This window comes from Pseudomonas sp. NPDC087342, from assembly GCF_044744265.1.
In the GTDB taxonomy this organism is placed as follows: Bacteria; Pseudomonadota; Gammaproteobacteria; order Pseudomonadales; family Pseudomonadaceae; genus Aquipseudomonas; species Aquipseudomonas nunensis.
Genome location: NZ_JBIUXZ010000021.1, coordinates 1 through 56,399, shown reverse-complemented (window position 1 = coordinate 56,399; position 56,399 = coordinate 1). Strand labels below are relative to the sequence as shown.

At 59.7% G+C, this 56,399-nt stretch carries 55 protein-coding genes (1 of these 55 running past the window's edge); 11 read left to right on the top strand and 44 right to left on the bottom strand.

Going from position 1 to position 56,399, the window contains the following annotated elements:
- A protein-coding gene (locus tag ACIOYV_RS26700; protein WP_401328491.1) for an NEL-type E3 ubiquitin ligase domain-containing protein crosses the window boundary here: on the bottom strand, positions 1–2,463 show its 5' portion. Its footprint begins 2,364 nt before the window's first position; the window shows 2,463 of its 4,827 coding nt (coding positions 1–2,463); it begins with the start codon at positions 2,461–2,463; its stop codon lies off the left edge, out of view.
- A 298-nt stretch (positions 2,464–2,761) separates the two neighbouring features.
- Here ACIOYV_RS26700 and ACIOYV_RS26695 point away from each other — a divergent pair, with 298 nt between their 5' ends.
- The 4 genes from ACIOYV_RS26695 (at position 2,762) to ACIOYV_RS26680 (ending at position 8,080) form a co-directional block, all read left to right on the top strand.
- Positions 2,762–4,534: an N-acetylglutaminylglutamine amidotransferase gene (locus tag ACIOYV_RS26695; RefSeq protein ID WP_054051867.1), complete on the top strand. Its 1,773-nt coding sequence runs from the start codon at positions 2,762–2,764 to the stop codon at positions 4,532–4,534.
- 3 nt (positions 4,535–4,537) lie between these two features.
- Positions 4,538–6,286 (top strand): N-acetylglutaminylglutamine synthetase, encoded by a 1,749-nt coding sequence (gene ngg, locus ACIOYV_RS26690; protein WP_401328486.1) that lies wholly within the window; start codon positions 4,538–4,540, stop codon positions 6,284–6,286.
- A 164-nt stretch (positions 6,287–6,450) separates the two neighbouring features.
- Complete coding sequence (locus ACIOYV_RS26685; protein WP_054051863.1) at positions 6,451–7,641, top strand: osmoprotectant NAGGN system M42 family peptidase; 1,191 nt, start codon at positions 6,451–6,453, stop codon at positions 7,639–7,641.
- Between the two features lie 211 nt (positions 7,642–7,852).
- Positions 7,853–8,080 carry a YheU family protein gene (locus tag ACIOYV_RS26680; protein ID WP_010461751.1) on the top strand — a complete coding sequence of 76 codons (228 nt, stop codon included), beginning with the start codon at positions 7,853–7,855 and terminating at the stop codon, positions 8,078–8,080.
- A 5-nt stretch (positions 8,081–8,085) separates the two neighbouring features.
- Here ACIOYV_RS26680 and csrA read toward each other — a convergent pair whose 3' ends face one another.
- The 3 genes from csrA to ACIOYV_RS26665 all read right to left on the bottom strand — a co-directional run bounded on the left by csrA (position 8,086) and on the right by ACIOYV_RS26665 (position 9,637).
- The gene (gene csrA, locus ACIOYV_RS26675; RefSeq protein ID WP_054613887.1) at positions 8,086–8,271 is read right to left on the bottom strand and encodes a carbon storage regulator CsrA; all 186 of its coding nucleotides are present in this window, start codon (positions 8,269–8,271) and stop codon (positions 8,086–8,088) included.
- Between the two features lie 153 nt (positions 8,272–8,424).
- On the bottom strand, positions 8,425–8,757 hold the full coding sequence (locus ACIOYV_RS26670; RefSeq protein WP_054051859.1) for a YnfA family protein: 333 nt from the start codon (positions 8,755–8,757) through the stop codon (positions 8,425–8,427).
- Between the two features lie 64 nt (positions 8,758–8,821).
- Complete coding sequence (locus ACIOYV_RS26665; RefSeq protein WP_054051857.1) at positions 8,822–9,637, bottom strand: SDR family oxidoreductase; 816 nt, start codon at positions 9,635–9,637, stop codon at positions 8,822–8,824.
- A gap of 386 nt (positions 9,638–10,023) precedes the next feature.
- Here ACIOYV_RS26665 and ACIOYV_RS26660 point away from each other — a divergent pair, with 386 nt between their 5' ends.
- Complete coding sequence (locus tag ACIOYV_RS26660; protein WP_177331420.1) at positions 10,024–10,182, top strand: DUF3309 family protein; 159 nt, start codon at positions 10,024–10,026, stop codon at positions 10,180–10,182.
- 62 nt (positions 10,183–10,244) lie between these two features.
- On the opposite strand, the gene ACIOYV_RS26655 is transcribed toward ACIOYV_RS26660, so the two are convergent.
- The 10 genes from ACIOYV_RS26655 to ACIOYV_RS26610 all read right to left on the bottom strand — a co-directional run bounded on the left by ACIOYV_RS26655 (position 10,245) and on the right by ACIOYV_RS26610 (position 19,789).
- Positions 10,245–12,338, bottom strand: coding sequence for an LTA synthase family protein (locus ACIOYV_RS26655; RefSeq protein WP_401328479.1), 2,094 nt, complete (start codon positions 12,336–12,338; stop codon positions 10,245–10,247).
- 408 nt (positions 12,339–12,746) lie between these two features.
- Complete coding sequence (locus ACIOYV_RS26650; protein WP_054051852.1) at positions 12,747–13,352, bottom strand: START domain-containing protein; 606 nt, start codon at positions 13,350–13,352, stop codon at positions 12,747–12,749.
- Between the two features lie 42 nt (positions 13,353–13,394).
- Complete coding sequence (locus ACIOYV_RS26645) at positions 13,395–13,649, bottom strand: YkgJ family cysteine cluster protein (protein ID WP_054051850.1); 255 nt, start codon at positions 13,647–13,649, stop codon at positions 13,395–13,397.
- Between the two features lie 166 nt (positions 13,650–13,815).
- On the bottom strand, positions 13,816–14,295 hold the full coding sequence (locus ACIOYV_RS26640; RefSeq protein WP_401328475.1) for a translation initiation factor 2: 480 nt from the start codon (positions 14,293–14,295) through the stop codon (positions 13,816–13,818).
- A gap of 89 nt (positions 14,296–14,384) precedes the next feature.
- Positions 14,385–15,824, bottom strand: coding sequence for a PLP-dependent aminotransferase family protein (locus ACIOYV_RS26635; protein ID WP_054051847.1), 1,440 nt, complete (start codon positions 15,822–15,824; stop codon positions 14,385–14,387).
- A 201-nt stretch (positions 15,825–16,025) separates the two neighbouring features.
- On the bottom strand, positions 16,026–16,838 hold the full coding sequence (locus tag ACIOYV_RS26630; RefSeq protein ID WP_054051845.1) for an OmpA family protein: 813 nt from the start codon (positions 16,836–16,838) through the stop codon (positions 16,026–16,028).
- Positions 16,835–17,191: a DUF4398 domain-containing protein gene (locus tag ACIOYV_RS26625; RefSeq protein ID WP_054051843.1), complete on the bottom strand. Its 357-nt coding sequence runs from the start codon at positions 17,189–17,191 to the stop codon at positions 16,835–16,837. Before ACIOYV_RS26625 ends, ACIOYV_RS26630 begins: the two co-directional genes overlap by 4 nt.
- Before the next feature lie 9 nt (positions 17,192–17,200).
- Positions 17,201–18,028: a substrate-binding periplasmic protein gene (locus tag ACIOYV_RS26620; RefSeq protein WP_401328470.1), complete on the bottom strand. Its 828-nt coding sequence runs from the start codon at positions 18,026–18,028 to the stop codon at positions 17,201–17,203.
- An 81-nt stretch (positions 18,029–18,109) separates the two neighbouring features.
- Positions 18,110–19,039: an electron transfer flavoprotein subunit alpha/FixB family protein gene (locus ACIOYV_RS26615; RefSeq protein ID WP_163913075.1), complete on the bottom strand. Its 930-nt coding sequence runs from the start codon at positions 19,037–19,039 to the stop codon at positions 18,110–18,112.
- A complete protein-coding gene (locus ACIOYV_RS26610; RefSeq protein ID WP_017340080.1) occupies positions 19,040–19,789 on the bottom strand; it encodes an electron transfer flavoprotein subunit beta/FixA family protein in 750 nt (249 codons plus the stop codon). It abuts the gene before it with no gap.
- A 545-nt stretch (positions 19,790–20,334) separates the two neighbouring features.
- On the opposite strand from ACIOYV_RS26610, the gene ACIOYV_RS26605 reads away from it, so the two are divergent.
- Positions 20,335–21,999, top strand: a complete 1,665-nt coding sequence (locus ACIOYV_RS26605) for an electron transfer flavoprotein-ubiquinone oxidoreductase (RefSeq protein WP_054613881.1) — start codon at positions 20,335–20,337, stop codon at positions 21,997–21,999.
- Between the two features lie 177 nt (positions 22,000–22,176).
- Here ACIOYV_RS26605 and ACIOYV_RS26600 read toward each other — a convergent pair whose 3' ends face one another.
- Positions 22,177–23,067, bottom strand: coding sequence for an AraC family transcriptional regulator N-terminal domain-containing protein (locus tag ACIOYV_RS26600; protein WP_401328466.1), 891 nt, complete (start codon positions 23,065–23,067; stop codon positions 22,177–22,179).
- 181 nt (positions 23,068–23,248) lie between these two features.
- Here ACIOYV_RS26600 and ACIOYV_RS26595 point away from each other — a divergent pair, with 181 nt between their 5' ends.
- Positions 23,249–24,301, top strand: coding sequence for an NAD(P)-dependent alcohol dehydrogenase (locus ACIOYV_RS26595; protein WP_054051833.1), 1,053 nt, complete (start codon positions 23,249–23,251; stop codon positions 24,299–24,301).
- Here ACIOYV_RS26595 and ACIOYV_RS26590 read toward each other — a convergent pair.
- The 7 genes from ACIOYV_RS26590 to ACIOYV_RS26560 form a co-directional block, all read right to left on the bottom strand.
- Entirely contained in the window at positions 24,298–25,101 is an 804-nt protein-coding gene (locus ACIOYV_RS26590) for an IclR family transcriptional regulator (RefSeq protein ID WP_401328463.1), read from the bottom strand. The genes ACIOYV_RS26595 and ACIOYV_RS26590 overlap by 4 nt on opposite strands.
- Before the next feature lie 60 nt (positions 25,102–25,161).
- On the bottom strand, positions 25,162–26,472 hold the full coding sequence (locus ACIOYV_RS26585) for an MFS transporter (protein WP_265040222.1): 1,311 nt from the start codon (positions 26,470–26,472) through the stop codon (positions 25,162–25,164).
- 157 nt (positions 26,473–26,629) lie between these two features.
- On the bottom strand, positions 26,630–27,778 hold the full coding sequence (gene dgoD / locus ACIOYV_RS26580) for a galactonate dehydratase (protein WP_090186690.1): 1,149 nt from the start codon (positions 27,776–27,778) through the stop codon (positions 26,630–26,632).
- A gap of 47 nt (positions 27,779–27,825) precedes the next feature.
- Positions 27,826–28,446: a 2-dehydro-3-deoxy-6-phosphogalactonate aldolase gene (locus tag ACIOYV_RS26575; protein ID WP_054051827.1), complete on the bottom strand. Its 621-nt coding sequence runs from the start codon at positions 28,444–28,446 to the stop codon at positions 27,826–27,828.
- A gap of 19 nt (positions 28,447–28,465) precedes the next feature.
- Entirely contained in the window at positions 28,466–29,458 is a 993-nt protein-coding gene (locus tag ACIOYV_RS26570) for a 2-dehydro-3-deoxygalactonokinase (RefSeq protein WP_401328458.1), read from the bottom strand.
- A gap of 107 nt (positions 29,459–29,565) precedes the next feature.
- Positions 29,566–30,486, bottom strand: coding sequence for a hypothetical protein (locus tag ACIOYV_RS26565; RefSeq protein WP_401328455.1), 921 nt, complete (start codon positions 30,484–30,486; stop codon positions 29,566–29,568).
- Between the two features lie 93 nt (positions 30,487–30,579).
- Positions 30,580–31,062, bottom strand: coding sequence for a GNAT family N-acetyltransferase (locus ACIOYV_RS26560; RefSeq protein WP_401328453.1), 483 nt, complete (start codon positions 31,060–31,062; stop codon positions 30,580–30,582).
- 222 nt (positions 31,063–31,284) lie between these two features.
- Here ACIOYV_RS26560 and ACIOYV_RS26555 point away from each other — a divergent pair, with 222 nt between their 5' ends.
- The 4 genes from ACIOYV_RS26555 (at position 31,285) to ACIOYV_RS26540 (ending at position 33,982) form a co-directional block, all read left to right on the top strand.
- On the top strand, positions 31,285–31,938 hold the full coding sequence (locus ACIOYV_RS26555) for an HD domain-containing protein (protein WP_401328450.1): 654 nt from the start codon (positions 31,285–31,287) through the stop codon (positions 31,936–31,938).
- A gap of 113 nt (positions 31,939–32,051) precedes the next feature.
- On the top strand, positions 32,052–33,254 hold the full coding sequence (locus ACIOYV_RS26550) for an MFS transporter (RefSeq protein WP_401328447.1): 1,203 nt from the start codon (positions 32,052–32,054) through the stop codon (positions 33,252–33,254).
- Between the two features lie 84 nt (positions 33,255–33,338).
- Entirely contained in the window at positions 33,339–33,674 is a 336-nt protein-coding gene (locus ACIOYV_RS26545) for a hypothetical protein (RefSeq protein WP_401328444.1), read from the top strand.
- A gap of 53 nt (positions 33,675–33,727) precedes the next feature.
- Positions 33,728–33,982, top strand: a complete 255-nt coding sequence (locus ACIOYV_RS26540) for a hypothetical protein (protein WP_054051813.1) — start codon at positions 33,728–33,730, stop codon at positions 33,980–33,982.
- Positions 33,983–34,309: 327 nt separating this feature from the next.
- Here ACIOYV_RS26540 and ACIOYV_RS26535 read toward each other — a convergent pair whose 3' ends face one another.
- The 22 genes from ACIOYV_RS26535 to fabF all read right to left on the bottom strand — a co-directional run.
- Complete coding sequence (locus tag ACIOYV_RS26535; protein WP_401328441.1) at positions 34,310–35,281, bottom strand: DUF3829 domain-containing protein; 972 nt, start codon at positions 35,279–35,281, stop codon at positions 34,310–34,312.
- Between the two features lie 259 nt (positions 35,282–35,540).
- Complete coding sequence (locus ACIOYV_RS26530) at positions 35,541–36,470, bottom strand: PfkB family carbohydrate kinase (RefSeq protein ID WP_401328438.1); 930 nt, start codon at positions 36,468–36,470, stop codon at positions 35,541–35,543.
- A complete protein-coding gene (locus ACIOYV_RS26525) occupies positions 36,463–37,929 on the bottom strand; it encodes a cytosine permease (protein ID WP_163913058.1) in 1,467 nt (488 codons plus the stop codon). Before ACIOYV_RS26525 ends, ACIOYV_RS26530 begins: the two co-directional genes overlap by 8 nt.
- 213 nt (positions 37,930–38,142) lie before the next feature.
- Positions 38,143–39,141, bottom strand: coding sequence for an ADP-ribosylglycohydrolase family protein (locus ACIOYV_RS26520; RefSeq protein ID WP_401328435.1), 999 nt, complete (start codon positions 39,139–39,141; stop codon positions 38,143–38,145).
- Positions 39,138–39,851, bottom strand: a complete 714-nt coding sequence (locus ACIOYV_RS26515) for a GntR family transcriptional regulator (protein ID WP_213939951.1) — start codon at positions 39,849–39,851, stop codon at positions 39,138–39,140. Before ACIOYV_RS26515 ends, ACIOYV_RS26520 begins: the two co-directional genes overlap by 4 nt.
- A 225-nt stretch (positions 39,852–40,076) precedes the next feature.
- Positions 40,077–41,045, bottom strand: a complete 969-nt coding sequence (gene araH / locus ACIOYV_RS26510; RefSeq protein WP_054052214.1) for an L-arabinose ABC transporter permease AraH — start codon at positions 41,043–41,045, stop codon at positions 40,077–40,079.
- 12 nt (positions 41,046–41,057) lie between these two features.
- On the bottom strand, positions 41,058–42,599 hold the full coding sequence (gene araG / locus ACIOYV_RS26505; RefSeq protein ID WP_054051803.1) for an L-arabinose ABC transporter ATP-binding protein AraG: 1,542 nt from the start codon (positions 42,597–42,599) through the stop codon (positions 41,058–41,060).
- 64 nt (positions 42,600–42,663) lie between these two features.
- Positions 42,664–43,668 (bottom strand): substrate-binding domain-containing protein, encoded by a 1,005-nt coding sequence (locus ACIOYV_RS26500; protein WP_054051801.1) that lies wholly within the window; start codon positions 43,666–43,668, stop codon positions 42,664–42,666.
- Positions 43,669–43,798: 130 nt separating this feature from the next.
- Complete coding sequence (locus ACIOYV_RS26495) at positions 43,799–44,617, bottom strand: SDR family oxidoreductase (protein ID WP_265040244.1); 819 nt, start codon at positions 44,615–44,617, stop codon at positions 43,799–43,801.
- 198 nt (positions 44,618–44,815) lie between these two features.
- Complete coding sequence (locus ACIOYV_RS26490; RefSeq protein ID WP_265040245.1) at positions 44,816–45,691, bottom strand: SMP-30/gluconolactonase/LRE family protein; 876 nt, start codon at positions 45,689–45,691, stop codon at positions 44,816–44,818.
- A 132-nt stretch (positions 45,692–45,823) separates the two neighbouring features.
- Positions 45,824–46,540, bottom strand: a complete 717-nt coding sequence (locus tag ACIOYV_RS26485; protein WP_054052212.1) for a FadR/GntR family transcriptional regulator — start codon at positions 46,538–46,540, stop codon at positions 45,824–45,826.
- Between the two features lie 209 nt (positions 46,541–46,749).
- Entirely contained in the window at positions 46,750–47,310 is a 561-nt protein-coding gene (locus tag ACIOYV_RS26480; RefSeq protein WP_401328426.1) for a DUF1285 domain-containing protein, read from the bottom strand.
- 16 nt (positions 47,311–47,326) lie between these two features.
- Positions 47,327–47,932 carry a DUF4823 domain-containing protein gene (locus ACIOYV_RS26475; RefSeq protein ID WP_054613866.1) on the bottom strand — a complete coding sequence of 202 codons (606 nt, stop codon included), beginning with the start codon at positions 47,930–47,932 and terminating at the stop codon, positions 47,327–47,329.
- 205 nt (positions 47,933–48,137) lie between these two features.
- On the bottom strand, positions 48,138–49,106 hold the full coding sequence (locus ACIOYV_RS26470) for a GTP 3',8-cyclase MoaA (protein WP_163913043.1): 969 nt from the start codon (positions 49,104–49,106) through the stop codon (positions 48,138–48,140).
- Positions 49,107–49,246: 140 nt separating this feature from the next.
- Entirely contained in the window at positions 49,247–49,885 is a 639-nt protein-coding gene (locus tag ACIOYV_RS26465) for a TetR/AcrR family transcriptional regulator (protein WP_008152317.1), read from the bottom strand.
- A gap of 387 nt (positions 49,886–50,272) precedes the next feature.
- A complete protein-coding gene (locus tag ACIOYV_RS26460) occupies positions 50,273–51,061 on the bottom strand; it encodes a TatD family hydrolase (RefSeq protein WP_290028856.1) in 789 nt (262 codons plus the stop codon).
- A 14-nt stretch (positions 51,062–51,075) separates the two neighbouring features.
- Positions 51,076–51,432, bottom strand: coding sequence for a PilZ domain-containing protein (locus tag ACIOYV_RS26455; protein ID WP_054051788.1), 357 nt, complete (start codon positions 51,430–51,432; stop codon positions 51,076–51,078).
- A 32-nt stretch (positions 51,433–51,464) separates the two neighbouring features.
- Positions 51,465–52,451, bottom strand: a complete 987-nt coding sequence (locus ACIOYV_RS26450) for a DNA polymerase III subunit delta' (protein WP_401328419.1) — start codon at positions 52,449–52,451, stop codon at positions 51,465–51,467.
- Entirely contained in the window at positions 52,444–53,076 is a 633-nt protein-coding gene (gene tmk / locus ACIOYV_RS26445; RefSeq protein WP_054051783.1) for a dTMP kinase, read from the bottom strand. Before tmk ends, ACIOYV_RS26450 begins: the two co-directional genes overlap by 8 nt.
- Positions 53,077–53,095: 19 nt before the next feature.
- Positions 53,096–54,337, bottom strand: a complete 1,242-nt coding sequence (gene mltG / locus ACIOYV_RS26440; RefSeq protein WP_401328416.1) for an endolytic transglycosylase MltG — start codon at positions 54,335–54,337, stop codon at positions 53,096–53,098.
- A gap of 3 nt (positions 54,338–54,340) precedes the next feature.
- Positions 54,341–55,156: an aminodeoxychorismate lyase gene (gene pabC / locus ACIOYV_RS26435; protein WP_265040269.1), complete on the bottom strand. Its 816-nt coding sequence runs from the start codon at positions 55,154–55,156 to the stop codon at positions 54,341–54,343.
- Positions 55,156–56,399, bottom strand: a 1,244-nt coding sequence (gene fabF / locus ACIOYV_RS26430) for a beta-ketoacyl-ACP synthase II (RefSeq protein ID WP_401328412.1), incomplete at its 5' end; no start/stop codon positions are given. The genes fabF and pabC, both read right to left, overlap by 1 nt.

Below are 56,399 nucleotides of genomic sequence, written 5' to 3'. Positions count from 1 at the left end.
CCGCAAACGCTCGACGCTGCTGGCCTGATCGATCAGTTCCTGCGCCATGTCCACGGGCAACTGGACAAACTCCTTTCTGACGACGTCCACGTCACTCGCCGTGCTGACGTCGTGCAGCGCATACAAGCGATTGAACAGCGGCAGGCGATCCTGCTTCAACGCGTCGGCAAGTTTTTTGGCCAGTGCATCGACTTCCTTTTCGGTGCTGACTTTGCCGCCGATCAAAGTGTCGACTTCAGCCTGGTACAAACCCGCCAGCACTTTTTCGAAAAACTTGCCTTGGGCCAGATCCGTCTCAGTGACATCAATGGCCAAGTCTTCGTCAGCGACACGAGCGGTTTTTGGATACACCGCGCTGACCTTTTCTTCATGCCCCAACACCCGAATGTAGCGCCCCGCCGGCCAGCCGCTCATCGAGGGCAAGGCTTCCAAGTACTCGGGCGCATGCACGGCACTAAGTGGATCGCCTTTTTCCAGGGCAGCAATACAGTCACGGATGCGCTGGTCCAGGCGAAAACGCTCGATGCTGTCCTTCAGACGAGCGCTCAAGACCAGGCTTTCTTCGTTGAGGTGATGCAGGTCAGGGACCGAAGTGCCGGTGACGCGTCGAAGGTTTTCCACTCGGTTGTCTTCCAGCGCCGCCAGGCGTGAATCTGCACGTTTGAGCGCATAACTGCCTTCACGCCAGTGATGCGGTTGCTCGAATGCCAGCCGCCAGCCGCGCTCGCCGTTGTGCTCCAGGACCGGAGAAAAGGCATCGTTGCGGGATGAATGACGAACCCGCCATTTCTTCAGCGCCAGATCGTAGTAAATCCGATAGGCGCTGTCGTCGATGCGGATCAGCATCTGACCATCAACCTGGTAAACCCCTTCGGCATCGGCAACCCGGCCACTCAGCGTACTCAGGGGAAGCTTGTAAGGATTGAGGTCGGACTTCCAGAGACGCGGCTTGCCACTGCCATTCGTCATTGATTCGAATTTGCTGAAAAACTCCGGATGTTCACGCACGGTTTTCTTGATCAGGGTACCGACCACTTTGCCGCCAGCGGCGAACGCCCCCATCAGTGCAAGGTTTTCCGCAACGCTGAACAGGTGGGACAGGGCTTCCTGTTTATCGCCATGCTGCCAGTCCTGCACACCGTCATAGACTTCGGCCAGCACCATCCCGACGCTCACGCCAATCATCAACTGCCCAAGCACCGGGACAAAAAATGCCGCGATATTGGTGACGGTCAAACCCAGTTCAAGAAAACTCTCCAGGCGCTTCTTGCGCACATCTTCATCCACATCCGCCGTCGGCACGGCCGTCTCCCGTGCATCGATCTGCATCTTGCCGAGGGTGCTCTGAATCATGAATTGAAACAGCGGCACGCTGATCGGCAACGCCTTGAAAGTGTCCAGGTTGCTGGATTGTGCCGCCGACTTGAAGAACGCCAGTTTTTGGTCTGCTTCGATCCCGTCGGCGAAATAATCCTTGTAGCTTTTCACCTTCAACTTCAGGCCCAGATACAACTTGAACTCGGCAAAGGACTTGTATTCGTAGAGCGGTCGGCCCGGTTCGTTGGGCATGTAAACCACGCACCAATCATTCGGGTATGTTTCTACCGAACGCTTGGAGAACACCACCACGCCCCACACACAGGTGCCGAACAATTCCATGCCCTGGATCACCAGCGGTTCGCTGCCGTGGGTGATTTTCTGGATGCCCGACTCGCTGCCTGTTCCGCTATGCGTGTTGAGCGTCAGCAGGGTTTTATAGGCAGCTTCGGTGATGTGTTCTTTCAGAAAGGCCAGGTGCGCATCCACCCTGAGCTTCTGGACCTTGAGCCATTTGAGGTCGTTGACCAGGCCGTCCGAAGTCGCCGGCAAGTTGAACACCTCACGGATATGTTCCTGATAGCGTTTGCCCAGGTCCAGCTCTCGACAGAGGGTGGCGAAGGTTTGTAGCGTAAGTCCCGCCAGACCTTTTGGGGTCGAGGCGATATCCAGGGTGCTTTCGGCAGGAAAACCATCCTTCCCGGTTTCGGTGCTGGTGAAGTTTTGCATCGCAGCCTGCAGCAGACTGCGCCGGATCGTGGGGATTTTCACCACACCTTCGGTCCCGGTCTCTGTGCCATCGCAGCCACAATCAAACCCCGGAAGCACCAACGCATCGTTATTCACATCAAACGTCACGGACCACTTTTTAGTCAGGGCGCTCGACAATTGCGACGCACAAAACGTGTCCAGTGGTTGCAGTTTCTGCATCAATCCTTCGAACTTTTGCTGGTAGGCCAACAGCGTTCGCGTATCCATGTCCAGAGCTGCGAGGACCGTCGATGACGCCTTGAGCAGCCAGGCGGGAAGGCCCTTTTGCAACGTCTCGGCGATATCCAGATCCCCGGTCGCTTCCAGCAGCGCGGTGAGGGTTTCGGTGTGACTCAATGTTCGGCGAACCGGCGCCGGCGTTTGCGGGGTCAACATCAGCAATATCCTTATTGCAGGTCAGTAGCCCCTTAACCTATCGACTCTGCATCAGGAAAAAAAACACGAAAACCGGGACGTTCCGGCACTGCTTTGAGCAGTAACTCGCATGCTTCCTATCACTATGTACCACCCGGCAGTCCTGCCGTTATGCATGCCACCCGCAACAGCCCGGCCCTGTTGCTTATAACCGATCGATCTAAAACTCCCGCCAACCCACCGGGTCAGTTTCAGAGTACCCGCCGTGTCGGCGCGGTATCGACTGACCCTCCCCAACGGAAAAACCGGTAAGGACTTTATGTGCGGATTAGCTGGCGAGTTACGCTTTGATCAACAACCTGCGGACCTCGCGGCCGTTGAACGAATCACCCATCACTTGGCCCCTCGCGGCCCGGATGCATGGGGCTTTCACAGCCAAGGGCCGATTGCCCTGGGCCATCGTCGCCTGAAAATCATGGACCTGTCGGACGGCTCGGCGCAGCCGATGATCGACAACCAACTCGGCCTGTCCCTGGCCTTCAACGGCGCGATCTATAACTTCCCGGAACTGCGCACCGAGCTCGAAAGCCTCGGTTATGCCTTCTATTCCGGCGGCGACACCGAAGTGCTGCTCAAGGGCTATCACGCCTGGGGCGAAGCGCTTCTGCCCAAGCTCAACGGCATGTTCGCCTTCGCTATCTGGGAGCGCGACGCCAAACGCCTGTTCATCGCCCGCGACCGTCTCGGCGTGAAGCCGTTGTACCTGTCGCGCACCGGCCAGCGCCTGCGCTTCGCCTCGGCATTGCCGGCGTTGCTCAAGGGCGGCGATATCAGCCCGATGCTCGACCCCGTAGCACTCAATCACTATCTGAATTTCCACGCAGTGGTCCCGGCCCCTCGCACCTTGATCGCTGGCATTGAAAAACTGCCGCCGGCGACCTGGATGCGCATCGAAGCCGATGGCACCACCGAGCAGAAAACCTGGTGGACCCTGCCCTACGGCCCCCACGCCGATGAGATGAACCTGACCCTGGAAGACTGGCGTGATCGTGTGCTCGACAGCACCCGCGACGCGGTAGCGATCCGTCAGCGCGCGGCGGTGGATGTCGGCGTATTGCTGTCCGGTGGTGTCGACTCGAGCATGCTGGTGGGTCTGTTGCGTGAAGTCGGCGTGGAAAACCTGTCGACCTTTTCCATCGGTTTCCAGGATGCCGGCGGCGAGCGTGGCGATGAATTCCAGTATTCGGACCTGATCGCCAAGCATTACGGCACCCAACATCATCAGTTGCGCATTCAGGAAAGCGAGATCATCGAGCAGTTGCCTGCGGCGTTCCGCGCCATGAGCGAGCCGATGGTCAGCCATGACTGCATCGCTTTCTATCTGTTGTCCCGCGAAGTGGCCAAGCACTGCAAGGTGGTGCAAAGCGGCCAAGGCGCGGACGAATTGTTCGCCGGCTATCACTGGTACCCGCAAGTGGACGGCGCGGCCGATCCGTATGCGGCGTATCGCGAGGCGTTTTTCGACCGTAGCTACGAAGACTACGCCGCCACCGTGCAGCCGAAATGGCTGACAGCGAATGACGCGGCCGGCGACTTCGTGAAGGAACATTTCGCACAACCCGGCGCGGATGCTGCGGTGGATAAAGCTTTGCGTCTGGACAGCACGATCATGTTGGTAGATGACCCGGTCAAACGTGTCGACAACATGACCATGGCCTGGGGCCTGGAAGCGCGTACGCCGTTCCTCGACTATCGCCTGGTGGAATTGTCGGCCCGGGTGCCGGGCAAATTCAAACTGCCGGACGGTGGCAAGCAAGTGCTGAAAGAAGCGGCGCGGCTGGTCATTCCGAGCGAAGTGATCGACCGTAAAAAGGGCTACTTCCCAGTGCCCGGCCTCAAGCATTTGCAGGGCGACACGCTGAACTGGGTGCGCGAACTGCTGCTCGATCCAAGCCAGGATCGCGGCTTGTTCAACCCGGCCATGCTTGACCGCTTGCTGACCGACCCGCAAGGCCAGTTGACCCCGTTGCGCGGCTCCAAGCTGTGGCAGTTGGCGGCGCTGAACCTGTGGCTCAGTGAACAAGGACTCTGATCGATGAAACCCCACGCTACGGCTTACAGCCAACGCTTGCTGCGCGGTCAGTCTCCCACTTACGAACGCTTGCAGGCGCGCCTCGCCGAGGACGGCAGTGAACTCGGCGCCGCACCGATTGCGGTGCATTGCGGTTGGGGCCGGTTACTGATCGGGCATACCTTTCCTGATCCGGCGAGCATCGCCCAGGAATTGCTCAACGAACATCCTGGCGAGCGCGATATCGCCCTGTATGTAGCGGCGCCTCAACAAGTGTTGGGGCTGGAGCCGGCCCAGTTATTTCTGGATCCGTCGGACACTTTGCGCCTGTGGTTCAGCGATTACCGCCAGTCAACCCGAGTGTTCCGTGGCTTCCGCATTCGCCGGGCGCAGAGCGAGGCGGACTGGCAGGCGATCAATCTGCTGTACCAGGCGCGCGGCATGTTGCCGATCGATCCGTCGTTGCTGACCCCGCGTCACATGGGTGGCCCGGTGTATTGGCTGGCAGAGGACGAAGACAGCGGCGCGATCATCGGCAGCGTGATGGGCCTCAATCATCACAAGGCCTACAACGATCCGGAAAACGGCAGCAGCCTTTGGTGCCTGGCGGTCGATCCGCATTGTTCGCGGCCGGGTGTCGGCGAAGTGCTGGTGCGGCATCTGATCGAACACTTCATGAGCCGTGGGCTGAGTTACCTGGACCTGTCGGTGTTGCACGACAACCGCCAGGCGAAAAGTCTCTACGCCAAGCTCGGTTTTCGTAACCTCTCGACGTTCGCCATCAAGCGCAAGAACGGCATCAATCAGCCGTTGTTTCTGGGGCCTGGGCCGGAAGCCGAGTTCAATCCGTATGCGCGGATCATCGTCGAGGAGGCTCACCGTCGCGGCATTGATGTTCAAGTCGATGACGCCGATGCCGGGATGTTTACCCTTAGCCATGGCGGACGCCGGGTGCGTTGCCGTGAATCCTTGAGCGACCTGACCAGCGCCATCAGCATGAGCCTGTGCCAGGACAAGAGCCTGACGCATAAGGTGTTGAAAGCCGCTGGCCTGAACCTGCCGTCCCAGCAACTGGCGGGTAACGGTGACGACAACCTGGCGTTTCTCGACGAGCACGAACGGGTGGTGGTCAAGCCGCTGGACGGCGAACAAGGCCAAGGCGTGGCGGTGGATTTGCAGACCATTGAAGAGGTTCAGCAAGCCATCGAATCGGCGCGCCAGTTCGACACCCGCGTGCTGCTGGAAAGCTTCCACGAAGGGCTGGACCTGCGGATTGTGGTGATCGGTTTTGAAGTGGTCGCTGCGGCGATTCGTCGGCCAGCGGAAGTGGTCGGTGATGGTCAGCATTCCATCGGTGCGCTGATCGAAGCCCAGAGTCGGCGCCGTCAAGCAGCCACCAGCGGCGAAAGCAAGATCCCGCTGGACCACGAAACCGAGCGCACCTTGCAGGCGGCGGGTTACGACTACGAGAGCATTCTGCCGGCCGGTGAGCATCTGTTCGTACGGCGAACGGCGAATCTTCATACCGGTGGCGTGCTTGAAGACGTCACCGCGATCCTGCACCCGACGCTGGTGGATGCTGCCGTGCGTGCAGCACGGGCGCTGGATATCCCGATGGTCGGACTCGACTTGTTAGTGCCGGCCGCCGATCAGCCGGAGTATGTGTTTATCGAAGCCAATGAACGCGCCGGCCTGGCGAACCATGAACCGCAGCCGACGGCGGAGCGGTTTGTGGATTTGTTGTTTCCGCATAGTCAGCCGGCGGTTTCTTAATCGTGTAGTGCCTGGACTGGCGCCTTCGCGGGCAAGCCTCGCTCCCACAGGGAACGCGGTGCTCTTGTAGGAGCGAGGCTTGCCCGCGAAGGCGGCCGGACAGGCACTACAAATCCATTCCCCTCATCGAAACCATCGATGTTCGTTACTCATCAGGAGTTTCCATGACCAGCAAAATTCCAGAACCGGATCTCAACTACCTGCAAAAAGTCCTGCTGGAAATGCTCGCCATTCCCAGCCCGACCGGGTTCACCGACACCATCGTGCGTTACGTCGCCGAGCGGCTCGAAGAGCTGGGCATTCCCTTCGAAATGACCCGACGCGGCACTATCCGCGCCACCCTCAAGGGCAAGAAAAACAGCCCGGACCGGGCGGTCTCCGCGCATTTGGACACCATCGGCGCAGCAGTGCGTGCGGTGAAGGACAACGGGCGCCTGACCCTGGCCCCGGTCGGCTGCTGGTCGAGCCGTTTTGCCGAAGGCAGCCGGGTCAGCCTGTTTACCGACAACGGCGTGATCCGTGGAAGCGTGTTGCCGTTGATGGCTTCCGGGCATGCGTTCAACACCGCCGTGGATGAAATGCCGATCAGTTGGGACCATGTCGAACTGCGCCTGGACGCCTATTGCGCGACCCGCGCCGATTGCGATTCCCTGGGGATCAGCGTCGGCGATTTCGTTGCCTTCGATCCGCTGCCGGAATTCACCGAAAGCGGCCACATCAGCGCCCGTCACCTCGACGACAAGGCCGGTGTTGCCGCGCTGCTGGCGGCGATGAAAGCCATCATCGACAGCGGTGAAGAGCTGATGATCGACTGTCACCCGCTGTTCACCATTACCGAGGAAACCGGCAGTGGCGCGGCGGCGGCATTGCCGTGGGATGTCAGTGAATTCGTCGGCATCGACATTGCGCCGGTCGCGCCGGGCCAGCACTCCAGCGAACACGCGGTGAGCGTAGCGATGCAGGATTCCGGCGGCCCGTACGACTATCACCTGTCGCGGCATTTGCTGCGCCTGGCCAGTGACAATGACTTGCCCGTGCGTCGCGACCTGTTCCGCTATTACTTCAGCGATGCTCACTCGGCGGTGACCGCCGGGCATGACATTCGTACCGCGCTGCTGGCGTTTGGTTGCGATGCGACGCATGGCTACGAGCGTACGCACATTGATAGCCTGGCGGCGTTGAGTCGTTTGCTCGGCGCGTACATTCTGAGTCCGCCGGTGTTTGCCAGCGACGCGCAACCGGCCAAGGGTTCGCTGGACCGGTTCAGTCATCAGATCGAACATGACACGCAGATGGAAAGCGATACGCGGGTGCCGTCGGTGGATAGCCTGGTTGGGCAGCGTAACGAGAGCTGATCCTGATATTTTCGCTGTTTGAAAGATTGCCTTCGCGGGCAAGCCTCGCTCCTACAGGGTATGTGTCGATCCCATATGTCGTGATCGGCGTGAAACCTGTAGGAGCGAGGCTTGCCCGCGAAGACCTCAGATCAAACGCCACAGAACGTCAAGGCTAGCCGCAAAACCTCATTCGCCGTAGCATCGCGCCATTGTTTTAACCGAGGTGCCTATGCTGATCCCGTACGACCAACTTGAAGTCGACACCCTCACCCGCCTGATCGAAGACTTCGTGACCCGCGACGGCACGGACAATGGCGATGACACGCCGCTGGAAACCCGCGTACTGCGGGTTCGCCAGGCGCTGACCAAGGGCCAGGCGCTGATCGTTTTCGACCCGGACAGCGAGCAATGCCAGTTGATGCTCAAGCACGATGTGCCCAAGCACCTGTTCGACTGAATCGCTCAGCGTTCTTTGTGTTTGGACTGTTTGACCTGGATGCGTTGGTAGACTTCGGCTCGGTGCACATTGACGTCTTGCGGCGCTTCGACGCCGAAGCGCACGCTGCCGCCGTTGACCGCCAGAATCCGCACGGAAATGTTGTCACCGATGGAAATCAATTCACCTACGACACGACTGAGTACAAGCATGGCCTTCATCCTTCAAGGGTTACCGGTCCCTGAAGATGCCCGGCACACGTCGGGGCTTCAATGCGATACAGGCAAATCAGTCTTGCCCTACAACCCAAGGCATTTCGCCTGACAGACATGTCCTGCAAACCGAACCCATGAAGGACCTATCCTTCAGGATGCGCTGAAGCGCGGACCGAAAAGGATGACAGACGCGCCGATTACGCACAGCGCCACGCCGATCCAGTCCGAGCCCAGCGGGCGCACCCGCTCGACCACCGCCAGCCAGCCAATCGACGCAATGATGTAGATGCCACCGTAGGCGGCATAGGCGCGGCCGGCGTAGGTCGCTTCGATCCGCGTCAGCAACAGCGCAAACAAGGTCAGGCTCAGCAGCGCCGGTATAACCCACCAGGCACTTTTGCCTTGGCGCAGCCACATCCAGAACGCGAAGCAGCCGGCGATTTCGAACAGCGCGGCGAGAAAAAACCACAGGTAATTGAGCATGCACACGTCTCGTTAGAATGGCCGAATGCGGCCACCCTAACGATGGTGTGGTTGGCGGGCAAGATCAGTTGGCGGATTGTTTGGCCTTGGCGCGCATTTTGTCGGCCATGACGGTCATCTCGTTGTAGAGCAGTTGCGGATTCTTCTGCTTCAGCGCCCAAGCCATGCGGCCCTGCTCGTGGGGTAGGATCATGAATTCACCGGCGGCAACCTGGGTGTAGATGTAGTCGGCAATGTCAGTGGCAGTAATCGGTGAGCTTTCCAGCAACTTGCCGACCTGGGCTTTCATCGCCGGGGTCGGGCCACGGAAAGAATCCAGCAGGTTGGTCTGGAAGAACGACGGGCACACCACGTGCACGCCGACTTCCTGCTGCGCCAGTTCGATCAGCAGGCTTTCGGACAACGCCACCACGCCGGCCTTGGCCACGTTGTAGTTGCTCATGGCCGGACCTTGCATCAACGCGGCCATCGAGGCGATGTTGATGATCTTGCCTTTGCTTTTTTCCAGCAGCGGCAGGAAGGCTTTGCAGCCCTTGACCACGCCCATCAGGTTGATTGCGATCTGCCAGTCCCAGTCTTCCAGAGACAGTTCGCTGAAGAACCCGCCCGAGGCCACGCCAGCATTGTTGACAATGACATCGATGCCGCCAAGTTTCTCTTCGCACGCCTGGGCGAACGCGGTCAGTTGGCTGTAGTCGCGCACGTCGCAGCGCTGGATAAAACCGTCACCGCCGGCTTCGCGCACCAGTTTCAGGGTTTCCTGCAAGCCGGGCTCGCTGACATCCGACAAGGCCAGTTGCCAGCCTTCGCGGGCCCAGCGCAGCGCGATTTCGCGACCCAGGCCCGAGCCTGCGCCAGTGATCATCATGCGATTTTGCATAGCAAACAGCCTTGTTGTTCTGGGGAAGATGCGCCGAGTGTAGCGAAGGATATTGCCCGACCCACGCTCCATCAGATTGCTGAATGGTCCGGGCAAACCGGCGCACGGCTTGGGACCGTGTCGCGGCCTTCGCGGGCAAGCCTCGCTCCTACATGAACACCGCGTATTTCTGTAGGAGCGAGGCTTGCCCGCGAAGAACAATGACGCGGTTCAACTAACCAACTATCAAATCGCCAAAACGAAATAAGCCTGGTTTCTAAAAAACATTAAAAAACTTTGAATTTTCTTTCACGTGCGAGAGTCGGATTTTGTAAGCAGTTCGGATTTATTACATCCCGGCTGATGGTTAAAACTTTCGGTCAATCCGGAACACTTCCAACAAGGAAATCGTCATGGGCACAATTCTTATCGTTATTCTGATCCTCTTGCTGATTGGCGGTCTGCCGGTCTTCCCGCACTCCAGAAGTTGGGGTTATGGCCCATCGGGTATCCTCGGTGTGGTGTTGGTTGTGCTGTTGATTCTGCTCTTGCTCGGCAAGATATAAAGATTTAACCGACCAAAAAAAGAGGCCCTTGAAAAAGGGCCTCTTTTTTATTGCGTCAAACCTTAGTCCGGCTTGCCGTTGACCACGCCAGCGGTGTTATCCAGCAGGCTCTTGGTCGCGGTTTGCAGGAACGACTCAAGCTTCTGCTTGAGCGCCGCTTCGTCAGCCGACTCGGGAATCACCACACCTTTCGGATTGGCGCCCAGTTCGTACTGATACAGCTTCGGTGGCATCTCTTTCGGCAGGACCAGCACGCGGTCAGCCGTCAGCAGTGCCACGGTCTGATCGCTGCCCGAAGGCTTGATCACGCCAAAACCCTTGTCGCCTTCCGGCAGGTTCAGCAAGTCGCGGCCCCAGCATTGATGAATCACGTCGCCACCTACACGGCCCATGATGGTCGGCACGATGTCGATCTGAGTGCCCACGGTGTGGTCACGCTCACCGAACTTTTGCTGGATGCCCGGTGCGATCATCAGCATTGGCACGTTGAAGCGGCCCAGGTCCATTTCGGTGATTTGCTGCTCGTCGCCGAAGCCATGGTCGCCCACGACCACGAACAGGGTTTCATTGAAGTAAGGCTCTTTGCGCGCCTTCTCGAAGAATTGACCCAGCGCCCAGTCGGAGTAGCGCATGGCGGTCAAGTGTTCGTTGAGGCTGCCACGGTCAGTCACAGGCGGGACCGGCAATGGTGTCGGCAAGGCGTATGGCGTGTGGTTGGACAGGGTTTGCAGCAAGGCATAGAACGGTTTTTTGTCCTTGCCATCGCGGGCCTTCAGTTCTTCCAGACCACGGTTGAACATGTCCTGATCGGATACGCCCCACGTCGGGTCGGAGAACACCGGGTTCACGAAATCGTTGCGCCCGATGAAGTTGGTCATGCCTTGGTTGCTGAAGAAGCCCGACTGGTTGTCCCAAGCGAAATCGCCGTTGTAGACGTACACGTCGTCATAGTCGCGGGCGCTGAGCAACTGCGGCAAGCCGGACAGCTTGTGGCTGCCTTCCGGGGTCTGCATCAGGTATTCGAAACCCGGCAGGTTCGGGAAGCAGGCCATGGTGGCGAACATACCCTGGTGGGTGTGGGTGCCGTTAGAGAAGAAACGATCGAACAACAGGCCTTCTTTCGACAACTTGTCGAAGGCTGGCGTGATGTTGCCCGGACGACCCAGAGCGCCCACCGAGTGACCGGCGAAGCTTTCCATCAGGATCACTACGACGTTCTTGATCGGCAGGGTCTTGTTGGCATCCGGCATGTAGTTACGGCGTACCGCAGCGATGTCAGCATCGACCAGTTTGTCGCTCGGGGTCAGCAACATGTCGCGCACGGTTTGCTGGGCCAGAGGCTGAGGCAGCGTGGCTTTCCAGATGTTGTCGCGTTCCTCGGACATCCGCGACTTGGCCGCCGCGATCAGCGACAGCGTGCCGTTGAGGCCCAACTGGTTGGCGAAGTTGGAGTCGGTGGTGTAGACGTCACCCCAACGCAGCGGCGGGCCCTGGCGCAGGGTGCCACGAGCGGCGACTACGCAGATCAGCAGGCAAACCACGAACACACCGATGCGCGCATACCACGGGGCGATCTGGCGCGTGCCGATGCTGCCGCCGCTGAACGGACCACGCGGACGGGTGGCGCGGTCGGCGCCCTTGAACGCCAGGGTCAGGATCAACGTGCCCACGGCCCAGGCCAGCAGGTAGCGAACCACCGGGAAACCATACCAGAGCATGCTCATCACGGTTTTCGGGTCTTCTTTCACATACTGGAAGACCAGGCCGTTGAGGCGCTGGTGGAATTCACGGTAGAAGTCCATCTCCATCAAGCCGAGGAACAGCGCGATGCTCGAAGCGATGGTCAGCCAGAAACGGAAGAACCCGCGAGCTGCCATGGCCCGGGCGCTGAACAATGCCAGCAGCAACGGAATGATGAGGTAAACCACCAGGCGCAGGTCGAAACGCAGGCCATTGGCGAACGCTTCGAGGAAGGTCGAAGCCGGTGTATCGAGGATCATCGAGCGGTTGTAAACCAGCAGCGCGACGCGCAGCAGGCTGAACATGACCATCATGACCAGGGCACACAGCAACGTGTAGGCCAGATGCGATTTGACGGTCGGTTGCAGCAGGCGATTAGAAGCTCGCTGCTGATTCAGGGCGTCCGGGTTTGCCATGTCGTTTTAGGACCCATTGGAAGTTGAAGTTTCAAAAATACAGCTGCGCCCTGCCCTCTGTTGGCCAGTACTCGGCCCCGGGGCTTGCGCGGGTGCGCAAATGTTGCCCGATCACTCGCGGCATTGCTATTGATTACTGTGCGGATGTTGGCGCGGGCGAATTGTCTTGGAGGCTTTGTGAAAATTTCGTGCAACGTATATCTGGAAACACAATAAAACACTGAACCTGACAGGACTCTGAACCTGTGGGAGCGGGCTTGCTCGCGAATGCAATTGAACATTCAACATTGATGGCTGCTGACACACCGCCTTCGCGAGCAAGCCCGCTCCCACAGGGGAATGTGTTTAAGTCTCGTCCAATTAAAAACGCCCCGAACCAGTCGGGGCGTTTTCGAAAGCGCAGCGCAGTTACTTCTCGGCGCGTTCTTTCAGGGCTTTCAGGGTATTGAACGGGGCATCGACCACGAACTTGTTGGCGATCATCGACGGCACGCTGCCGCCCGGCTCGGTGTGCACTTGATAGGTCACTTCGACCTGATCGCCCTTGGGCACGAACTTCCAGAAGCCATCGACCTTGGCGACCCGGATAAAGCCTTTTTCTTCAGGAATGTACTTCGGCACGCCTTCGAGTTTGCGGGTCAGGCTGCCATCGGCGCCTTCGACGGTGGTGACGTGCAGCACCGAATCACGTGGGGTGACGGGCCACGGAGTATTGAATTGGGTGTAGGTCCAGCTGTCGGCGCCTTCGTGTTTGAGCAACTTCTGGGCTTTGCACTCGTGAATCCACGAGCAGGCTCCCGACACGTCTTCCTGCAGCGCGCGCAATTTGGCGATGGTGGTCTTCATCAGGGTCACGCCCTGATAGGCCTTGTAATCGGAACCGGCCACTTCACTCAGGGACACCTTGATGCCGTCTTCGTTTTTCGCGACTTTCCAGTCTTCAGCCTGGGCGGCCGAGGTGGCCAGCACAACCGTCAAACCACACAGCACAGCAATACGATGCAGCGAACCCATAGTGTTATTCCTTATTGTTGAGTTTCCGTTCGTTTGAACACATCACGCAGCCGTCATTCGCTCCCACCAGCCAATCAGCCTGATGGCTTCTTCACTGCTGTTGCCGCAAACCTCGGCATCGGCTTCGAAGGCCGAACAAACGGCCGGACGCTCTGCCTGGCCGAAAATATTGCACAGGTTTTCGACAGAAAGTTGTACGCAACGTTCGCCAGCGGCTTTGCCCTGGGGCATGCCGGGAATCGGGGAACTGATGGAAGGGGCAATACAACAGGCGCCACAGCCTTCACGGCATTTCATGACGACGAGTTCCTCGCGACGGGTGATGTGTAAAAGGGACGTGGCACAGAGTAACCGCTAAAACGACTGTTTAAAATTACTTGAAGGGCAGTTTTTGCGCCCAGGCGAACGTGACCGACCAGTCTCCGACGAAGCGTCTGGTCCGCGGCTTACCGAGGGCAATGATTTACCGCTTGAACTCGAATTCCAACGCAGCGCCTTCGACTTCACGGCGCTCTTCGTTACGCAATTGCAGCTGCATTTCGTTGCTCAAAAGGCGGCCGTTGAGTTGGAAGTCGCTGGTTTTGTCACCGAACATCTGCGGGAACGCCCCGTCGTGCTTGGGTAAAGGCACGGTGCCGATCGGCTTGAGCTCTTCGACCATATGCTGGGGTAGGCTCAAGTCGAGATTGGCCGGGGGCAGTTGGGTGGTCTTGACCACTTCACTGGCCGACTTGGACTTGGACGCAATGGGCGCGCGCTTCTTGATTGGCGCGGCTTTCTTTTTGGCTGGCGCGGCTTTTTTGGCCACAACCGGTTTCTTCGGCGCTGCCTTGGTACTGCTGGCGGCGGGTTTTTCCGTGGCAGCAGCCGCCATCACACCTTGCGGTATGGCAGTCAGCATCAGGCAGATAGACAGCCAAGCGGCAGAAAAAATCGGTTTCATGGACCCAACGGGCGAAAGGCAGAGGGCCATATGCTCGCTTGTTGCAAGCAACATGACAAGCGCGGGCAGTGGATGACCTGCCCGCTTGATCAAAAACCGCTGGCGGTTTCCTGACAGAGTTGGGTCGCCAACAGTCCGAGGGTCATCAATGCACGCTCCGCTTCGCGGTTCCAGGGGGTGCCGCAGTTCAGCCGAATGCAGTGATTGAACTGCTCGGTGTTACTGAAAATCAGCCCCGGCGCGATGCTGATGCCCTGCTGCAAGGCCCGCACATGCAATTCCTGGGTGTTTACCCGCCCCGGCAGGCTGACCCACAAAATGAAGCCGCCGGTGGGTCGACTCATCTGCGTGCCTTCGGGAAAATATTGCTGCACCGCCAACTGGAAGGCGCTGAGATTTTTGCGGTACTCCTGACGGATGTAGCGCAAGTGCCGGTCGTAGCCGCCATTTTCCAGGTAAGCCGCGATGCCCATTTGCGTGACGCTGCAGGCAGAATGCGTACTGAACGTCTGCAAGCGCTGGATTTCTTGCTGGTACTTGCCGGCGATCATCCAGCCAATCCGCACGCCCGGCGACAGGGTTTTGGAGAAGCTCGAGCAATAGATCACCCGATCCAACCGGTCGTAAGCCTTTAGGGCTTTGGTGCGGCCCTGCTCGAACATCAATTCGCCGTAGATATCGTCTTCGACAATCTGGATATCGAAATCCGAGGCCAGGCGCAGCAGTTGTTTCTGCCGCTCTTCGGGCATGGTGCCGCCCAGTGGATTGCTCAGGCGGGTGGTCAGCACCAATGCCTTGATCGACCATTGGTTAGCGGCCAGTTGCAAGGCTTCGAGGCTCATGCCGGTGGCGGGATCGCTGGGGATTTCGATGACTTTGAGGCCGAGCAAGTCGGCCAGTTGCAGCAGACCGTAATAGGTCGGCGATTCTGCTGCGATCAGGTCGCCGGGCCGGGTCAAGACCCGCAGCGACATTTGCAAGGCATCGACACAACCGTGGGTGATCACCACTTCGGACGGATCTACCACCACCCCGGCATCGCGCATGCGAATCGCGACCTGACGGCGCAACGGTTCGAAACCCGGGCTGAACATGTAGCTGAACGCCCGTGGGCTATGGAATCGAGTGACCTTGGCCAACTGCTGATGCAGCGCCCGCACCGGCAAATAATCGACGCTCGGCACCGCCGCGCCCAAGGGGAAAACGCCCTCGCGACGGGATTCAACCAAGACTTGCTGGATGATGCTGCTGCGCGTAACCAGACCGGGCCGTTCGACCCGGGCAATGTCGGGCGTCGGCGCGGTCAGTGCCGGGGTCTGGTGCACGTAGTAACCGGACTGCGGCCGGGCGCGGATCAGGCCCTGGTCTTCGAGATTGGCGTAAGCCTGCAACACGGTTGCATGGCTGACATTGAGCTGCGAGCTCATCTTGCGCACCGAAGGCACACGCTCCCCCGGTTGATAGACACCGCGACGGATGTCTTCGGCCAGTTGTTGAGCAATACGTTGGTAGAGCAAGAGATTGGTCATGACGCAGCACTCGATTTCACGGGCATTTTATTCTTGTGTGAAACAATACCGGAACAGTTTAGAAGTGTACGGGGACAGTTGCCACAATAGTCGACCGTACAGTGCAGTGTCAGCAAAATCTGTACTGCTTTGCGAACCAATTAACAGGCGTAAAAAAACCCGGCGCTGACAGGCAGGCCGGGTTTTCCAGAAACGCTGCCCTTAGCGGGCGGCGCCGAGCTGGCCTTTTTCGTCGGAGAACACAATTTCCACCCGACGGTTCTGTGCACGACCGCGCTCAGTCGCGTTCACGTCCACCGGGTATTCATCGCCATAGCCTTCGACCTGAATGCGTTTGTCGTCGATGCCAAGATCCATCAGCACGTCAGCCACCGATTGCGCACGGTCGCGGGACAGCTTGAGGTTGTCCTGCTTGCCGCCGGTGCTGTCGGTGTAACCCTCGATCCGCACCACGCGCTTGGGATTGAGTTGCAGGAACTGCACGATCTTCAGAACGACGCGGTTTGCCGAGTTCTTCAACTCCGCTTCGCCGGTGTCGAACAGCACATCGCCGAGGGTCATCACCAAACCACGATCCGTCTGGGTGGTGGCCAGCGCCACGATCTGTTCTTCAAGCCACTTGCCCTGCTGCTGCACGCTCAGCAACTTGGACTCGCGCAGGGCCAGTTGCAGGCGCTGGCGTTCCAGTTCGAGTTTCGCCGCCTGCTCCTCGTTGAGCACCTGATTGGTGTGCTCCCGTGCGATTTCGCTGTAGCGCTGGCTCAGGTAGGCGTAATGCACCACGTCCGAACCGCTGCCCCAGTAGCTGGACAAGCGATCGGCGCGGGCCAGGGATTCACCGGCGCGGATCACGTCTTTCGGCGCGATACGCAGCACGTTGGAATCTTCCTTGACCTTCTGGAAGTCGGCACCGGCCTGCTGCAATGCGGACTCGCTGTGCTGGCCGGCGCAACCATACAGACTGGCGCAACCTGCGAGGATCAGACCGCCGAGTGCTTTGGACTTGAGGCTCATTTGGCATCTCCCAGTTGCTTGCGCAGGCGAGTGATGCGGGTATTGAGTACGTTCAACTGCTCCTGGCTCTTGAGGGTCAGGACCCGGGCTTCGGCCAGGCGCGCATCCAGTTCAGCCTGTTCGGCGCGCATGCGGGCATGTTTGTAGGATTGGTCGGTCATGTCGCCCTGGGCGCGGGAGAACTTGTCTTCGGCCAGTTTCAGCTCCGGCACATCGTCAGCGGTGGCGCCAACGGCTTTGGCTTGTTCCAGTGCCTGCTCGGTCAGGCGAATTTGTTCATTCGGCGCCGGATCGGCTGCACAACCCGCCAGAGCCAGAACGGCCAGGGCAGCGAAAAGAGGTCGAATACTCACTAAAAATCCCTACTGTTTTGGGGTACTGACGGGTTGTTGCTGTTGCTGCGCTTTCCAACGCTCGATATTGCGTTGCAGCACAGCTTCCGTCAGTCCGGACGCGGGCAATTCTGTCATCTTTTTGGCCAGCTGTCCGCGCAACCACGGATCGTTGCAAGCGGAGTTATGGGAAACCGCGAGGAACAGGCCGGGTTTGTCGACAGGTTGCGGGAACGCCAGCAAGTCATTGGCCATGCCCAATGCCTGCGCGGCCGCCATGCCCGAGTAGCGCCCGGCGAGTACATATTCCACCTCACCCAGCAGCAATTTCTGCAAGGCCTGGGTCAGGTTTGGCGTACGGGTGAGGGTCAATTGCTGCTCGGCGAAAGTGCCGAATTCCCGGGTCATTCGAGACTTTTCCGACACGGCGCCAGAGTGCCCATGCAGGTCTTTGGCTTCGCTGTAGGTCAGTGTCGAGCCTTTGCGGGTCCACACCAGGTAGTCGTTTTCCAGCAGCGGCGGATGGATGTAATCCAGGGTTTCCAGCTCGTTGAGGGTCAGCGGTGCGTCCGCCAGCATGTCCATGCGCCCGCTGCGCACTTCGTCCAGGGCCTGGGCGCGTTTGCCGGCGTAGAGCATCTCGACTTTGATGCCCAACTCCCCCGCCACTTGCTGCAACAAGTCGGCACTGGCGCCAATCAGGTGCTTGGGATTCTGCGGGTCTTGCCACAGGTACGGCGGTGCATCCGGGCTGCCGGTGACCACCAGGCGCTCGCATTTGCCCACAGCGTTTGCGAGCCCTGGCAACAACGTCAGGCCCAGCAAAAATGTGCAGCCATACAGGCGGCGCAGATCCATGGCGAAGCTCTCCCAATCAAATCCGGAACAAAAAAAAAGCCCGACCAAAAGGCCGGGCTCTTTATAGTTTAAGCCGCTGGATTAGACCAGCTTCTCGAACTCAGGGATTGCTTCGAACAGGTCAGCCACCAGGCCGTAATCGGCCACCTGGAAGATCGGCGCTTCTTCGTCCTTGTTGATCGCTACGATCACTTTGGAGTCTTTCATGCCGGCCAGATGCTGGATCGCGCCGGAGATACCGACCGCGATGTACAGCTGTGGAGCAACGATCTTGCCGGTCTGACCGACCTGCATGTCGTTGGGTACGAAACCTGCGTCGACTGCGGCGCGGGAAGCGCCAACAGCAGCGCCCAGCTTGTCGGCCAAGGCGTACAGGTGTTTGAAGTTGTCGCCGTTCTGCATGCCGCGGCCGCCGGAAACGACGATCTTGGCAGCGGTCAGTTCCGGACGATCGGACTTGGCCAGTTCTTCACCAACGAAGCTCGAAGTGCCAGCGTCGTGGGCAGCAGCAACCGCTTCAACGGCAGCGGAACCACCTTCAGCAGCAACCGGGTCGAAACCGGTGGCGCGCACGGTGATCACTTTGACCGCAGCGTTCGATTGAACGGTGGCGATGGCGTTACCGGCATAGATCGGGCGCTTGAAGGTGTCAGCGCTTTCCACCGAGATGATCTCGGAGATCTGGTCAACGTCCAGGGTCGCAGCAACGCGCGGCAGGATGTTTTTGCCGTTGGAAGTCGCGGCAGCCAGGATGTGGCTGTAGCCCTTGCCCAACTCTGCAACCAGCGGAGCAACGTTTTCCGGCAACTGGTGAGCGTAGGCGGCGTTGTCGGCCACCAGCACTTTCGCCACGCCAGCGATTTTCGCAGCGGCTTCAGCCACGGCGCCAGCGCCTTGACCAGCGACCAGAACGTGGATGTCGCCACCGATTTTGACGGCAGCAGCCACGGTGTTCAGCGTGGCCGGGGCCAGCACTTTGTTGTCGTGTTCAGCAATAACCAAGATAGTCATTTAGATTACCTTCGCTTCGTTTTTCAGTTTCTCGACCAGTTCAGCCACCGACTTGACCTTGATACCCGCGCTGCGTGCAGCCGGCGCTTCGACTTTCACGGTCTTGTTGGTGGAGGCGGTGGAAACGCCCAAAGCGTCCGGAGTCAGCACTTCGAGAGGCTTCTTCTTGGCTTTCATGATGTTTGGCAGGGACGCATAACGCGGCTCGTTCAAACGCAGGTCGGTGGTGACGATGGCCGGCAGTTTCAGGGAAACTGTCTGCGCGCCGCCGTCGATTTCGCGAGTCACGGCAACGCTGTCGCCGCTGACTTCGACTTTGGACGCGAACGTGCCCTGACCGTAGCCGCTCAATGCAGCGAGCATCTGGCCGGTCTGGTTGTTGTCGCTGTCGATGGCCTGTTTGCCGAGGATCACCAGCTGAGGCTGTTCCTTGTCGACAACGGCTTTCAACAGTTTGGCAACCGCCAGGGACGTCAGATCTTCAGCGGATTCGACGAGGATGGCGCGGTCGGCACCCAGAGCCAGCGCGGTGCGCAGTTGCTCTTGAGCGGTGGACGGGCCAACGGAAACGACGACGATTTCAGTCGCAACACCTTTCTCTTTCAGGCGTACGGCTTCTTCCACGGCGATTTCGCAGAATGGGTTCATCGACATCTTCACGTTAGCGAGGTCGACGCCGGAATTGTCCGCCTTGACGCGAACCTTGACGTTGTAATCCACAACGCGTTTGACAGCTACAAGAACCTTCATGGATTCCTCGTTACTCTCCGGTGAAAAGAAAGTCGCCTAGGCGAACCTGGCGGTTGATGCTCGTGGGCGCAAGGGCACCTCTAAAAACGCTGGCATCTGAACGGGGTGACACTGCCCACGTGAACAATGACCGTTCGTCAGTGGTGACCGACGAGTCATTCATTACCGCGGCGTGTAAACTGCGCGCCAAATCCTCGCTGCGCATCACCTTGTACTGCCATCGCCCTGTCTTTAGAGGTGCTCTTGAAACCAACAGTCAGCCTACGGCGAGCGCAAAACCGCCCGTATCTTGACCGGAACACCTATTCCGGTCAATACGGCAAAATGGCCAGTCATAAGCCGCGTTACTTTGATTTATCAGGCCTGGAGCCAATTCAAACAAACGTTTGTATTGGACGCTAGGAGTGGTGTAGATATAATGCGCCACCCAGAGAGAAAGGTGGTTCATCGATTGTCCTCTTCCGGCCTTGCGCCGGAATTCATGGATGCGACACCAAACCTCCAATTAGAAAAAAAACTGTTGAGCCTTGAGTAGGAGATAACCTGTGGAACGCGAATACATGGAATTCGACGTGGTCATCGTCGGTGCCGGCCCCGCTGGTCTTTCCGCCGCCTGCCGCTTGAAGCAGAAGGCTGCTGAAGCCGGTAAGGAAATCAGCGTCTGCGTGGTCGAAAAAGGCTCCGAAGTCGGTGCTCACATCTTGTCCGGTGCCGTGTTCGAACCACGCGCCCTGAACGAATTGTTCCCGGACTGGAAAGAACTCGGCGCCCCGCTGAACACGCCGGTCACCCGCGATGACATCTTCGTTCTCAAGAACGCCGACAGCGCGCAGAAAATCCCTGACCTCTTTGTGCCCAAGACCATGCACAACGAAGGCAACTACATCATCTCCCTGGGCAACCTGTGCCGCTGGCTCGCCCAGCAGGCCGAGAACCTGGGTGTGGAAATCTACCCTGGCTTCGCCGCTCAGGAAGCACTGTTCGACGAGAACGGCGTGGTTCGCGGGATCATCACCGGCGACCTGGGCGTTGACCGCGAAGGTCATCCGAAGGAAGGCCTGTACACCCCAGGCATGGAGCTGCGTGGCAAGTACACGCTGTTCGCCGAAGGTTGCCGTGGCCACATCGGCAAGCAGTTGATCAAGCGCTTCAACCTCGACAGCGATGCCGACGCCCAGCACTACGGCATCGGCCTGAAAGAAATCTGGGAAATCGACCCGGCCAAGCATCAGCCAGGCCTGGTGGTCCATACCGCCGGTTGGCCGCTGGACATCATGGGCACCGAGAACACCGGTGGCTCGTTCCTCTATCACCTGGAAAACAACCAGGTTGTAGTCGGTCTGATCGTCGATCTTTCCTACAGCAACACCTACCTGTCGCCGTTCGACGAGTTCCAGCGCCTCAAGCATCACCCGGTGCTCAAGCAGTACCTGGAAGGCGGCAAGCGCATCAGCTACGGCGCTCGCGCCATCTGCAAGGGTGGCCTGAACTCACTGCCGAAAATGGTCTTCAAGGGTGGCGCGCTAATCGGTTGCGACCTCGGCACCCTGAACTTCGCCAAGATCAAAGGCAGCCACACCGCGATGAAGTCCGGCATGCTCGCCGCTGAATCCGTGGCCGAAGCGCTGTTCGCCGAGAAAGACGGCACCGAAGAACTGACCACCTACGTCGATGCGTTCAAGAAGAGCTGGCTCTACGACGAACTGTTCGCCAGCCGCAACTTCGGCCCGGCGATCCACAAGTTCGGCGCCATCGTTGGCGGCGGTTTCAACTGGCTGGACCAGAACATCTTCGGCGGCAAACTGCCGTTCACCCTGCACGACACCAAGCCGGATTACGCGTGCCTGAAGCTGGCGGCCGACTGCAAGAAGATCGACTACCCGAAACCGGACGGCAAGATCAGCTTCGACAAACTCAGCTCGGTGTTCATCTCCGGTACCAACCACGAAGAAGAACAACCGTGCCACCTGAAGCTGACCGACCCGAGCATCCCGATCAGCAAGAACCTGCCGCTGTACGATGAGCCTGCCCAGCGCTACTGCCCGGCCGGTGTGTACGAAGTGGTCACCAAGGAAGACGGCGAGAAGCGCTTCCAGATCAACGCCCAGAACTGTGTTCACTGCAAGACCTGCGACATCAAGGACCCTGCACAGAACATCACCTGGGTGGCGCCAGAAGGCTCCGGCGGCCCGACTTACCCGAACATGTAAGTTGCACGCCTGAACATCAAGGCTCCCGACATGGGGGCCTTTTTGTTGCGCGATGAAAATTGGGAGTGTTGTGAATTTCAAGGACGCCTTCGCGGGCAAGCCTCGCTCCTACGGTGAGGCGCCATTCACCTGTAGGAGCGAGGCTTGCCCGCGAACACCGCGAAGCGGTGCCATGCATCAAGCAGCGCGCTCATCCCCCGGGCTACGCTCAAAGTAGCGCTTGTATTCGCGACTGAACTGCGACGTACTCTGATACCCCACCCGATGCGCCACCTGCGCCACACCCAATCCTTCACCCAGCAACAACTGCTGCGCCTTGAGCAACCGCAAGCGCTTCAAATACTGCACCGGCGACAACAACGTGCTGCGCTTGAAATGCTCATGAAAGGTCGACGCGCTCATGTTCGCGCAACTGGCCAGGGTCTCGACATTCAACGGCTCGGTGAAATGCCCGTGCAGATGGTTGAGCGAAGCGGCAATCCGCGCGAATTGCCCCTGCTGTTCCACCAATGCCCGCAACACATCGGCCTGGGGACCACGCAACGCCACGAACAACAACTCACGCAAACGCGCCGGGCCCATGATCTGGCATTCCAGCGGATCGTGCAGACAGCGCAACAACCGTTCCACGCAACCGCGCATCCCGTCATCGAGCACGGTGGAGGTCATGGACTCCAGCGTCTGCGCCGCAATACTACGGCCTGACACCAGCCCCATGGCTAACACCAACTCACCGAGCAACACCCGGTCGATCGCGATGGAAATCCCCAGCATCGGCCCTTCCGGCGCGGCAAAGGTTTCGCACTCGAACGGCACCGGCAAGGCCTGAATCAGGTAATGCCCGGCGCCGTACTCCAGGGTTCGCGGCCCCAGGTACGCCAACTTGCTGCCCTGAACGATGATCACCAGGCTCGGCTCATAGATCTGCGGACCACGGGCCACATCGCAACTGGCGCGCAATACCTGCACACCCGGCAATGCCGTGGGGGCAAAACCGTCGCGAGTGGTCAGTGGCTGGAGCAGTGAAACCAACGTGGCATTGGCATCGAGATGACGGGTCAACAGCATGGCGAAAACTTCGTAGAAATCGGGATGAAACCATCATCGCAGGTCTGACGGCCAATGCGACCAATCCGAGGCACATGCCGGAGGATTAGGCATGACACCCGGAGGAATCACCATGGCCGCACCCAGGTGCGCCCCCCCAAAATGGCGCATCTCATCTGTCACTGCTTTTGCGAGGCTCCTCATGTACACCGCTATCGGATACGCCGCCCAGTCGGCCACCACTCCCCTCGCCCCCGTGAAATTCGAACGCCGCAGCCCTCGGGCCGACGACGTCGCGATCGATATTCTCTACTGCGGCGTCTGCCATTCCGACATCCACCAGGCCCGCAACGAGTGGGGCATTGCCGTTTATCCATTGATGCCCGGCCACGAGATCGTAGGCAAAGTTACCGCCGTCGGTGCGAACGTCACCAAGCACAAAATCGGCGATCTGGTCGGTGTCGGTTGCATGGTCGATTCGTGCCGCAGCTGCGAAGCCTGCCAGGCCGACCTCGAGCAATATTGCCTCGAAGGTCCGACCATGACTTACGCCACCCCGGATCGGGTCGATGGCAGCAACACCATGGGCGGCTACTCCGACAGCATCGTGGTCAGCGAGCACTTCGTGGTGCGCATCCCGGAAAAACTCGACCTGGCCAGCGCCGCGCCGATCCTCTGCGCCGGCATCACCACTTACTCGCCGCTCAAGCATTACGGCGTGAAGGCTGGCGACAAGGTCGGGATTCTCGGCATGGGTGGCCTGGGCCACATGGGCATCAAGTTCGCCAAGGCCATGGGCGCGGAAGTGACGCTGTTTACCCGTTCGGCGAGCAAGGCTGAAGAAGGTCGTCGCCAGGGCGCGGACCACGTGATCGTGTCCACCGATGCCGAACAGATGAAGGCCGCCGCCGGGCATTTCGACTTCCTGCTGGACACCATTCCGGTGCAGCACGACCTCAATCCGTACCTCGATACCCTGCGTTTCGACGGCGTGCACATTCTGGTGGGTTTGATCGAGCCGATTGATCCGCCAGTCCACGCCGGCAAACTGGTGATGAGCCGTCGCGTACTCGCCGGTTCGCTGATCGGTGGCGTCGCCGAAACCCAGGAAGTGCTGGATTTCTGCGCCGAGCACAACATCACCTGCGACATCGAAATGCTCAACATCCATCAGATCAACGAAGCGTTTACCCGCATGATTGCCGGTGATGTGAAGTACCGCTTCGTGATCGACATGGCGACCCTGAAGGTCTAAACCTTCGCGCCAAGCTCAGCCGAGAGCCGGGCCGTGACCCCTTTGATCAGGGGAATCAGCTCGGCCATTTTTTCCAGCGGCATATACGGCACGGTGCTGGCGATGCTGATGCCAGCGACGATGCGCTTGCTGGCATCGCGGATCGGCGCTGCCACACAACGGATCGACGGTTCGTTGTCTTCCAGATCGAATGCGTAACCCCCCGCCACATATTCAATCATGCGCTGCTGAAATTGCTCCCAGGACTGCTCCGGGTGCTGCGGCCAGAACTGATTTTTCCCACCGGCCGGAAGGCTGACTTCGTACAGACGTTTCCAGTCGTCCTGGGTGTCATCGAGCATCAGCGCCTTGCCGATCCCGGTGCGCGCCAACGGCATGCGATGGCCGACCCGCGAACGCATTTCCGGGCCATTGCGCCCCGGATTCTTGTGCAGGTACAACACCTCGTCGCCTTCACGAATCGCCAGGTGAATGGTGTCGCCGGTCAATGCCGACAACTCATCCAGATACGGTCCTGCCAATGTCACCAGCGGCAGTTCTTCCCGCGCCTGGAAACCCAGCTCGATCAGCTTCGGCCCCAACAGATAGCCGACTTGCGGCACGACACGCAGGTAACGCTCATCCACCAGGCAACTGGCCAGGCGATGGGTGGTGCTGCGCGTGGTGCCGATCAGCCGGGCAATTTCCTTGAGATCGCGGGCGCCACTGGCCACGGCCTGAACCACACCCAGACCACGAAGCAGTGTCTGGGTGCCGGTCGGCGCGGCGTCCTTGGCGATTTTTGGGGCGTCTTCCTGCATATCCAGCCTTTACCGTTGAGCGAGGGAACGGGCGGCATTATGGTCGCCCGACGGCTGCCACTACAACTTGATACGCTCGACCTTGCCCACCAGCAAGATGTAGGAAAGCGCGCCAATCAATGCCAGAACCGAGATGTAGGTGATCGCCGGGGCGAACGAATCACCGGTGGCGAGGAAACCGATCACGATCGGCGTGGTAATCGCCGACAGGTTGCCGATGAAGTTGAACACTCCACCGGTCAATCCGAGCAACCGCGCCGGGGCCAGGGTCGACACCAGTGACCAGGTAATCGAGGCCAGCCCGTTACCGAAGAACGCCAACGCGAGGAAGGCAATCACCAGCGGCGTCGACTCGACGAAGTTGGCGCCAATGATCGAGGTGGAAATCAGCAGACCGCCAATGATCGGCAACTTGCGGGCAAATCCGACGGTGTAGCCGCGACGGATCAAGAAGTCGGAGAAGAACCCGGAACACAGCACACCAACGAAGGCGGCGAGAAACGGCAGCGACGCCAGCAGGCCAGACTTGATGAAGTCCATACCGCGATATTTCACCAGGTAAGTCGGGAACCACGTTAGGAAAAACCACAGCGTCGAGTTGAGGCAGAACTGGCCGAGGTAGATGCCCCAGAGTTTGCGTTTGCTCAGGACAATCCCGAGGTCAGTCCAGCTGAACTTGGCTTTGACTTTGGCTTGTTCAGCCTGGATGTCTACCAGCCCGCCGCCCTCGCGAATCAGGTCGATTTCCGCGTCGTTGGCGCCCTTGAAATCCCGTGGCTCGCGATACACCGCATACCAGATCACCGCCCAGATAATGCCGACCACACCGGTGCTGACGAACACCATGTGCCAGCCAAATTCATGTTGCAGCCAGGCCAGTACCGGCGTCAGGAATGCGAGCCCGACAAACTGCCCGGAGGTGTAGAAACCAATGGCCGTGGCGCGCTCACGTTCGGGAAACCAGGTGGTGACCACGCGGCTGTTGATCGGATAGGCCGGGGCTTCCAGCGCACCGACCGCCATGCGCAACACGAACAGCGCGATGAAGCTGCCGGCGAAACCGAGCATCACCGTGGCCAGCGACCACAGCAGCAGCGCGACGCTGTAGAGAATCCGTGGCGGCACGCGATCCACCAGCCAGCCGCCGGGGATTTGCATGGCGGCGTAGGTCCAGCCGAAGGCGGAGAAAATCAGCCCGACATGAATCGGATCGATCCCCAAATCACTGGTCAGCGCCGGAGCGGCAATCGACAGGTTGCTGCGGTCCAGGTAGTTGATCACTACGGTGATAAACAGCAGCACCATGATGAAAAAACGCTTGCGGCTGGGCGTCACCAACGACGCCTGCCCGGTAAGGGTTTGCGGTTGCATGAGGGATGCCTCTTCTTATGTTTATTGAGGTCAATGGGCGAAGCAAACCCCTGTAGGAGCGAGGCTTGCCCGCGAAGGAGGTGTGTCATTCAGCAATGATGTTGATTGACACACCGCCTTCGCGGGCAAGCCTCGCTCCTACAAGGGCAGGGTCAAATCACCACTCCGCAAAACTGCCATCGGCATGACGCCAGATCGGGTTGCGCCAGCGGTGGCCGACTGCCGCGCGTTCGATCACGTATTCTTCGTTGATCTCGATCCCCAGGCCCGGGCCGTTCGGGATCTTCACGAAGCCTTTGTCGTAGTCGAACACCCGCGGATCCTTGACGTAATCCAGCAGGTCGTTGCTCTCGTTGTAGTGGATGCCCAGGCTCTGTTCCTGGATGAACGCGTTGTAGCAAACCGCGTCGAGTTGCAGGCAGGCGGCCAAGGCAATCGGGCCCAGCGGGCAGTGCAGCGCCAGCGCCACGTCGTAGGCTTCGGCCATGTTGGCGATCTTGCGGGTTTCGGTGATGCCGCCAGCGTGGGACGCATCGGGCTGAATGATGTCGACGTAACCTTCGCTGAGCACACGCTTGAAATCCCAGCGCGAGAACAACCGCTCACCGAGAGCAATCGGCGTGCTGGTCAGCGGCGCCAGTTCCTTCAGCGCTTCGTAGTTTTCGCTGAGCACCGGTTCTTCGATGAACATCAGTTTGTACGGGTCGAGTTCCTTCATCAGCACCTTGGCCATAGGCTTGTGCACCCGGCCATGGAAGTCGACGCCGATGCCGACGTTCGGGCCGACCGCGTCACGCACGGCGGCGACGTTGGCCAGGGCCAGGTCGACTTTTTCGAAGGAATCGAGGAATTGCAGTTCTTCGGTGCCGTTCATTTTCACCGCAGTGAAACCACGCTCCACCGCTTCTTTGGCCGCACGTGCGGTGTCGGCCGGGCGGTCGCCACCAATCCACGAATACACGCGAATCTTGTCCCGCACCTGACCGCCCAGCAAATCGCTGACCGACACACCCAAAGCCTTGCCCTTAATGTCCCACAACGCCTGGTCGATGCCGGCCAATGCGCTCATGTGGATCGCGCCGCCGCGATAGAAGCCGCCGCGATACAACACAGTCCAGATGTCTTCAATGTTGCGTGGGTCTTTGCCGATCAGGTAGTCGGACAATTCCTCGACAGCCGCAGCAACGGTGTGAGCGCGACCTTCGACCACGGGCTCACCCCAACCGGTGACGCCTTCGTCGGTTTCAATCTTGAGGAAGCACCAGCGTGGCGGGACGATGAAGGTAGTGAGTTTGGTGATTTTCATCTGATTGTCTCTCTTGTTAGATGTAGCGCGCTCGGCGCCAAAAAGTCTTAACGCAGAGCGTTCCATGCAGCGACGTAGGCCTTGGCATTGGCGGCCACTTGATCAGGCGTCATGCCCGGCTTGAACAACCCGGAACCCAGGCCGAAACCTTTGACGCCCGCGTCGATAAACACCTGCATGTTGTCCGGCGTGATCCCGCCAACTGGCGCGAGAATGGTCCCGGCCGGCAACACCGCGAGCCAGGCTTTTACAACCGCTGGCCCCATCTGTTCGGCGGGGAACATCTTCAGCACGTCGGCGCCTTCGGCCAATGCGGCAAAGGCTTCGGTCGGCGTCGCCACGCCCGGCGACAGGAACAGCCCCGCCGCTTTCGCTGCACGCAGAACCTTGGGATCGCTATGGGGCATGACGATCACTTGGCCGCCCGCCGCTTTCACTTGCTCGACCTGTTCCGGTGTCAGCACCGTGCCGGCGCCGATCAGGCAATCGGCCGGCAAGGTACTGCGCAGGATGCGGATACTTTCGTACGGCTCGGGGGAATTAAGCGGCACTTCGATGACGCGAAATCCGGCGCTGTACAGGACTTCGCCGATGGCCGCAGCCTCTGTTGGACGCAGGCCGCGCAGGATCGCGATCAGGCCGTTTTGCGCCAGGGCTTGCTTGAGCATGTCAGACCTCCAGTCAGGTTTAACGGGATGGATGTTGTGAGACCAGTCCGGCGGCGACCGCCAGTTGCCACAACCCGCGCTCAGTGGCCTGTTCGGCCAAAGTCACTTTGGCAAAACCGCAGGCATCGAGGGCCCGGCTGTAGCGGGCGCAGAGTTGGGCGTTACCGATGAGGATGATCGATGGCAGGTGCACGCTGTTGCGTCGGCGCCGCTGAACATTGGCCAGGGCCGACAGTTCATGACCGATCAACAGGCCGGACAAATAATCCGGTTGCGCCGTGGCGCTGAGTTCGCCGGTCAGCCCGAGGCTGCGCGCACTGAACAGCGTCGACAACGGCCCGATCTCGCCGTCCGCCGACAATGCCACTTGCACGCCCCGGTCAAACGCCTGGCCATCGAACGACGCACCTTGTTGCTGGGTGCGCCCGAGAATGCTGTGTTCACTGAGCACGGCGAAGATTTCGCCGGTCATGAAGGTGTCGAAATGCACGATGCAGCCATCGGCCACTTCCACCCATTTCGAATGACTGCCCGGCAGGCCGATCAACAGATCGTCACCCTTGCCACTCGGCAGCGTCTGCAACACGCCAAGCACTTGGGTTTCTTCGCCGCGCATCACGTTCGGCAGGTGCGAACGCTGAATCACACCCGGCACGATGTGCACATCGACACCGCGAAGACTGCGTACGGTTTGTAGGGACGTTCCGAGATTGGCGACGTTTGCCGGCGTATCCCGGTAGGCCGCTTCGCGCCAGCCCTGGGCGCTGCCGACCATGCCGCAAGCAATCACCGGCAGATCGGGCTGAGCGTCGAGCCAGTCACCACAGGCCTCGTCGAAGGCCAGTTCAAAACCGTCGGCGCATTCCTGGCCGTTGATGATTCGCGGCGTCCGGGGCAACTGCATGATCCCGGACGACAGCGAACGCTGTTCCAGAACCTGGCCACCCGCGGCGAGTTTGTAAGCACGTAATGAGGTTGTCCCCCAATCGAGCGCGATCAATTGCGCCAGCATCGCTTCACCTGTTTTGTTTATTGGCAGTGAGTGAGCTGGACTATAGACCTCCTAGAGGGAAAATCTCAATATGTAATTAATACTCCCACATAATGGGATTTATAGATTTATGGTGTCCATCGTTCTTTAGCCCCAATACCCGCCCCGACTTCAACCTTCAGCCTCTCCCGCGTCATGGAACCCACCAGGTGGGTATCGCCGTTCTCAGCCGAGATACCGGGTTCTCGCCGACCATCGCCTCGAATAAGGGTGTAAGCCGTCAGCGGTTTGGGGGTTTGGTCCGACCAGGTGATAAGCCTCAGTTTCTTGTTGCTGGGTGCGAATGAAGCCAACAGACCGGCGTAGGGCACATCGCGGCATAAACCGACGTCGTCGATCTGGTCGTAAGCCGGTGACAATTCTTCGCGCCATCGAACGATGCAAACCGGCTCGAATTGCAGCCACGTCAAAGGGCGATCAGCAGGTTTGAGTGAAACCTGCCGAGGCGCAATTCGAGGATTTTTCACCTCGGCAATAATCCGCGACGTCGGGACGTACATCACTTTTGAAAAGTAAGCCGTGAAAGGAAACGCGGTGATGACGACCTTACAGGGCACGTAGTCTTGAGGTTCCAAGAGTCGGACTAACCGAGATCGAGCGATATCACTAGAGCCAGTCCGGTCTTCATTGTCCTCAAATCGAATACTGGCCAGCATTTCATAACGTCGATCGCCCTCGATCAGGCGCATATCTTCTATGCTGCCATGACCTTCCAGCGCAATGTTGTGCTCCACGGAGAAGTCGAGATCACCATCGAGCGAACAATGAAGGCTGGTGCTTATCTGTCCGCCGCGGCCGTGTGCTTCATATAAATGAATCAGGTCCCTGTCAGAAGTAAACCGCACGTCATAGAGCGAATAGCTATCGTGATTAATCGATACAAACTCGATGCGTGCCGGCGGTACGTCGAGATGCAGGCACCCCGAACAGAGTGCACAGAACATCATCAAGGTAAAAAAACGCAGGAAAGTGCAGAAGCCAGGTTGCATTGCAAATGTCGTCCGTGAGCGCGCAAAGGGCGCACAGAGTGCCGGACTAGCACAGTACCGACAACAGATTCATCTGCGGAGAACCATCACGCCTCACCGCCCCTCGGCAAACTCCCGCAACACCGCCCCATCCATCCGATACCGCACCCACTCTTCCTGCGGCTGCGCGCCGAGGGATTTGTAGAATTCGATGGCCGGTTTGTTCCAGTCGAGCACGCTCCATTCAAAACGGCCGCAATCATTGGCGCAGGCGATTTTTGCCAGGTGGCGCAGCAAGGTTTTGCCGGCGCCGCCACCGCGTTGCTCGGGGGTGATGTAGAGGTCTTCGAGGTACAGGCAGTTGCTGCCCAGCCAGGTGGAATAGCTGAAGAAGAACACCGCGAAGCCGATCGGTACGCCGTCCCGCAGGCAGATCAGGCCGTGGGCGGTGGCGCCTTCGCTGAACAGGCTGCGCTCGATGTCGGCAACGCTGGCGATGACTTCGTGGCGGGCACGTTCGTAGTCGGCCAGCTCAGTGATGAACGCGAGGATTTGCGGTGCATCGCTGGGGGTCGCCGGGCGGATGTCGATCGTCATGGACGTGCCTTGTCAAAAGTGGAAAACGCCATACTAAGGCGGCAATCGGCGCTCGTCACATGCCAATGCAAAAAGTACTCTACAGTCGGCCCGGTTGGGCTTGTGTGGGAGCGGGCTTGCTTGCGAAGGCGGTTAGTCAGCCAGCAACGATATCGACTGACACGTCGCCTTCGCGAGCAAGCCCGCTCCCACATTGGACTGTGCACGACACAAAGGATGTTTATGAGCGCCACCGCTTTCGCCCCACTGCAACCTCTCGCCGAAACCCTGCTGCCCCACGCCCTGGAACCCTCGGAAGACGGAGCCCACGACCTGTCGCACTTGCAGCGGGTGTGGCACAACGTGCGCACGCTTCAGGCGCAAGAAGGCGGAGATCTGGAGGTGCTGCTGGCGACGGTGCTGTTACATGACTGCGTGGCAGTGGAGAAGAACTCGCCACTGCGCTCCCAAGCCTCACGACTGGCGGCGGACAAAGCGGCAACACTACTGACGTCCCTGAATTGGCCCGACGCAAAAATCGCCGCCGTCGCCCACGCCATCGAAGCCCACAGTTTTTCCGCCAACATCACCCCGACTACCCTCGAAGCCCGGATCATGCAGGACGCCGACCGTCTCGACTCCCTTGGCATGCTTGGCGTTGCGCGAACGTTCTACATCGCCGGGCGCATGGGCAGTGCGCTGTACGACCCTCAGGACCCGGAAGCCAAGTCTCGGGACTACGACGACAAGCGCTTCTGCCTCGATCATTTCCAGACCAAGCTGCTGCACCTCGCGGACGGTTTCCAGACCACCACGGGCCAACACTTCGCACAGATTCGCCATCAACGGCTCAAGGGCTTCATGGAGTTGTTCAAGGAAGAAATCGGCGTTGGCTGAAAGCCCTTACTCCGGTCAGCACTAACCCTGGAATCGACAACCTCGGACCTAACGGCGACGCCTCCCATGGTAGATAGATAAACCGCACGTCTATCGGGTCAAGGAACCGCCTCATGTCTACCGCGCCGCCCCAGGTCTCAAGCAAGTTGTTTGGCCTGTTTTGCCTCGCCAGTTATCTGCTGTCGCTGTCCTACGGCTCGACGTTCTTGCTCTCGCTGCTGATCGGTTCGCGAGGCGGCAACGAGCATGACGCCGGCAGCGTGATTTCGGCGGCGATGCTCAGCACCTTTGCGGCGGTAGTCGTCTCCGGGCACCTGTCTGATGTGCTCGGCGCGGCCCGTTCCATCGCGCTGTTCGGCATTTTGCTGGTGGCCGCGAGCCTGGGTTTTGCGCTGACGCCGGGCTTCGGCAACCTGCTGTTGTTTTTCGGACTGTTGCTGGGCCTCGGTTGGGGGGTGTTCTACACCCTGGGACCGATCATCGTGGCGAGCCTGGTGACGCCGGCCCAACGGGCCAAATACTTTGCGCTGCTGTCGGGCAGCATGATGACCGGGATTGGCAGCGGTCCATTGCTGGGCCGCGCCGCCAGCGCCCTGGGCTATCCGGTGACGGCCGCATTTTACCTGGCGGCATTGGCGAGTCTGATCGGCGTTTTACTGTTCTGGCGGCTGGATTCGCAACTCAAACAGGCACACACGAACTCGACGGCCATATCGCGAATTTCCTGGCGCGCAACGGCCCAAGTGCTGTCGTCCAAAGCGCTGTTCCCGATCATCATGGTCGGCCTCGGCGGCTGCGTGTTCGGCGGGTTGTCGAGTTTCCAGACCAGCTATGCCGCATCCCGCTCACTGGATTACTCGCTGTTTTTCTTCGGCTTCATGGGCGCGGCCATTAGCAGCCGGATGTTGATCGCCAGCTTCGTAGTCAAGCGTGATCCGTTCCGCGCGTCCTGCCTGCTGTCAGGGCTGATGATGGGCTCGATCATAATGTTCAGCTTCATGGTCGACAGCAGCTTCACCTATCTACTCGCGGCGATCATGCTCGGCGTCGGCTACGGCCTGACGTATTCGGTGATCAACGGCCTGGCGGCGAACGAAGCGCCAAGCGGTACCACGGCGCAAGCCTTGCTGCTGTTTAGCCTGTCTTACTTTATCGGTGTGTTCGGTTTTCCGCTGCTGGCCGGGAAGATCATCGTCGAATACGGGATGGCGACATTATTGTTTACAGTTTTGCTGATCGCCGCGTTGAACTGGTTTATCACCGTGGGCCGGCTGGTCTGGCGCAAAGCCATCGCCAAAAACCTGCAACAGGCCTGAACCGTTCGTCGTTAATCAGGCACCAATCCAAATCGGGGGCGGACCAATATCAGGTAAGGACTCTAATAATCTGGAGACGACACCATGATCATGTCCCGCCTGACGACCCTCGCTCTCGCTGCCCTGTTGTCCACCTCGGCCCTCGCCGCCACTACGGCGACCGGCACCGGCCCGACCGACCCGGTCGAAAAACCCAAGGCCCCTGCCATCCAGAGTGCTCCCGGCATGAACACCAACGGCTCGGGCATCGACAGCAGTCTGCCGCCTGCCACTGGCACCGATCCACGGTTGCAAGGCAGTGACACTGGCCGTCAGGGCGGAATGAATACGCCGGACAACCAGACACCCGATAACGCCGGCAGCGGCACTAGCTCGAAAACCACCACCGGTGGTTCGGACTCCGAAGGTGCCGGTAAATAGTTCGCCCACGCGAGCGACGCAACACCCTATCCACATCCATGAAAGAGGTAACCATGAACGTCGATAAAAACCTGGAACATGAAGTCCTGACCCGCCTGTTGCACGCCCACCCAAGTGGTTTGGGCAAGGAGGTCCTGGACAATTACCGGGGGGAGAAAGTCGTGGCCAGTACCCTCGCCGCTTTGCAGGATCGCGGGTTGATCCAGCATGGCCATGTCAGTTGCAACGAGGCCGGCGAGCATTCGCTGAACCTGCCGATAAAACTCAGCGCGGCGGGGGTTGAAGCGGCGCGTAAGCTGGACGTTTAACCGCAGCAAGATCAAAGGATCGCAGTCTTCGGATGCACGCCATGCATCGCAGGCTGCGATCCTTTTTACATTCGTGAAGCCAGGAGAAATCCCATGCCTCGTGGAAGCGAAGACCAATACACCGCCGAGCAAAAGCGCAAGGCCGAGCACATCGAAGCAGGCGTTGATTGAGGCGTTGCGCAAGGCGGGCTAGCGCTCGGGACTTGTTTTGAATTTGAGGGACCCTTCGCGGGCAAGCCTCGCTCCTACAGGGGATTGCGTAAACCTGTAGGAGCGAGGCTTGCCCGCGAAGACGTCAGATCAGACACCAGATGTCTTGAGACCTGCTCAGCACAGCGGGTGATTGAACCGGTCAATCACGTTCGAGTATTTGCTGTTGTAGCGGTTAGCCGAGTTAACGATGTTCGAGCTGCTCATGCGCGCCATGATGCCGGTTTCTTCACGCTTGAACACGCCGTCCTTGATGTCTTTGACCAGCGAGCGGGACTGACCCAGGAAATCATTGATCTCCAGCATGCCGCCGTTGCAGCTCTTGCCGGACTTGGCCGATTGCTCGGTGACTTTCTTGTCCCAACCCGCCGCGGCATCCGCGACCTGCGCCAGGGATTTTTCGAAAGCGTCCAATGCTTTCGGGTCATTCGGTGCGGCGAACAATACGTTCGCATCGGCATTGTTGACTTTGCCGTAGTAGATCACCCCGGCGCGATAGTAAGCCGCGGTGTCTTTAGGCGCCTTGTCGAACGCCTCTTTGGTCAGCGCCTGATCGCGATCGCTCAGCCCTTTGTAGAACGCCTGTTCTTTCTGCGCGACCAAGGTCAGCGCAGCCACGTAATCCTTGCTCAACTGACGCGCCTTGTCGCCATTGTCGGCCAGGTAACCTTTGGAGTTGGCGTAGTTGTTCAGCTCGTGGCTCAACGGGGACAACACTTTGAGCGCAGCGGAAAAGTCCTTGGCGGCGGCATCGATTTCGACAATCGGAGTGTCGATGGCAGCAGCGGCATCCAGCTGCGTCGCCGAGCGATCCACGAGGATGTCATTCTCGATACGCATCGAGGTCGGCGCTTCCTTACCCTGCAACAGCGGCATCTGTTGCGTCACATAGTTTTCCCGAGCTTCCTGGAAAGACGTGGTCAGGCTGTTGGCAACATCGACGTACTGGTTGTATTTCTCGATCTGCTGCTGTTCAGCGGCGCTTTGGCTCGGCTGGGCACTGGCGGTCGCGTCGGGCTTGTCGCCACAGCCAGCGAGCATCGCAGAGGCGGCGACCAATGTCGCGCCAATCATCATCCGGTAGTTCATTTTTGATCTTCCATAAAAAAACGCGGCGGGCCATGCATGGCTTGCCGGGGGGTGTTCAACGGGAGGTTTTGCAACGAGGGACTCTCTCCTTGAGCGTACGAAACTGGCCTGACAGGTTGTCAGACGCTTCCCCTTCCTGGGGCGCGCATTGTGCGAATTTTCACACCGGATAGCAAATAGCCTGCTGGCATCACCACAGCTGATCGGCCTGAGTCACCGATCAACTGTAGGAGCGAGGCTTGCCCGCGAAAGCGTCGGATCAGCCGCCAAACGTCTCACGAATCAACGCATCCACCTCAGCCGTCCCCGGCGATGTCGCCGGCCCCCACCGAGTAACCGCCAATGCAGCCGCCGCATTCGCTCGCCGCGCCGCCTCAACCACCGGCAACCCGTGCGCCAACCCGGCCACAAACACTCCGGCGTGCGCATCCCCGGCGCCGTTACTGTCCACCGCATCAACCTTGAACCCCGGCACATGCTGACGCTCGCCACGCCGGCTGATCCAGCAACCCTGCGGCCCATCGCGAACCACCATCAACACATCGGCCGGCAGATGCTCGACCAACCGATCCAGCGCCTCGGCAATGTCCGACGCCCCGGTAAACCGCAGCGCCTCGACACCGTTGCTGGTCCACACATCAATCCGCGCCAGCAGCGCTTTCATCAACGGCTCATCCGGCGAATCCACCAACGGACCCGGATCGAAAATCACGTTGATCCCTTTCGGCAACGCCAGCACCCAGTCCACCAGCGCCTGAGCCTTACCGACATGCAACAGGCTGTAGCCGCTGACGTAGACATAATCGCCCGCCTCCGCCGGCACACTCGCCAGGTCTTCAACGCTCACATCACCTTCAGCGCCGATGTAGGAAATGAAACTACGTTCGGCCGAAGCGTCGGTCACCGCGACGCACAAACCCGTATCGCGCTCGGCTTTGTGGGCGATGCCAATTCGGATGCCTTCAGCCTTCATCGCTTCTCGGGCCAAATCGCCGAAACGGCCGGAGCCATGACGGCCGAGATAGACCACCGACAAGCCATTACGCTGAGCAGCCGCCATCACATTGAAGCCACCGCCGGCCTCGAAACTGGCGGATTGCGCCAGCACGTCGCCGCCGGCCTGGGGCAGTTTGTCCACGGCCATGACCAGGTCGATGATGACCTGGCCGGTATGCAACATCTTAGGCATGAGCATTCTCGATCATTGCAGCACGACGATCCTTGGCCCCGCCGAGTACAAAGTAAATCCCGCCGGCGACCAGGAAGGTCACGATCCAGCCGAGGCCGTTATGCCCCAGATACGAGTCGGACAGGAAGCCGCGGAACCAGACGTTTTCGGCGGTGGTGCCGATGGTGGTGAAGCTGAAACCCAGCACGATCGCAAATGCCCACGCGCCGAAAGCACGCCATTCGACGCCGCCGCGATACCAATAGGCGCTGCTCGGGCTGACGTCCAGCAGGTCTTTGGGGCTGTAGTAATGACGATGAATCAAGTCGACCACGAAGATCCCGACCCACGCGGTGATCGGCACCGCCAACAGGGAAATGAAGGTGATGAACGGGCCGTAGAAGCTATCGGCAATCAGCATGAAGTAGATCGAACCAGCGAAGATCGCGACGATATCGACCACCACCGCGTAGACCCGAGGGACCTTCAAACCGAGGGTCAACGTGGTCAAACCGGCGGAGTACACCGACAGGTTATTCGACAGCAGCAGCCCGCCGAATGCAGTGATCAGGTATGGCACGGCCATCCAGGTCGGCAGCATGTCGCGGATTGCGATGATCGGGTCTGTGGCCTGGGCCAGGTCGTTGTTGCCCACCGACAGCAGGCCGCCGAGGGTGATCAGCAACACCAGCGGAATCCCCGCACCGAACGCCGCCGAGGCCACCAGGCGCACGGCTTTGACGCTCTTGTGCTGGTAGCGCGACATGTCGGCACCGGCGTTGGCCCAACCGATCCCGGTGCCGGCAGCCATGGTGCCGACGCCGATGATCATGGCGCTCAGCGGTGCCGGCGTGGCGTTGAACACTGCGCTCCAGTCGATGGTGGCGCAAAGAAAACCGCCGACCAGGATGTTCAGCGCGCCGAACACGTAGGTCGCCCACTTCTGGATCACCAGCAACGTGGCGTGGCCGAGGCCGGACACCGACAGGGTCAGCAGGACGAAAATCGCGATGAAGATCAGCGTCAAGACGGGAGCGCTTTTCGCTTCCACCGGCGAGCCGAACAGGATCGAGCACAAAGAGAGCAACACGAAGGCTGCGGTGGTGGTGTTGACGGTTTCCCAACCCAGGCGCGACATCAGCGAGACCACGGTCGGGCCGATGTTGCCGCGAACGCCGAAGATCGCTCGAGACAGGGTCAGGCTCGGTGCGCGACCACGACGGCCGGCGATGGAGATGATCCCGACCACCGCGAACGAACCGGCAGCACCGAGGATCGCGACGATGATCGCCTGCCAGATCGCCAGGCCGCGAAAGGCCACGAGGGTCGCGCCCAACGGCAGGCCGAGGATCGAGATGTTGGCGGCGAACCAGACCCAGAACAGTTGCAGCGGATGACCGTTGCATTCGCTTTCCGGGACCGGTTCGATGCCACGGGTTTCCAGTTGCCCGGCGCTTGGCCCGGCGTTCGATGAACTCATGATGGATGCTCCTGTTGCCATTGTTTTGGTTGTGGGCAGTTTCGGAAGTCGACATAACATCCCGGCCGTCCTGGCCGTATTCGTGCTTTCCGTTGCGGGTGAAAATTAAGGTAGGTGGTGCGCCCTTCGCGAGCAGGCTCGCTCCCACACTGGATCTGTGAACGACATAGATTCCCTGTGGGAGCGAGCCTGCTCGCGAAGGCGTCAGCCCAATCAGCGCAGAGCCAACAGCCCCTGCACCAACGATTCCAGCTCCAGACCATTCACGGTTTTGATCTTTTCGATCATCGCCGCTGGCCAACTCTCCAGCCCCAGGCAAGCCCCGAGCATCGCGCCGAGAATTGCCGCGATGGTGTCGGTGTCGCCACCCAGGCTCGCGGCCATGCACACGGCGTCGAAGGCGCTCATCTCACCGATGGCCACTTGCTGGGCCAGGGCAAACGACACCACCACCGACTCCTGCGAAGCCACCGACGTGCCGATCACGTCGTAGAGCAAGTCGGCCAGCAAGGCCTTGTCGCTGTCGATTCTGATGGTCCTCGCCCAACTGATCCGCGAGGCAATGCGTCCACCCGCAACCCAGTGACCGTGACCTTCCGCTTGCTGGGCAATTTGCATGCCCAGGTTCAAAGCCTCGCCGAGGTCCATGCCGTTGATCCCGGCCGAGACCACCGCCGCCACCGCCGCCGCGCTGGAGATCCCCAACGTGGTGTTGTGGGTAACCTGGCAGGCCTGCACGACTGCCCTGATGAAGCGTTCCGGATCGGCGACATCCGCTGCGATCCCGACCGGCGTAATACGCATCGCCGCGCCATTGGTAGTGCCGTAGCGACCCGCTTCTTCCGGCGAATGACCGGCGAGGATCATCTCGATCGCGCGTTTGGTCGATGGGCCGAGCAAATCCTGCGAGCCCTTGGCCTGCATCTCGGCTTCCCATTCGATCAGCCGTTGAGCGAGCATCGAAGGTTCGATCCAGCCTTCGCCTTCGATCAGCAACTGACCGACCAGGATCGCCTGTTCAGTGTCATCGGTGATCGAGCCCTTGGGCATGTTGGCGGCGATCGGTTGATCGGGGCCGGCATCTTCCAGGTCGGTGATTTCGCCAAAGCGCGCCTTGATCTCGGCACGACTCAGGGATTGGGTCGGCATGCCAAGGGCATCGCCCAGGGCCAAACCATAGAACGCGCCCAAGGCACGATTGAGCGCGGTCACTTTGACTCTCCAAATTGCAGGTGCAGACGGAAATGTACGGGGTCGAGCAAACTTTCGACCTGTTCCATGAACCGGCCCTGACGGTCATACGTAGTGCGCAGGGCCTTGAGGAATACCGTGCCGAGCGGACGACCGAGCAATTCGGCATCTTCGGCGTTCAGCGGCTCGGCGCCGATCCACTGGTCACCGCGTTCGCCGATGTAACCGTAGGCGGCCAGGGTGATGGTCAACGAGTTGTCGATCAGCCCCACTCGCGGCAAGCTTTCCAGGCCTCCGGTGGCGGGCATCAATGAACGTTCAAGGGACACCAGCGTGCCGTCATTGGCCCGGCGGCGACGGTCGAGGGTGATGAATTTGTCGGTGCCGAAGCGCGACAGCAGGTCAGGACGACTGATCGCCTCCAGCCGCAGCACTTCGGTGTTGACCAGCGCCCCGCTGTCCGCGAGGGCCTGGGCCCAGCCGCTGCGCTGATCGAGCACCACACCGTCGAAGGTGACGATAGAGCCGACTCCGCTTTGCGTGGCGATGTAGTTGCGCCTCTTCAGTTCGGCCAGGGCTTCACGCAGCGTGCCGCGGCTGACCTTGAATTCTTGAGCCAACTGATGCTCGCCCGGCAACAGAAAGCCGTCCTCCATGAGGCCGCTTTCGATGCGCCGGATGAGCTCGTCGACCACCCGTTGTTTCTTGTCAAATCGAACCTGTCTAATCATGTACAAAGTGATAACCGAAACAGGGTCGGGCGAGCAAGGGATATTTTTCGGGAGGTGACGGGAGGTGGCTAAGGCGATGCGCGGAATGGGGGGTGTCAGGTACAAAGCCTTCGCGGGCAAGCCTCGCTCCTACAGGTTAAATGTCAGTCGCAAAATTTGCGCACGACACACAACCCGTAGGAGCGAGGCTTGCCCGCGAAGGCGTCAGTCAGATCAACAAAAATCTCAGCGCTGTTTCAGACGGTCAATCACGACCGCCAGCAACAGAATCGAACCGCGAATCACATACTGATAAAACGTATCAATGTTCTTCAGGTTCATCGCGTTCTCGATGATCGCCAGAATCAACACCCCGGCAATCACGTGCCGGATCATGCCGATCCCGCCGCTCAACGACACCCCGCCCAACACACACGCCGAAATCACGGTCAGTTCAAAACCCTGGCCGATCATCGGCTGGCCCGAGGTCATGCGCGACGCCAGGATCACCCCGGCCAACGCGCCGATCAAACCGTGCACGGCGAAGATAATGATCTTGGTCCGGTCCACGTTGACCCCGGCCAGCAACGCCGCTTCCTGGTTACCGCCGATGGCCATGGTGTTGCGCCCGTAGGTGGTGTAGTTCAGCAGCCAGCCGAAAAACAGGAAGCACACGATGGTAATCAGGATCGGCACCGGCACGCCGAACAACTGGCCGTTGCCGAACACGAAGAATTGTTCCTGGGACACGCCCACCGCTTTGCCGTTGGCAAAAATGTACGCCAGGCCACGCACGATCTGCATGGTCGCCAACGTGGTGATCAAGGCATTGACGCGCAATTTGGCGATCACGATCCCGTTGATCAACCCAACAATCAGCCCCATGAACAGCGCCGCCGCGACGCCGAGGAACACGCTGTCGGTGTCACGCATCACCACCGCCGCGACCACACCGGCGCAGGCAATCACCGAACCCACCGACAAGTCGAAGTGCCCGGACGCCAGGCAATACAACATGGTGCACGCGGCGATCCCGGTGGTGGAAATCGCCAGACCCAAGCCGCGCATGTTCAGTGGCGAGAGGAAGTTGTCGATCAGCAAGGTGCAGGCGACGAAGATGGCGATGGCCGCCAGCAGCATGACCCAGTCATCAAGAAAACGCCGCAGGTCCAGGGGTTTGCGCTGGGTAGGCAGAGCGTTGTTTTGGATAGTCATCATAATTACCTCTCAGTTCGCCACGCCGTCAGCGCGTTGGCGCGGCAAAGCCAGTTGCAGCAGGTTGGATTCATTGGCCTCGTCGCGGGACAGTTCGCCGCGCATCGCGCCTTCGCACAGCACCAGGATGCGGTCGGAAATGCCCATGACTTCCATCAAGTCGCTGGACACCACGATCACCGCAATGCCACTGGCCGCAAGGTTATGGATGATCTGGTAGATCTCGGCCTTGGCGCCGATATCGATGCCGCGAGTCGGCTCGTCGAGCAGCAGGACTTTCATCGGCATCGACAGCCAGCGACCGAGAATCGCCTTCTGCTGATTGCCGCCGGACAGGTACATGATTTTCTGCGACGCGCTCGGCGTCTTCACTTTCAGCGCGGCGATCTGCTTGTCGGCGTTGCCCTTTTCCCACAGGCCGCGCAACAGGCAACCGAAGGTGGAATGGGACTTGCGCGCGCTGATGTTGATGTTCTCGGCAACGCTGGAGAGCGGCATGATGCCCTCCTTCTTGCGGTCCTCTGGACACAGCAGAACCCCGGCGGCAATCGCATCGCGCGGTGAGCGCAGTTTCAGTTCATGGCCGCGCAGCTCCAGGCGTCCGGCGGTATTGCGGGTCAGGCCGCTGAGCATGCGGAACAGCTCGGTGCGCCCTGCCCCGACCAAACCGAACAGCCCGAGGATTTCGCCTTTATGCACCTCGAAACTCACCGGCTCACGCAGGCCCGGCCCGAGCAGACCGTCGACCTTCAGCGCCACCGCGCCACGTTGACGCGGGCGGTAATCGTAAATGTCCTGGATATCGCGACCGACCATGCACGTCACCAATTGGTCGTGGGTCAGTTCGCTCATGTTCTCAAAGGTGCGCACGAAACGGCCGTCCTTGAACACCGTCACCGCGTTGCAGATGCGGAACACTTCTTCCATGCGATGGGAGACGTAGAGCACCACTTTGCCTTCGTCCCGCAGGCGACCGATGATCGCCATCAAGCGATCGATCTCCCGCGCCGAGAGGCTGCTGGTCGGTTCGTCGAACGCAATCACATGCGCGCCACGGGACAAAGCCTTGGCGATTTCCACCAGTTGACGCTGACCGAGGGACAGGCGCCCGACTTTTTCTTGCGGATCGATTTCATCCGCCAGGCCCTTGAGGCAGGCCAACGCTTGCTGGCGCAAGGTGCTGCGATTGATCAGGCCGAAACTGGCCGGCAGGTGCCCGAGGAACAGGTTCTCCGCGACGGTCATTTCCGGGACCAGATGCAGCTCCTGGTGGATCACCGCGACGCGGCTGGCGATGCTGTCGGCGGTGGACTTGAAGGCCATCGTCCGTTCGCCGATCTGCAGGTCGCCGCTGCTCGGGATGTACGCGCCGCCGAGGATTTTCAGCAATGTCGATTTGCCGGCGCCGTTCTCGCCCATCAAGGCATGCACCTGCCCCGGATGCGCGACGAAGCTGATGCCGTCCAGCGCCTTCACCCCGGGAAAGGTTTTGCCGATCCCGTTGAAGCGCAAGCTGCCGCCGACGTGTTCTTGTGTTTGTGTTTGCGCTTGCATAACCACCTCATCACACAGATCAGGCAGCCCCGTCGCCAGGGCCGCCGATGAAATCAACCGGCCTTCAATTCCACAGGCCGATCTTTTCCAGTTCCTGCTTGAAGTTCTCGCGAGTGATCAGCGTCACGTCGTCCATGGCGGTGTATTTCGGCGGTTCTTTGCCGGTGGTGACCCACTCGTACATCATCGCGGCAGTGTTGTAGCCCTCGATGTGCGGGCTTGGCAGCATCGAGCCGAAGAAACCGCTGTTAGGCTTTTTCAGTTCGCCGATGGCGTCGGTGCCGTTGATGCCGATGCCGATCACGTTGGCGGCGGTAAACCCGGCGCTTTCGGTGGCGCGCACGCCGCCCAGCACAGTGTTGTCGTTCATGCCGCCGATGATCAGGTTTTTCGCGCCGCTTGGCAGTTTCACCAGGGCCGAGTTGGTGGCGTCCATGCTGCCCGGTACGTCGAGGGTTTTCTGCGCGGTGAAGAGGATGTGGTCTTTAGGGAAACCGGCATCTTCCAGGGCCTTGGCCGAACCGTCGGTGCGTTTCTTGCCAGTGTCGAGTTCGTTGAAGGTGTTGATCACGGCGTAGGTTTCTTTCCAGTCCCAGCCGCGTTTCTTCGCTTCGGTGGCCATGGCGGTGCCTTGTTTCTGGCCGACTTCAAACGCGGCCATGCCGAGGTACGGCACGTCTTCCATGAACTTGCCGTTGGCATCGACGAAACGGTCATCGACAGTCATCACTTTCAAGCCGTTGGCTTTGGCCTTGGCGACGATGGCCGGGCCGAGGCCAACGTCTGGCGGGCAGATCACGAAGCCTTTGGCGCCGTTGGCCGCCAGGCTGTCGATGGCAGACAGGGTTTTCTCACCGTCAGGCACGGCGATCTTGATCACGGTGAAGCCTTTATCCTTGCCGGCCTTTTCGGCGAAGGCCCATTCGGTCTGGAACCAGGGCTCTTCAGCCTGCTTGACCAGAAAACCGATTTTCACTTGCTCGGCCGCCAGCAGCGAACTGCTCAGGCTGACCGCCGTGACCGCCAAAGCGGCACAGCACAGGGAACGGATCCCAGGACGACGATTCATAAGCTGACTCCTTGTTATTTTTTTTGAGCGTTATTTTGAAAACCGATGCAGCGATCAAGCGTGTAGCCAAAAGTCATATCGTATGATGATTGGATTTCGGACGGAGTTCCGCGCCTGAAACCCGATGTGCTCAGTCGTGGTACATGACCGAGCGCCCACCATCGATGGTGATGCATGACGCATTGATGAACGGCGCTTCATCACTGGCCAGGAAAACAGCCGTCATCGCCACTTCCATCGGCTGCCCGATGCGGCGCGGCGGATGCAGATCAAAGGCCCGCTGACGTTCGGCCTGGGGGTCGGCAAAACCGTTCCAGTAATCGACGTTCAGTTGGGTTTCGATGTAGCCCGGCGCGATGGCGTTGACGCGAATGCCCTTCGGCGCGTACTCGATGCCGAGGGCACGGGTCAGGCCGAGTAAACCGTGCTTGGCCACCGGGTACGGAAAGCAGCCGGGAATAATGTGGGAAGAATGGGTCGAGGCGATGTTGATGATGCTGCCGATGCCCTGCTCGATCATCTGCGGCAACACGGCTTTGCAGCCGAACCAAGCGCCGTCGAGGTCAATAGCGAAGCAGCGGCGCCAGTCTTCCTCGGTCATTTCCAGAGGATCACGGAACACATTGACCCCGGCGCAGTTAACCAGCACATCGATGCGGCCGTGGCGTTCGACGGCCAATCTGGCCATGGCGTGCAGGTCTTGCTGGTTCGATACATCAGCCTTGATCGCTTGCACGTCAAAACCTTTGTCGCGCCAGTGGGCCGCGACTTTCTCGACTTTTTCGCCCTGGATGTCGCTGATGATCAGCCTGGCTTGCTGGCAGGCAAACGTCGCAACGATGGCTTCGCCGATGCCTTGAGCCGCGCCGGTGAGCAGCACGACTTTGTTTTTCAGTCGTTCGCCCTTCGGCGGCTCGGGCACAGGCGGCAGGGAAAGAGGCTCAGCCATGAATCCCGGCTCCCTTTTTCAGGCACGACAAAAACCGGGCATCTGTCGATGTCCGGTCGAAAAACTGTTTAGAAAATCCCTGCATCACTTCACCTGTTTTGTTTTTTTAAGTGTGAGTGCGTGTAACTGATGGAGCCGACTATAAACCCGACCGTCAAATAATCTCAATATATAATTTTACATCCCATATTTTGGGATTTATCCGGCAAACCTCGTACAGGTTTTTCCGGGCACATCGACCCGAATCGACAGCACCGCGCCGTCCAGTGGATGGTTGAGCGGACTGGCGGCGCTGGTGATGTACAGGGTTTGCAGGTCTTCGCCGCCGAACACGCAGCTGGTGGGGCGACTGACCGGCAATTCGATTACCCGATCGACCTGACCTTCGGGGCTGATTCGAAGCAGACAACTGCCGTCCCACCGCGCGTTCCATAGATAGCCCTGTGCATCCATCGCCGAACCGTCGGGGCCGCCGCGTTCGTGCGGGCCGAACCAAACCTGCGCCGGGTCGAGGCTACCGTCGGTGCGGATGAAATGTTGATAGAGCGTGCGGTCGAGGCTGTCGGCGAAGTACAGGCGAGTCGAGTCGTCGCTCCACAACAAGGTGTTGGGAATGCCCAGCCCTCGCAGCAGCGGCGTGACGCGGGCATCGCGATCAATGCGAAACAGGCCACCGGAGCGGCGCACGATCGGCAAGTCTTCGCCGTTCTCGCCAATGTTGTTCTGCATGGTGCCAAGCCAGAGCCGACCTTGCGCATCGCAACGGGCTTCATTGGGACGATTGCCGGGTTGCGGATCGGCGACGCAGAGCAAGGTCAGGCGCGGTTCCAGGCCGGGGGAATCCAGATCCAGTCGGTAGACGCCGCTGCTCATCGCCACCAACGCATCGCCGCTTTCGCAGGGGATGAAGGCGGACACGTGCTCGGGCATCTGCCAGATCTGCACGTTGCTGCCGATCAGCCGTAGCGCTTGCTTGCCGGCGATGTCGACCCAGTAGAGCGCTTGGGTAGGCGCATCCCAGAACGGGCCTTCACCGAGCTGGGCGCGGTGTTCGGTCACGGCAGTCCACGTCATGAAACCTCCTTCTTTATTGCTTTTCTATGTAGGAGCGAGGCTTGCCCGCGAAGGCGATGGGTCTGTGACATCAGTGTTGAATGTGACGACGCCTTCGCGGGCAAGCCTCGCTCCTACAAGGGATTGGTGTGGTTAGCTGGCTTTTTTGTCGGCCATGACTTGTGGGTAGAAACGCTTGATAGCCAAGTCGGCGTTGTCGATCAGGGTCATGCAGGCCCACACACCCCGCGCGGCATCCCGGGCGGCGATGGCGTCGGCCATGTCTTTGTGGATCGGTAGCGTGCGGCGGAGTTCATCCGGGTCGGCGGCAGACACTTCAAACGACACCGCCAGCAGTGCGCCGAGGGCCGGGACCATTTGTTCGATAAATTGATTGTGGCTGGCGGCGAGGATGCACTCGTGGAAAAACTGGTCGGCGAGGTTGTAGTCGATGCCGCTGTCCACGGCGCGCTCCAGTGCGTTGTAGGCCTGGAGGATCGCTTGCACCTGTTCGACGGTGGCGCGCTCGCAGGCCCAGCGCACGGCCATGGGTTCGATGGTGCGGCGCAGGTCGAGCAAGTCGTCGACGAAATTTTCCGGCAGGCCGCTGCGGGACAGCCAACCAACGACTTGCGGATCAAACAGGTTCCAACGCTTTATCGGCAGCACGCGTGTCCCGACCTTCGGCCCGACTTCGAGCATGCCCTTGGCGACCAGGGTCTTGATGGCTTCGCGAATCACCGTGCGGCTGACCCCGAGCTGTTCGCCCAGGTCGGCTTCAACCTTGATGGTTTCGCCGGGCTTGACCTGGCCGGCGGCTATCCAGCCACCTAACCAATCGACCGTCGACGCATGAAAACTGCTGGACATGAAAACCTCGAAGCAGGGACGGCAAAAAACCGTTCGCGATGGAGGCCCACGCTAATCATCATACGATTGGGTGTCAATTTGAATTTTGTGAGAAACACACAAAAACAATGTGGGAGCGAGCTTGCTCGCGAAGGCGGTGTGTCAGGCAACATCTGCGTCGCCTGACACTCCCTCTTCGCGAGCAAGCCCGCTCCCACATTTGGATTTGATTAAGGTTCGAGACCGATTGGGAAGAACTCCCCGCCACTCCACACGCCTAACCAGCGCTGCCCGTCGATCTCACGGCTCACCGCCAGTTCCACCAATTGGTAGAACACATTGCGGTGGATCAGCGCTTCAAGGTTGGTTCGCACGTGCACGTACGGCGCAGGTTCCTGGGTCACGGGATCAATCACCACGCGAATGGGATGTTCGGCGCCCGCCTCGGCCGTCTCATCGACGTTGGTGGTGAAGCGCAGCAGTTGAGCTTCGCCCTCGCCTTCGACGTCCACGGCAATCGCCACGAACGGCGCGTCATCGACTTTGATCCCGACTTTCTCGACCGGGGTGATCAGGAAGTAATCATCGCCGTCGCGGCGGATGATGGTGGAGAACAGCTTGAACATCGGCTTGCGCCCGATCGGCGTGCCCAGGTAGTACCAAGTGCCGTCGCGGGCGATACGCATGTCGATGTCGCCGCAGAAGTCGGGGTTCCACAAGTGGACCGGTGGCAAGCCTTTGGTCTTGGGGATTTGCCCCAGCAGGTCGTTGGCTTTTTGCGGGCCACTCATGGCGATCTCCTTTGAATTACTGGTCGCTGAGCCCCAACAGGCTACGAGCGTATTGCTCCAGCGGCGGGCCCAGCAAGTCTTCTGGCTTGGTGTCGTGGAACGTCAGTAAACCGCCACGACTCTTGATCCGTGCAGTATCGATCAAATACTGGGTGCTGGTCTCGATCAACATGATCTGAATGACGCCGCTGTCGATACCGAGGCGATCCACGGCTTCCTGATCGAGCCATTCGTCCGAGTTGCCGATGCGGTCGTCAGCCTTGGCAAACCGTGTGTAGAGCAGGTAATGCGCACCGGCGGCGCGGGCTTCGCCCATGGCGGCATCGAGGCCTTCCGGCGCGCGGGCGCGGCGGACCATCGGGAAGTATTCGATAAAGCCGTCGAAGGCTTCTTCCGCTACCACGTTCGGGCGTGGATAGGCGCTGCCCGGTGGCGCGAAGGCGCCTTGGGCGATGTAGATAAAGGAGTCCGGCTGAATGCGGAAGTTATTCACGCGCTGACTGTTGCTGTGATCCAGCAGCCCCGCGTCGCTCATGTGGTAGCGAACACCTTCGCCCATGTCGCTGACATTCATGCAGCCACCAAGCGCCAAAACGGCCAGCAGCAAAACCAGGCTACGCATCCTACCCTCCAGAAGCCGGTGACGGAAAACCGGCGAATGGGCGTTGAATGCAGCTTCCGCGCCAGCTCTCTGGACTGCAGTGATTCAGAGGTTTTTTAAATGATCGGGAGATTGCTTTCGCGGGCAAGCCTCGCTCCTACAGGTTGGTGTTGTGCACAAAAACATCAACCCTGTAGGAGCGAGGCTTGCCCGCGAAGAGGCCCGGTCAGCCGCCGATAATTTTCATGATGGTCGCACCACCGGAGAACGCCACTTCCTGCTTGTCCCCCAGCGCTTTCACCAGCAGACGCTGCAACGCCGGAAGCGCCTGATGACGCGGTTTGTCCAGCAGATCGCCGACATAGTGGCGATTGCTCGACGACAGGCAGCCATGCAGCCAGCCCGTGGACGAAAGCCGCAGACGCGAACACGTCCGGCAGAACGGCACGCTTTCGTTGGCAATGACACCGAAGTAGCCCTGCCCCGGAATTTCGTAGCGCACCGCCGTGGCATCCACCGGGGCGTTGGCTTGCAGGTATTCGTAACGATCGCCGATCAGGCTTAGCAACTGCTGAAGGCTGACGAACTGCTGCAGGAAGGCGTTATTGTCGCTGGCCAAGTGGCCCATGCGCATCAGCTCGATAAAACGCAGCTCATAGCCACGTTCCAGACAGTAATCGAGCAGCGGCATCACCTGATCGAGGTTCTGCCCGCGCAACGGCACCATATTGACCTTGATCTTGATCCCGGCCGCCGACGCCTGGTCCATACCGTCGAGCACCGTCGCCAGATCGCCGCCACGGGCAATGCTGCGGAACGCGCTGGCGTCCAGGGTATCGAGGGAAACGTTGATGCGCCGGATACCGGCATCCACCAGCAGCGGCAGTTTTTTCGCCAGCAACTGGCCGTTGGTGGTCAGACTGATGTCTTCCAGACCCATCTTGCCGACGGCCGTCATGAAGGCTTCAAGTTTGGGGCTGACCAGCGGCTCGCCACCGGTGATGCGCAACCGTTCGATGCCGGCGGCTTCGATCAGATACGCCACGCCACGCGCCATGGCCTCGGCCGACAGTTCATCCTGCGCAGCGACCAGCCGCTTACCGTTCGGCACGCAATAGGTACACGCGTAATTGCAGGCTGAGGTCAGGCTGATCCGCAAATTGCGAAAACGCCTGCCTTGACGGTCAACGATCATTGATCACTCCGGCAGAAGAAGTTTCGAGACCGCTAAAACTTGACTCACAAATCAAGTTTTAGCAATACCTAAGCCTGAGTATATTCCTGCGGTACTGCGCCATGTAGCGAAATAATGGCGCAATCAGCCAGCTGAATGGCTCAGCTGCTTGGGGTGTCGGTGTCGCGCTTGCGCTTGTTGCCCATGCGTACGCCGATGTCCATCAGGAACTGGAAGAAACCTTCCTGATCTTCCAGCACATTGCTCCAGAACGGCGAGTGATACAGCGCCACGGCGCCATGCACCAGCGCCCAGGACGCGCAGTAGTGGAAGTACGGCGGCACGTCTTCGAGCTTGCCTTCGCTGATCCGGCCCTTGATCAGCAGGGTCAGGCGTTCGAAGTTCGAGGCACGGATCTTGTGCAGCTCCTCGACCATCTCCGGCACCTGGTTGCCCTTGACCACCTTTTCTTCCAGGCGATCGAACAAGCGATAGCGTTGCGGATCGCGCATGCGGAATTCGAAGTAGGCCCGGGACAGGGCTTCCTTGTCCTTGTCGACATCGGCGGAATGCAACAGCTCGTTCAAATCGCGCTCGTAATCGAGCATCAGGCGCAGATAGATCTCGGCCTTGGATTTGAAGTGCTTGTAGATCGTGCCTTTGCCGATACCGACGGCATCAGCAATCATCTCGACGGTGACACTGTCTTCACCTTGGTCGAGGAACAGCTTGAGCGCGGTATCGAGAATTTCTTGCTCGCGGCGACGAAACTCACGGACCTTACGAGGTTCTTTATGCATAAGAAAAGGTCTGTAGGGGTCAAAATTCGAAGCCGCGTATTATGCCTAACTTGCGCCAAAATGCACGGATCATCCGAGCATATCTGTGTTTCTTGATGATTTCACGCAAGGTCGCCGGTTGATGAGAACTCTTCCGAAGCGGCCGTATTCCAAAATTGTTTAAAAACCGGGGCGGCTAAACTGGCGTCGACGCAATACTGATCAATACTTGAACTGTCGGCGAGGCATCTCCCCCAAGTGCCGCGTCGATATAGGTACCAACGGACCGCGTGCCTTTGTTTTACTCCTAATGGTCTTAACCCGGATTCACCCCCCAGAACCCGGGTTTTTTTTGCCTGCGATTCAACCCTGTGGGAGCGGGCTTGCTCGCGAAGGCGGCACTGAATCCTAAGCTGATTTCACATGCGCCAACGGAAACAACCGCTTGAAATTCTCAGTGGTCTGCTCGGCAAATCGCTCATAGGACTCCCCCCGCAGCATCGCCAGAAACTCTGCCACTTCCCGCACATATTGCGGCAGGTTCGGTTTGCCGCGATAAGGGATCGGCGCCAGGTATGGCGAATCAGTTTCCACCAACAAACGGTCGGCTGGCACTTTGCTCGCCACGTCGCGCAACGCATCGGCATTGCGGAAGGTGACAATCCCGGACAGGGAAATGTAATAACCCATGTCCAGTGCAGCCTTGGCCATGTCCCAGTCTTCGGTGAAGCAATGCAGCACACCGGCCTGGGGCAACGCAGCCTCGCGCAACAGGTTCAAGGTATCAGCGCGAGCGCCACGGGTGTGGATGATCACCGGTTTGCCGGTTTGTTGAGCGGCTTGCAGATGCAGGCGGAAAGATTCCTGCTGCAACTCCGCCGCTTCCGGTTCGTAGTGGTAATCGAGGCCGGTTTCACCAATCGCCACCACGCGTGGATGATTCAGCTCCTGCAACAGCCAATCCAGCGCGGGCGCGGCACCAGGCTGCACATCCAGCGGATGCACGCCGACCGAACAATCAACGTCGTCATAACGCTCGGCCAAGGCTTTGACGTCGGCGGCATTATCGACGCTGACGCCGATACACAGAAAGTGCCCGACCCCGCGCTGGCGTGCTGCATCGAGTGCGGCATCCAGGGAGCCGTCATGGGCGGCAAGGTCGAGGCGGTCAAGGTGGCAATGGGAATCTACGAGCATAAAAGGGCTGCAACTTACATCGTATGAGTGGGACGGTCGGATTTCAGTGCTCCGGCCAGATGGGTTTCGATTCGACTGCGGGCGGTGTTATCACCGTCGTTGAACTGCACGCCAACTCCGGCGGCGCGGTTACCCTGGGCGCCTTTGGGCGTGATCCAAGTGACTTTGCCGGCGACCGGAATCTTTTCAGCCTCGTCCATCAGGTTCAGCAACATGAACACCTCATCGCCCAACTTGTAGCTTTTGTTGGTCGGGATGAACAGGCCGCCGTTCTTGATGAACGGCATGTAGGCTGCATACAGCACGGACTTGTCCTTGATGGTCAGGGACAAAATACCGTTACGCGGCCCGGTGTTGACGGGTTCATTCATGCTGACCTCCACTGCGGATGCTCAGAGTCTAGTCACTTCTGGCCCGGCAAAGACACCCATTGCACCAGCAGCGCCTCAAGCAGCAACGCCGGATTCAGGTTGGCCTTGCTCATGACCTTCTGACGCTGGGCAAGGATCCAGTCCTGAATATTCAGGACTTTGTCCTGCCCGGACTTCTGCGCCAGGTATTGAATGACCTTGCGCATATCCATCAGGCCCAGGCCTTCTTCATCCTTGGTCAACTGATAGCGCAGGATCAGGCTCGACCAGTCACAGAACCAGTCAAACAGCAGCAATTGCGGAATGCTTTTCCATTCCTCGGCCAGCTGGGTCGGCGACTTCTGCTGCTTGAGCAGTTGCTTTACGCCTTCGACCACCAAGATCCGCTGCTCGCGTACGCCCTGATTCTGCAACTTGACCGCGCCCAATGGCGAACCAGCAGCCAACGTCAGCAACTCGACGCGCTCTTCCTGCGAGCAATCCGGCAACGCCGTCGCCAACCACGCCAGGCTCATCGCCTCGCTGGGCAGCGGACAAGCCTGCTGCTGGCAGCGGCTCTTGATCGTGGGCAACAAACGGCTGGTCTGGTGGCTGACCAGCAGCAACACGGTATCGCCGGACGGTTCTTCAAGACTTTTGAGCAAGGCGTTGGCGGCGTTGACGTTCATCGACTCGACCGGCTCGATCAGCACCACTTTGCGCCCGCCCATCTGTGCGGTCTGCACCACGAAGCTGACCAGATCGCGCACTTGGTCGACCTTGATCGCCTTGTCCGCTTCTTCAGGCTCCAGGATGTAGTTGTCGGGGTGACTGCCGGCCTTGAGCAACAGGCAAGACTTGCACTCGCCGCAGGCATCCTGGGCGGTCGGACGCTGGCACAGTAAATGCGCCATCAACCGCTCGGCCAACGCACGTTTACCGATGCCGGCCGGGCCATGCAGCAAATAGGCGTGGGCATGCTGCTTGCGCCCCGCCAGTTGCTGCCAGAGCTCGTCCTGCCATGGATAGGCCTCAGCCACGGGTCAACTCCAGCAAACGCGGGAGCAACGCATCCAGGGACTGCTGGACTTGTGGCAGCGGCTGGGCGGCATCCACCAGCACATAACGCGCCGGATCCGCTTCAGCGCGCTTGAGAAAGGCACTGCGCACGGCATCGAAAAAGGCTCGGCCTTCGAGCTCGAAGCGATCCAGCCGACCGCGAGCACTGGCGCGGGCCAGGCCGACTTCCACCGGCAGATCGAAAATCAGTGTCAGGTCCGGGCGCAAGTCGCCTTGGACAAAGGTTTCCAGAGTCGCGATGCGCTCCAGCGACAAACCTCGACCGCCGCCCTGATAGGCGTAGGTCGAATCGGTGAAGCGATCGCACAACACCACCGCGCCACGGGCCAGCGCCGGGCGAATCACCTCCGCCAGATGCTGGGCGCGGGCGGCGAACACTAGCAGCAGCTCGGTGTCGGGGTTCATGACTTCATCCACCGGGGCCAGCAGCACTTCGCGAATGCGCTCGGCCAACGGCGTACCGCCCGGCTCGCGGGTCAGCAGCACTTCGATACCGGCGGCGCGCAGGCGCTCGGCCAGGTATTCGCGATTGGTGCTCTTGCCGGCGCCTTCCGGGCCTTCCAGGGTAATAAACAAGCCAGTCACAGGCAGTCCTTAATCAGTGTCATTGCGAGCTTTGCGGTGTCGGCGTCGACGCATCCGGTTCGGCTGCGGGTTCTTGCGCCGGCGTTGGCGGTACAGCTTCACGCGCAGTCGTTGGCTCAGGTGCGGGAGGCGGCTCTTGCGCCGGCACTTGTGGCACCGCTTCAGGTGCGGTGTCAGGTGAAGCTGCGGGAATCGGCGTCTCGGCTTCCGGCGTCACCGGAGCGTTGGCCGGTGCCGGGCTGGAGCGGTAATCCGCACGACGCTTGAGCTGAAACTCGCGCACTGCCGAGTTATGGGCATCCAGGTCATCCGAGAACACATGGCTGCCGTCGCCGCGCGCCACAAAATACAAGCTGTTGCCGGCCACCGGGTTCAGTGCCGCATGGATCGCCTCACGACCGACCATCGCAATCGGTGTCGGCGGCAAGCCGGAGATCATGTAAGTGTTATACGGCGTCGCTTCCTTGAGGTGGGCGCGGGTCAACTTGCCGGTATAGCGATCACCCAGACCGTAGATCACCGTCGGATCGGTCTGCAGCATCATGCCCATCGCCATCCGCCGCACAAACACGCCAGCGATTTGCCCGCGCTCCTGCGGCACGCCGGTTTCCTTCTCCACCAGCGAGGCCATGATCAGCGCCTGATAGGGTTCGGTGTACGGCGCATCAGCGGCACGTTTTTCCCATTCCTTGGCCAACACCTCATCGAGGCGCTCATAGGCTTTTTTCAGCAATTCGGCATCGGTCATGCCGCGCACGAAGCTGTAAGTGTCCGGGAAGAAGCGGCCCTCAGGGAAAATCCCGCTGTGACCCAGCTTGTCCATCACTTGGGTGTCGCTCAGGCCAGTCAGGGTTTGCTTGAGCTTGTCATCCTTGGCCAGTGCCGCGCGGACCTGATGGAAATTCCAGCCTTCGACCAGCGTCACGCTGTACTGCACCACTTCGCCACGCCTCCACAGGTCGATCAGACCGTCGACAGTCATCCCCGGCAGCATGCGGTATTCACCGCTGTGGATCGGCGTGGCGGAAAGGTTGAAGCGCCAATAGACGCGCAACCAGAAGGCGTCCTTGATGACGCCATCGGTTTCGAGTCGATAGAAAGTGCGGGTCGGTGTCGTGCCCTTGGGCACTTCCAGCAGTTCTTCCTGGGTGATATTCAGCGGCTGTTCCAGCGCCGAATGGATTTTCCAGGCCGAAGCAGCGGACAGCAGCCCTGCCAGAACCAGACCGGTTTCCAGCAGCAGCAAGAGTTTACGTCTCACGTATCAAGCATCCAGTAGCGCGCGGGCAATGGTTTGGAGTTTACGGGTGAGCGGGCCAACCGACCAGCTCAGTGCTGCATAGGCGCGCACCGGCCAAATGCCATACACGCTGTTGCAGACGAAGACCTCGTCGGCCCATTGCAGCTGATCGAGGCTGATGTCGGTGATTTGCGTGGGGATCCCCAATGACTCAGCCTGAAACAATAATTCGGCACGCATCACGCCGGCCACGCCGCAGCGCTTCAGATCGGCGGTGATTAGCACACCATCGCGCACCAGGAACACGTTACTGAAGACACCTTCGATGACGCGACCGACCTGATCGAGCATCAAGCCTTCAGCGTGTTCGGTGTCTTGCCATTCGGCACGCGCAAGCACTTGCTCAAGACGGTTCAAGTGTTTGAGCCCGGCGAGCAGTGGTTGTTTGGAAAGTCGTGTGGTGCAAGGGAACAAACGAACGCCCTGCTCCGCATGGACAACAGGATAAGCAGCGGGAGGATTGCCTTGCAGAATGCGTCGGGCCTGGGCCGAAGGATCGGGGGCATAACCGCGCAAGCTGTCACCGCGAGTGAGGATGAGCTTGAGCACGCCCTCGCCCAGTGCGGCGGCATAGGTCTGCAGCTCGCTGCGGACCAGTTCCTGATCAGCAGTGATCGCCAAGCGTGAGCAACCTTGCGCCAGACGCGACAAATGCCGGTCCAGCAACAACGGTTGCCCGCCTCGCACAGCAATGGTCTCGAACAGACCATCACCGTAAGCCAGGCCGCGATCCTTCAGCGACAGAGCGTCAGCCGGCTGACCGTCGACCCAGCTGTCCATCAGTCAGCGAACCGGCGGAACACCAGCGAGCCGTTGGTCCCGCCAAACCCGAAGGAGTTGGACAGCACCACATCGATATCCATGTTGCGCGCAGTGTGCGGCACGAAGTCGAGGTCGCAGCCTTCGTCCGGCTCATCGAGGTTGATGGTCGGCGGCGCCACCTGGCTGTTGATCGCCAGCACACTGAAGATCGCCTCGACCGCGCCCGCCGCACCCAACAGGTGGCCGGTCATGGACTTGGTCGAACTGACCGCCAGTTTGTAGGCGTGATCGCCGAACACCGACTTGATCGCACAGGCTTCGGCGAGGTCGCCGGCCGAGGTCGACGTGCCGTGGGCGTTGATGTACTGCACCTGATCGCCATTGATCTTGGCATCGCGCAAGGCATTGGTGATGCAACGTGCAGCACCGGCGCCATCGGCGGGAGGCGAAGTCATGTGATAAGCATCGCCACTAGTGCCAAAGCCAATCAGCTCGGCGTAGATGGTCGCGCCACGGGCCTTGGCGTGCTCCAGCTCTTCAAGCACCAGCGCACCGGCGCCGTCGGACAGGACGAAGCCATCACGGCCCTTGTCCCATGGACGGCTGGCGCGGGTCGGCTCGTCGTTGCGGGTCGACAGTGCGCGGGAGGCACCAAAGCCACCCATGCCCAGACCGCAAGCAGCCATCTCGGCGCCGCCGGCAATCATCACGTCGGCTTCGTCGTACATGATGTTGCGGGCCGCCATGCCGATGCAGTGCGTACCGGTGGTACACGCAGTGGCGATGGCGTAGTTAGGCCCCTGTGCACCCAGGTGGATGGACAGGAAACCGGAAATCATATTGATGATCGAGCCAGGCACGAAGAACGGTGAAATTCGACGAGGGCCGGAATCATGCAGTGTGCGGCTGGTTTCTTCGATATTGGTCAGACCGCCAATACCCGAACCCATGGCCACACCGATGCGCTCACGGTTGGCGTCAGTGACTTCCAGACCGGAGTTGCGCACAGCCTGAAACCCTGCGGCCAGACCGTATTGAATGAACAGGTCGAGCTTGCGAGCTTCCTTGACCGACAGGTATTCCTCGACATTGAAGCCCTTTACCGAGCCGCCAAAACGGGTGGAATAGGCAGAAAGGTCGGTGTGTTCGATCAGACCAATGCCACTGCGGCCAGCCAGAATGCCCTGCCAGCTGCTTGGCACATCCGGGCGCAGTGGCGACAACATACCCATACCGGTGACTCCGACGCGTCTACGCGACC

What these genes read in the sequence shown, in the direction of transcription:
- ACIOYV_RS26490 (WP_265040245.1), bottom strand. Translation starts at nt 45,691, where the DNA reads ATGACGTGGACTGCCGTGACCGAACACCGCGCCCAGCTCGGTGAAGGC.
- ACIOYV_RS26650 (WP_054051852.1), bottom strand. Translation starts at nt 13,352, where the DNA reads ATGGGTTCGCTGCATCGTATTGCTGTGCTGTGTGGTTTGACGGTTGTG.
- ACIOYV_RS26480 (WP_401328426.1), bottom strand. Translation starts at nt 47,310, where the DNA reads ATGAGTGGCCCGCAAAAAGCCAACGACCTGCTGGGGCAAATCCCCAAG.
- araG (WP_054051803.1), bottom strand. Translation starts at nt 42,599, where the DNA reads ATGCAAGCGCAAACACAAACACAAGAACACGTCGGCGGCAGCTTGCGC.
- ACIOYV_RS26680 (WP_010461751.1), top strand. Translation starts at nt 7,853, where the DNA reads ATGCTGATCCCGTACGACCAACTTGAAGTCGACACCCTCACCCGCCTG.
- ACIOYV_RS26550 (WP_401328447.1), top strand. Translation starts at nt 32,052, where the DNA reads ATGTCTACCGCGCCGCCCCAGGTCTCAAGCAAGTTGTTTGGCCTGTTT.
- ACIOYV_RS26695 (WP_054051867.1), top strand. Translation starts at nt 2,762, where the DNA reads ATGTGCGGATTAGCTGGCGAGTTACGCTTTGATCAACAACCTGCGGAC.
- ACIOYV_RS26500 (WP_054051801.1), bottom strand. Translation starts at nt 43,668, where the DNA reads ATGAATCGTCGTCCTGGGATCCGTTCCCTGTGCTGTGCCGCTTTGGCG.
- ACIOYV_RS26455 (WP_054051788.1), bottom strand. Translation starts at nt 51,432, where the DNA reads ATGAATGAACCCGTCAACACCGGGCCGCGTAACGGTATTTTGTCCCTG.
- ACIOYV_RS26570 (WP_401328458.1), bottom strand. Translation starts at nt 29,458, where the DNA reads ATGCTGGCGCAATTGATCGCGCTCGATTGGGGGACAACCTCATTACGT.
- ACIOYV_RS26630 (WP_054051845.1), bottom strand. Translation starts at nt 16,838, where the DNA reads ATGAGCCTCAAGTCCAAAGCACTCGGCGGTCTGATCCTCGCAGGTTGC.
- ACIOYV_RS26560 (WP_401328453.1), bottom strand. Translation starts at nt 31,062, where the DNA reads ATGACGATCGACATCCGCCCGGCGACCCCCAGCGATGCACCGCAAATC.
- ACIOYV_RS26665 (WP_054051857.1), bottom strand. Translation starts at nt 9,637, where the DNA reads ATGCAAAATCGCATGATGATCACTGGCGCAGGCTCGGGCCTGGGTCGC.
- ACIOYV_RS26620 (WP_401328470.1), bottom strand. Translation starts at nt 18,028, where the DNA reads ATGGATCTGCGCCGCCTGTATGGCTGCACATTTTTGCTGGGCCTGACG.
- ACIOYV_RS26615 (WP_163913075.1), bottom strand. Translation starts at nt 19,039, where the DNA reads ATGACTATCTTGGTTATTGCTGAACACGACAACAAAGTGCTGGCCCCG.
- ACIOYV_RS26635 (WP_054051847.1), bottom strand. Translation starts at nt 15,824, where the DNA reads ATGACCAATCTCTTGCTCTACCAACGTATTGCTCAACAACTGGCCGAA.
- dgoD (WP_090186690.1), bottom strand. Translation starts at nt 27,778, where the DNA reads ATGAAAATCACCAAACTCACTACCTTCATCGTCCCGCCACGCTGGTGC.
- pabC (WP_265040269.1), bottom strand. Translation starts at nt 55,156, where the DNA reads ATGGACAGCTGGGTCGACGGTCAGCCGGCTGACGCTCTGTCGCTGAAG.
- ACIOYV_RS26460 (WP_290028856.1), bottom strand. Translation starts at nt 51,061, where the DNA reads ATGCTCGTAGATTCCCATTGCCACCTTGACCGCCTCGACCTTGCCGCC.
- ACIOYV_RS26530 (WP_401328438.1), bottom strand. Translation starts at nt 36,470, where the DNA reads ATGCCTAAGATGTTGCATACCGGCCAGGTCATCATCGACCTGGTCATG.
- ACIOYV_RS26465 (WP_008152317.1), bottom strand. Translation starts at nt 49,885, where the DNA reads ATGCATAAAGAACCTCGTAAGGTCCGTGAGTTTCGTCGCCGCGAGCAA.
- ACIOYV_RS26640 (WP_401328475.1), bottom strand. Translation starts at nt 14,295, where the DNA reads ATGAAACCGATTTTTTCTGCCGCTTGGCTGTCTATCTGCCTGATGCTG.
- ACIOYV_RS26595 (WP_054051833.1), top strand. Translation starts at nt 23,249, where the DNA reads ATGTACACCGCTATCGGATACGCCGCCCAGTCGGCCACCACTCCCCTC.
- araH (WP_054052214.1), bottom strand. Translation starts at nt 41,045, where the DNA reads ATGACTATCCAAAACAACGCTCTGCCTACCCAGCGCAAACCCCTGGAC.
- ACIOYV_RS26555 (WP_401328450.1), top strand. Translation starts at nt 31,285, where the DNA reads ATGAGCGCCACCGCTTTCGCCCCACTGCAACCTCTCGCCGAAACCCTG.
- csrA (WP_054613887.1), bottom strand. Translation starts at nt 8,271, where the DNA reads ATGCTTGTACTCAGTCGTGTCGTAGGTGAATTGATTTCCATCGGTGAC.
- ACIOYV_RS26585 (WP_265040222.1), bottom strand. Translation starts at nt 26,472, where the DNA reads ATGCAACCGCAAACCCTTACCGGGCAGGCGTCGTTGGTGACGCCCAGC.
- ACIOYV_RS26610 (WP_017340080.1), bottom strand. Translation starts at nt 19,789, where the DNA reads ATGAAGGTTCTTGTAGCTGTCAAACGCGTTGTGGATTACAACGTCAAG.
- ACIOYV_RS26485 (WP_054052212.1), bottom strand. Translation starts at nt 46,540, where the DNA reads ATGTCCAGCAGTTTTCATGCGTCGACGGTCGATTGGTTAGGTGGCTGG.
- ACIOYV_RS26495 (WP_265040244.1), bottom strand. Translation starts at nt 44,617, where the DNA reads ATGGCTGAGCCTCTTTCCCTGCCGCCTGTGCCCGAGCCGCCGAAGGGC.
- ACIOYV_RS26600 (WP_401328466.1), bottom strand. Translation starts at nt 23,067, where the DNA reads ATGCTGTTGACCCGTCATCTCGATGCCAATGCCACGTTGGTTTCACTG.
- ACIOYV_RS26575 (WP_054051827.1), bottom strand. Translation starts at nt 28,446, where the DNA reads ATGCTCAAGCAAGCCCTGGCGCAAAACGGCCTGATCGCGATCCTGCGC.
- ACIOYV_RS26515 (WP_213939951.1), bottom strand. Translation starts at nt 39,851, where the DNA reads ATGATTAGACAGGTTCGATTTGACAAGAAACAACGGGTGGTCGACGAG.
- ACIOYV_RS26535 (WP_401328441.1), bottom strand. Translation starts at nt 35,281, where the DNA reads ATGAACTACCGGATGATGATTGGCGCGACATTGGTCGCCGCCTCTGCG.
- ACIOYV_RS26540 (WP_054051813.1), top strand. Translation starts at nt 33,728, where the DNA reads ATGAACGTCGATAAAAACCTGGAACATGAAGTCCTGACCCGCCTGTTG.
- ngg (WP_401328486.1), top strand. Translation starts at nt 4,538, where the DNA reads ATGAAACCCCACGCTACGGCTTACAGCCAACGCTTGCTGCGCGGTCAG.
- ACIOYV_RS26655 (WP_401328479.1), bottom strand. Translation starts at nt 12,338, where the DNA reads ATGGCAAACCCGGACGCCCTGAATCAGCAGCGAGCTTCTAATCGCCTG.
- ACIOYV_RS26685 (WP_054051863.1), top strand. Translation starts at nt 6,451, where the DNA reads ATGACCAGCAAAATTCCAGAACCGGATCTCAACTACCTGCAAAAAGTC.
- ACIOYV_RS26565 (WP_401328455.1), bottom strand. Translation starts at nt 30,486, where the DNA reads ATGCAACCTGGCTTCTGCACTTTCCTGCGTTTTTTTACCTTGATGATG.
- ACIOYV_RS26545 (WP_401328444.1), top strand. Translation starts at nt 33,339, where the DNA reads ATGATCATGTCCCGCCTGACGACCCTCGCTCTCGCTGCCCTGTTGTCC.
- ACIOYV_RS26475 (WP_054613866.1), bottom strand. Translation starts at nt 47,932, where the DNA reads ATGCGTAGCCTGGTTTTGCTGCTGGCCGTTTTGGCGCTTGGTGGCTGC.
- ACIOYV_RS26590 (WP_401328463.1), bottom strand. Translation starts at nt 25,101, where the DNA reads ATGCAGGAAGACGCCCCAAAAATCGCCAAGGACGCCGCGCCGACCGGC.
- ACIOYV_RS26670 (WP_054051859.1), bottom strand. Translation starts at nt 8,757, where the DNA reads ATGCTCAATTACCTGTGGTTTTTTCTCGCCGCGCTGTTCGAAATCGCC.
- ACIOYV_RS26525 (WP_163913058.1), bottom strand. Translation starts at nt 37,929, where the DNA reads ATGAGTTCATCGAACGCCGGGCCAAGCGCCGGGCAACTGGAAACCCGT.
- ACIOYV_RS26645 (WP_054051850.1), bottom strand. Translation starts at nt 13,649, where the DNA reads ATGAAATGCCGTGAAGGCTGTGGCGCCTGTTGTATTGCCCCTTCCATC.
- ACIOYV_RS26470 (WP_163913043.1), bottom strand. Translation starts at nt 49,106, where the DNA reads ATGATCGTTGACCGTCAAGGCAGGCGTTTTCGCAATTTGCGGATCAGC.